48 protein-coding genes, 1 tRNA gene and 1 riboswitch (1 of these 50 running past the window's edge) are annotated in these 57,671 nt (G+C 60.9%); of the genes, 20 read left to right on the top strand and 29 right to left on the bottom strand.

Features of this window, described 5'->3' with window-relative positions; all coding sequences use genetic code 11:
* Positions 1-1,814: the 3' portion of a valine--tRNA ligase gene (locus ACB035_RS05330; protein ID WP_371166854.1), read on the top strand. It extends 1,039 nt beyond the left edge of the window; only the last 1,814 of its 2,853 coding nucleotides appear in the window; its start codon lies off the left edge, out of view; the stop codon is at positions 1,812-1,814.
* A 69-nt stretch (positions 1,815-1,883) separates the two neighbouring features.
* Here the strand turns inward: ACB035_RS05330 and ACB035_RS05325 are convergent, their stop codons facing one another.
* Positions 1,884-2,870: a sodium:calcium antiporter gene (locus ACB035_RS05325; RefSeq protein ID WP_371166853.1), complete on the bottom strand. Its 987-nt coding sequence runs from the start codon at positions 2,868-2,870 to the stop codon at positions 1,884-1,886.
* An 88-nt stretch (positions 2,871-2,958) separates the two neighbouring features.
* A riboswitch (yybP-ykoY riboswitch) is annotated at positions 2,959-3,065 on the bottom strand.
* A 172-nt stretch (positions 3,066-3,237) separates the two neighbouring features.
* Between ACB035_RS05325 and ACB035_RS05320 the strand changes: the two genes are divergently transcribed.
* Entirely contained in the window at positions 3,238-3,825 is a 588-nt protein-coding gene (locus ACB035_RS05320; RefSeq protein WP_005336432.1) for a superinfection exclusion B family protein, read from the top strand.
* A gap of 96 nt (positions 3,826-3,921) precedes the next feature.
* On the opposite strand, the gene ACB035_RS05315 is transcribed toward ACB035_RS05320, so the two are convergent.
* Positions 3,922-4,782: a GyrI-like domain-containing protein gene (locus tag ACB035_RS05315; protein WP_371166923.1), complete on the bottom strand. Its 861-nt coding sequence runs from the start codon at positions 4,780-4,782 to the stop codon at positions 3,922-3,924.
* Between the two features lie 4 nt (positions 4,783-4,786).
* Positions 4,787-5,284, bottom strand: a complete 498-nt coding sequence (locus ACB035_RS05310) for a GNAT family N-acetyltransferase (protein ID WP_371166852.1) — start codon at positions 5,282-5,284, stop codon at positions 4,787-4,789.
* Positions 5,285-5,445: 161 nt separating this feature from the next.
* On the opposite strand from ACB035_RS05310, the gene ACB035_RS05305 reads away from it, so the two are divergent.
* Positions 5,446-6,894, top strand: coding sequence for a catalase (locus tag ACB035_RS05305; protein WP_371166851.1), 1,449 nt, complete (start codon positions 5,446-5,448; stop codon positions 6,892-6,894).
* Positions 6,895-7,204: 310 nt separating this feature from the next.
* Here the strand turns inward: ACB035_RS05305 and ACB035_RS05300 are convergent, their stop codons facing one another.
* Positions 7,205-7,522, bottom strand: a complete 318-nt coding sequence (locus tag ACB035_RS05300) for a YnjH family protein (RefSeq protein ID WP_042053450.1) — start codon at positions 7,520-7,522, stop codon at positions 7,205-7,207.
* 223 nt (positions 7,523-7,745) lie between these two features.
* Between ACB035_RS05300 and ACB035_RS05295 the strand changes: the two genes are divergently transcribed.
* Complete coding sequence (locus ACB035_RS05295; protein WP_371166850.1) at positions 7,746-9,047, top strand: hypothetical protein; 1,302 nt, start codon at positions 7,746-7,748, stop codon at positions 9,045-9,047.
* A gap of 109 nt (positions 9,048-9,156) precedes the next feature.
* A complete protein-coding gene (locus ACB035_RS05290; protein WP_371166849.1) occupies positions 9,157-9,924 on the top strand; it encodes a substrate-binding periplasmic protein in 768 nt (255 codons plus the stop codon).
* A 12-nt stretch (positions 9,925-9,936) separates the two neighbouring features.
* Here the strand turns inward: ACB035_RS05290 and ACB035_RS05285 are convergent, their stop codons facing one another.
* Positions 9,937-10,785 carry a LuxR C-terminal-related transcriptional regulator gene (locus ACB035_RS05285; protein WP_371166848.1) on the bottom strand — a complete coding sequence of 283 codons (849 nt, stop codon included), beginning with the start codon at positions 10,783-10,785 and terminating at the stop codon, positions 9,937-9,939.
* Between the two features lie 146 nt (positions 10,786-10,931).
* Here ACB035_RS05285 and tyrS point away from each other — a divergent pair, with 146 nt between their 5' ends.
* The 3 genes from tyrS to ACB035_RS05270 all read left to right on the top strand — a co-directional run bounded on the left by tyrS (position 10,932) and on the right by ACB035_RS05270 (position 14,023).
* A complete protein-coding gene (gene tyrS, locus ACB035_RS05280) occupies positions 10,932-12,197 on the top strand; it encodes a tyrosine--tRNA ligase (protein WP_069528506.1) in 1,266 nt (421 codons plus the stop codon).
* Between the two features lie 168 nt (positions 12,198-12,365).
* A complete protein-coding gene (locus tag ACB035_RS05275) occupies positions 12,366-13,277 on the top strand; it encodes a triacylglycerol lipase (RefSeq protein WP_005355232.1) in 912 nt (303 codons plus the stop codon).
* Complete coding sequence (locus ACB035_RS05270) at positions 13,274-14,023, top strand: lipase secretion chaperone (RefSeq protein ID WP_371166847.1); 750 nt, start codon at positions 13,274-13,276, stop codon at positions 14,021-14,023. Before ACB035_RS05275 ends, ACB035_RS05270 begins: the two co-directional genes overlap by 4 nt.
* 36 nt (positions 14,024-14,059) lie before the next feature.
* On the opposite strand, the gene ACB035_RS05265 is transcribed toward ACB035_RS05270, so the two are convergent.
* From ACB035_RS05265 to sgrR, 4 genes are all read right to left on the bottom strand, one after another.
* Complete coding sequence (locus tag ACB035_RS05265) at positions 14,060-14,761, bottom strand: hypothetical protein (RefSeq protein ID WP_371166922.1); 702 nt, start codon at positions 14,759-14,761, stop codon at positions 14,060-14,062.
* Between the two features lie 44 nt (positions 14,762-14,805).
* Positions 14,806-15,201, bottom strand: a complete 396-nt coding sequence (locus ACB035_RS05260; RefSeq protein ID WP_371166846.1) for an acyl-CoA thioesterase — start codon at positions 15,199-15,201, stop codon at positions 14,806-14,808.
* A gap of 264 nt (positions 15,202-15,465) precedes the next feature.
* Positions 15,466-17,643 carry a catalase/peroxidase HPI gene (gene katG, locus ACB035_RS05255; RefSeq protein WP_371166845.1) on the bottom strand — a complete coding sequence of 726 codons (2,178 nt, stop codon included), beginning with the start codon at positions 17,641-17,643 and terminating at the stop codon, positions 15,466-15,468.
* Between the two features lie 145 nt (positions 17,644-17,788).
* Complete coding sequence (gene sgrR, locus ACB035_RS05250; RefSeq protein WP_371166844.1) at positions 17,789-19,492, bottom strand: HTH-type transcriptional regulator SgrR; 1,704 nt, start codon at positions 19,490-19,492, stop codon at positions 17,789-17,791.
* 100 nt (positions 19,493-19,592) lie between these two features.
* On the opposite strand from sgrR, the gene ACB035_RS05245 reads away from it, so the two are divergent.
* From ACB035_RS05245 to ACB035_RS05235, 3 genes are all read left to right on the top strand, one after another.
* Positions 19,593-19,769, top strand: coding sequence for a hypothetical protein (locus ACB035_RS05245; RefSeq protein WP_005336463.1), 177 nt, complete (start codon positions 19,593-19,595; stop codon positions 19,767-19,769).
* Positions 19,770-19,919: 150 nt separating this feature from the next.
* Complete coding sequence (locus ACB035_RS05240; RefSeq protein ID WP_128816749.1) at positions 19,920-21,188, top strand: O-acetylhomoserine aminocarboxypropyltransferase/cysteine synthase family protein; 1,269 nt, start codon at positions 19,920-19,922, stop codon at positions 21,186-21,188.
* 107 nt (positions 21,189-21,295) lie between these two features.
* Positions 21,296-21,922: a glutathione S-transferase family protein gene (locus ACB035_RS05235; RefSeq protein ID WP_371166843.1), complete on the top strand. Its 627-nt coding sequence runs from the start codon at positions 21,296-21,298 to the stop codon at positions 21,920-21,922.
* A 65-nt stretch (positions 21,923-21,987) separates the two neighbouring features.
* Here the strand turns inward: ACB035_RS05235 and ACB035_RS05230 are convergent, their stop codons facing one another.
* Both ACB035_RS05230 and ACB035_RS05225 read right to left on the bottom strand, forming a co-directional pair.
* Positions 21,988-22,887, bottom strand: a complete 900-nt coding sequence (locus ACB035_RS05230; RefSeq protein ID WP_338773404.1) for a DMT family transporter — start codon at positions 22,885-22,887, stop codon at positions 21,988-21,990.
* Between the two features lie 137 nt (positions 22,888-23,024).
* On the bottom strand, positions 23,025-23,465 hold the full coding sequence (locus ACB035_RS05225) for a DUF2214 family protein (RefSeq protein ID WP_371166842.1): 441 nt from the start codon (positions 23,463-23,465) through the stop codon (positions 23,025-23,027).
* Positions 23,466-23,548: 83 nt separating this feature from the next.
* On the opposite strand from ACB035_RS05225, the gene ACB035_RS05220 reads away from it, so the two are divergent.
* The gene (locus ACB035_RS05220) at positions 23,549-25,183 is read left to right on the top strand and encodes a diguanylate cyclase (RefSeq protein WP_371166841.1); all 1,635 of its coding nucleotides are present in this window, start codon (positions 23,549-23,551) and stop codon (positions 25,181-25,183) included.
* A 115-nt stretch (positions 25,184-25,298) separates the two neighbouring features.
* Here the strand turns inward: ACB035_RS05220 and ACB035_RS05215 are convergent, their stop codons facing one another.
* The 6 genes from ACB035_RS05215 to ACB035_RS05190 are packed head-to-tail and all read right to left on the bottom strand — an operon-like array spanning position 25,299 to position 30,563.
* Positions 25,299-25,952, bottom strand: a complete 654-nt coding sequence (locus ACB035_RS05215) for an HAD family hydrolase (RefSeq protein ID WP_371166840.1) — start codon at positions 25,950-25,952, stop codon at positions 25,299-25,301.
* Between the two features lie 39 nt (positions 25,953-25,991).
* Complete coding sequence (locus ACB035_RS05210) at positions 25,992-26,999, bottom strand: ABC transporter ATP-binding protein (RefSeq protein WP_371166839.1); 1,008 nt, start codon at positions 26,997-26,999, stop codon at positions 25,992-25,994.
* A 6-nt stretch (positions 27,000-27,005) separates the two neighbouring features.
* Positions 27,006-27,782, bottom strand: coding sequence for an ABC transporter permease (locus tag ACB035_RS05205; RefSeq protein ID WP_005355251.1), 777 nt, complete (start codon positions 27,780-27,782; stop codon positions 27,006-27,008).
* Positions 27,775-28,674: an ABC transporter permease gene (locus tag ACB035_RS05200; protein ID WP_371166838.1), complete on the bottom strand. Its 900-nt coding sequence runs from the start codon at positions 28,672-28,674 to the stop codon at positions 27,775-27,777. Before ACB035_RS05200 ends, ACB035_RS05205 begins: the two co-directional genes overlap by 8 nt.
* Complete coding sequence (locus ACB035_RS05195; RefSeq protein WP_371166837.1) at positions 28,674-29,507, bottom strand: alkaline phosphatase family protein; 834 nt, start codon at positions 29,505-29,507, stop codon at positions 28,674-28,676. Before ACB035_RS05195 ends, ACB035_RS05200 begins: the two co-directional genes overlap by 1 nt.
* Positions 29,508-29,516: 9 nt before the next feature.
* On the bottom strand, positions 29,517-30,563 hold the full coding sequence (locus ACB035_RS05190; protein ID WP_047440511.1) for an ABC transporter substrate-binding protein: 1,047 nt from the start codon (positions 30,561-30,563) through the stop codon (positions 29,517-29,519).
* Between the two features lie 264 nt (positions 30,564-30,827).
* On the opposite strand from ACB035_RS05190, the gene ACB035_RS05185 reads away from it, so the two are divergent.
* On the top strand, positions 30,828-31,592 hold the full coding sequence (locus ACB035_RS05185; protein WP_088868366.1) for a UTRA domain-containing protein: 765 nt from the start codon (positions 30,828-30,830) through the stop codon (positions 31,590-31,592).
* 40 nt (positions 31,593-31,632) lie between these two features.
* Here ACB035_RS05185 and ACB035_RS05180 read toward each other — a convergent pair whose 3' ends face one another.
* A complete protein-coding gene (locus tag ACB035_RS05180) occupies positions 31,633-32,397 on the bottom strand; it encodes a helix-turn-helix transcriptional regulator (RefSeq protein ID WP_005336490.1) in 765 nt (254 codons plus the stop codon).
* Between the two features lie 1,276 nt (positions 32,398-33,673).
* On the opposite strand from ACB035_RS05180, the gene ACB035_RS05175 reads away from it, so the two are divergent.
* Positions 33,674-34,300 carry a porin family protein gene (locus tag ACB035_RS05175; protein WP_371166836.1) on the top strand — a complete coding sequence of 209 codons (627 nt, stop codon included), beginning with the start codon at positions 33,674-33,676 and terminating at the stop codon, positions 34,298-34,300.
* Positions 34,301-34,384: 84 nt separating this feature from the next.
* Here the strand turns inward: ACB035_RS05175 and ACB035_RS05170 are convergent, their stop codons facing one another.
* Together ACB035_RS05170 and ACB035_RS05165 are read right to left on the bottom strand one after the other, a co-directional pair.
* The gene (locus ACB035_RS05170; RefSeq protein ID WP_371166835.1) at positions 34,385-35,383 is read right to left on the bottom strand and encodes a diguanylate cyclase; all 999 of its coding nucleotides are present in this window, start codon (positions 35,381-35,383) and stop codon (positions 34,385-34,387) included.
* A 266-nt stretch (positions 35,384-35,649) separates the two neighbouring features.
* Positions 35,650-36,129: a GNAT family N-acetyltransferase gene (locus ACB035_RS05165; protein WP_371166834.1), complete on the bottom strand. Its 480-nt coding sequence runs from the start codon at positions 36,127-36,129 to the stop codon at positions 35,650-35,652.
* A 662-nt stretch (positions 36,130-36,791) separates the two neighbouring features.
* On the opposite strand from ACB035_RS05165, the gene drt2 reads away from it, so the two are divergent.
* On the top strand, positions 36,792-38,069 hold the full coding sequence (gene drt2, locus ACB035_RS05160; RefSeq protein WP_371166833.1) for an antiviral reverse transcriptase Drt2: 1,278 nt from the start codon (positions 36,792-36,794) through the stop codon (positions 38,067-38,069).
* Positions 38,070-38,129: 60 nt separating this feature from the next.
* Here the strand turns inward: drt2 and recD are convergent, their stop codons facing one another.
* The 6 genes from recD to ACB035_RS05130 form a co-directional block, all read right to left on the bottom strand.
* Complete coding sequence (gene recD / locus ACB035_RS05155) at positions 38,130-40,193, bottom strand: exodeoxyribonuclease V subunit alpha (RefSeq protein ID WP_371166832.1); 2,064 nt, start codon at positions 40,191-40,193, stop codon at positions 38,130-38,132.
* Positions 40,190-43,798: an exodeoxyribonuclease V subunit beta gene (gene recB / locus ACB035_RS05150; protein ID WP_371166831.1), complete on the bottom strand. Its 3,609-nt coding sequence runs from the start codon at positions 43,796-43,798 to the stop codon at positions 40,190-40,192. The genes recD and recB overlap by 4 nt, the downstream gene beginning before the upstream one ends.
* Positions 43,798-47,172 (bottom strand): exodeoxyribonuclease V subunit gamma, encoded by a 3,375-nt coding sequence (recC, locus tag ACB035_RS05145; protein ID WP_371166830.1) that lies wholly within the window; start codon positions 47,170-47,172, stop codon positions 43,798-43,800. The genes recB and recC overlap by 1 nt, the downstream gene beginning before the upstream one ends.
* Positions 47,173-47,430: 258 nt before the next feature.
* Positions 47,431-47,823 (bottom strand): DoxX family protein, encoded by a 393-nt coding sequence (locus tag ACB035_RS05140; RefSeq protein WP_005336513.1) that lies wholly within the window; start codon positions 47,821-47,823, stop codon positions 47,431-47,433.
* A 39-nt stretch (positions 47,824-47,862) separates the two neighbouring features.
* A complete protein-coding gene (locus tag ACB035_RS05135) occupies positions 47,863-48,549 on the bottom strand; it encodes a pirin family protein (RefSeq protein ID WP_202005100.1) in 687 nt (228 codons plus the stop codon).
* 30 nt (positions 48,550-48,579) lie between these two features.
* A complete protein-coding gene (locus ACB035_RS05130) occupies positions 48,580-48,912 on the bottom strand; it encodes a hypothetical protein (RefSeq protein WP_013723379.1) in 333 nt (110 codons plus the stop codon).
* A 258-nt stretch (positions 48,913-49,170) separates the two neighbouring features.
* Between ACB035_RS05130 and ACB035_RS05125 the strand changes: the two genes are divergently transcribed.
* Positions 49,171-50,085 (top strand): LysR family transcriptional regulator, encoded by a 915-nt coding sequence (locus ACB035_RS05125; RefSeq protein ID WP_129503088.1) that lies wholly within the window; start codon positions 49,171-49,173, stop codon positions 50,083-50,085.
* 99 nt (positions 50,086-50,184) lie between these two features.
* Positions 50,185-50,604 (top strand): hypothetical protein, encoded by a 420-nt coding sequence (locus ACB035_RS05120; RefSeq protein WP_100652358.1) that lies wholly within the window; start codon positions 50,185-50,187, stop codon positions 50,602-50,604.
* A 179-nt stretch (positions 50,605-50,783) separates the two neighbouring features.
* Here the strand turns inward: ACB035_RS05120 and ACB035_RS05115 are convergent, their stop codons facing one another.
* Entirely contained in the window at positions 50,784-51,131 is a 348-nt protein-coding gene (locus ACB035_RS05115) for a hypothetical protein (protein WP_100652356.1), read from the bottom strand.
* 199 nt (positions 51,132-51,330) lie between these two features.
* Between ACB035_RS05115 and ACB035_RS05110 the strand changes: the two genes are divergently transcribed.
* From ACB035_RS05110 to ACB035_RS05100, 3 genes are all read left to right on the top strand, one after another.
* Positions 51,331-52,053, top strand: a complete 723-nt coding sequence (locus ACB035_RS05110) for a response regulator (RefSeq protein ID WP_042052907.1) — start codon at positions 51,331-51,333, stop codon at positions 52,051-52,053.
* A gap of 33 nt (positions 52,054-52,086) precedes the next feature.
* Complete coding sequence (locus tag ACB035_RS05105; RefSeq protein ID WP_021231762.1) at positions 52,087-53,448, top strand: ATP-binding protein; 1,362 nt, start codon at positions 52,087-52,089, stop codon at positions 53,446-53,448.
* Positions 53,449-53,588: 140 nt separating this feature from the next.
* The gene (locus ACB035_RS05100; protein WP_371166829.1) at positions 53,589-54,977 is read left to right on the top strand and encodes a diguanylate cyclase domain-containing protein; all 1,389 of its coding nucleotides are present in this window, start codon (positions 53,589-53,591) and stop codon (positions 54,975-54,977) included.
* A 67-nt stretch (positions 54,978-55,044) separates the two neighbouring features.
* Here the strand turns inward: ACB035_RS05100 and ACB035_RS05095 are convergent, their stop codons facing one another.
* Together ACB035_RS05095 and ACB035_RS05090 are read right to left on the bottom strand one after the other, a co-directional pair.
* Positions 55,045-56,997, bottom strand: coding sequence for a ligand-gated channel protein (locus tag ACB035_RS05095; RefSeq protein WP_371166827.1), 1,953 nt, complete (start codon positions 56,995-56,997; stop codon positions 55,045-55,047).
* Positions 56,998-57,581: 584 nt separating this feature from the next.
* Positions 57,582-57,658 (bottom strand) — tRNA-Asp (locus ACB035_RS05090).
* Positions 57,659-57,671 lie beyond the last annotated feature (13 nt).

Genomic DNA, 57,671 nt, shown 5'->3' with positions numbered 1-57,671 from the left:
AGCTGGAAGAGCTGGGTCTGCTGGACGAGATCAAGGATCACGTGCTGCAACAGCCTTACGGCGATCGCGGTGGCGTGCCCATCGAGCCGATGCTGACCGACCAGTGGTACGTGCGCGTGGCACCGATGGCCAAGACCGCCATCGAAGCGGTGGAGGATGGCCGCATCCAGTTCGTGCCGAAGCAGTACGAAAACATGTACTTCTCCTGGATGCGCGACATTCAGGACTGGTGCGTCTCCCGTCAGCTGTGGTGGGGTCACCGCATCCCGGCATGGTATGACGATGCCGGCAACGTCTACGTTGGCCGCAGCGAAGACGAAGTGCGCGCCAAGCACAGCATCCCGGCCGTAACCGTACTGCGTCAGGACGAAGACGTGCTCGACACCTGGTTCAGCTCCGCCCTGTGGACCTTCTCCACTCTGGGCTGGCCGAACAACACCGAGGCACTCAAGACCTTCCACCCGACCGACGTGCTGATGAGCGGCTTCGATATCATCTTCTTCTGGATTGCCCGGATGATCATGATGACCATGCACTTCATCAAGGACGAAAACGGCCAGCCGCAAGTCCCGTTCAAGACCGTCTACATCACCGGTCTTATCCGTGACGAAGAGGGCCAGAAGATGTCCAAGTCCAAGGGCAACGTGCTGGACCCGCTCGACATGATCGACGGTATCTCGCTGGAAGATCTGCTGGAGAAGCGCACCGGCAACATGATGCAGCCGCAGATGGCCGAGAAGATCGCCAAGCGTACCGCCAAGCAGTTCCCGGAAGGGATTGATGCCCACGGCACCGACGCCCTGCGCTTCACCCTGGCGGCGCTTGCCTCTACCGGTCGTGACATCAACTGGGACATGAAGCGCCTGGATGGCTACAACAACTTCTGCAACAAGCTGTGGAACGCCTCCCGCTATGTGCTGATGAACACCGAAGATCAGGATTGTGGCTTCAACGGCGGCGAGATGCAGTTCAGCCTGGCGGATCGCTGGATCCAGTCCCAGCTACAAGTGGCCATCCGTGACTTCCGTACCGCCCTCGATACCTACCGCTTCGACATCGCGGCCGGTGTGTTGTACGAATTTATCTGGAACCAGTTCTGTGACTGGTATCTGGAGCTGACCAAGCCGGTGCTGACCAAGGGTTCCGAGGCCGAGCAGCGCGCAGCCCGCCACACCCTCGTGACCGTGCTGGAAACCCTGTTGCGTCTGGCGCACCCGATCATCCCGTTCATCACCGAGACCATCTGGAAATCGGTCGCCCCGCTGGCTGGCGTACACGCCGACACCATCATGATTCAGGCCTTCCCGGAGTTCGACGCAGCCAAGGTGGACGAAGCCGCGATGGCGGATCAGGAGTGGGTGAAGGAGTTCATCGTCAGCATCCGCAACATCCGCGCCGAGATGAACGTGGCACCGAGCGTGCCTCTCAACGTGCTGCTCCAGTGCGATACCAAGGATGCCAAGCGCGCCGCTGACAACGAGGCCTTCCTCAAGTCGCTGGCCCGTCTGGAGTCCATCCGCGTACTGGCGAACGGTGAAACTGCCCCGCTGTCAGTGAAGAAGCTGATCGGCGCTACCGAGCTGATGATCCCGATGGCCGGTCTCATCGACAAGGATGCCGAACTGGCCCGTCTGGCCAAAGAGGTTGCCCGTCTGGTGGGCGAGTGCGGCCGCATCGAAGGCAAGCTTGGCAACGAAGCCTTCGTCGCCAAGGCGCCGGAAGCGGTCATCGCCAAAGAGCGCGAGAAGCTGGAAGATTACCGTCTCCAGCTGACCAAGCTGGAAGCCCAGCAAGCCGAAATCGCCGCGCTGTAAGCACCACCCCAACCGATACAACAAAGCCCCCTGACCCAAGGGGGCTTTTTCATATCCGCGCTTCCCGCTTCAGCTCACCAGCAACCAGCCGCAAAAACCGAGATAGAGCAGGCCGACCAGTGCCAACCACTCGGCGGTCATCACCCCCTTTCTGAACCCCCACCAGAGCAACCCCACCGCCAGCAACGTCACCAGCGAGGAGACCATCATGGCACCATCCAGCAACCAGGGGGTGAAGATCAAGCAGAAGGCCTTGGGGATAGTGCCCTGGATCATCATGGCCCCGGAGATATTGGCCAGCGCCAGCCGGTTCTTGCCCTGCCGCACCCAGATCAGCACGTTCATCAGCTCCGGCATCTCGGTCGCCACCGGACTCAGCAGCAGGGCCGCCAGCACCGGCGAGAGACCAAACAGCTCGCCCATGCTCTCCAGCTGATGAACAAACAGCTGTGCCGCCAGCGCCACCACCACCAGCGCCCCCAGCGTCTGCAACAGCACCTTGCCAAGGGGCGGGATCCCGGCATCGGGAGCCAATTTGAGGGGCTCCGGCAGTTCGACTTCGTGACTGTCACTCTGTTTCAGCTCGCGCCTTACATAGACGAGGTATACCAGCACAAAGAGCGGGGCCAGCCAGCTCTTGCCGGTAAAGGCGACCAGACCCAGTACAGTGGCCACCAGAAAGATACCCATAAACCAGCGCTGATCCCGGCCAATCTCGCGCTGCACCTCGCCATCGATGGCCCGTTCGGTACGGCTCATGCAAAGCAGCAGGGTGAGGCCGACTGCCGCATAGCCGATGGTCGCCAGCACCAGCGGCCCGCCAAGGGCGGCGCCAATGCCGATCTCCTGCTGGGCGGTTGTGTTGCCCATCAGCAGGGCTGTCAGGGTCACGATACACTCGGGCAGCGCAGTACCCAGTGCCGCCAGCAGGGAGCCGGTCGCGCTTTGGGAGAGTTTGAAGTGGTGGCCGGTCCACTCGATGCCGTTGACGAAGTATTCGCAGGCAAGGTAGATGGTGACCGCAGAGACGAGAAATAACAGCAGGGTAATCAACATAATAGATACCGCCAGGCGAGCAGAATAACCGATGGACCCGACATGGCTCGCCCGGCTGGCGTGCATATCGAGGCCAAAGGTCTTGCAGAGCGATAGTGCCTATCGCCGCCCATGCCATGGATACGAGGATCCAAGAGTGTTGACATGGGCCCGGCCCGGAATGCGGGCGGGTTGCTACTCCCCAATGACTGAGGGGACGTTTTAGCAACGCGACCGCCGCCCCACAAGGCATATTAATGACAACCCATTCAATAAGTTGTAAGAGAATGTAACCTCGCCAGCGCTCCCTCCCCGCCGCTATTGCGCTGTTGGCACACCGATTGCTGTAGGTAGTTCACTATCCACAACAGTTTGGGAAGGATGAACAATGAAACGGTGGATCCAACATTTCTATCAACTGAACCGCCTCAATTGGCTGATGGTCTGGTTGTTACTCTGCTGCAGCATCATTCTGCTGTTTCCGGCCGGGCTGATGAAAGGGGCTGTCAGCCAGTGGGCTGCGGATCATGCGGCCTGGCTGGGAGTCGGCATGCTGATCGCCATCTCCTACTTCTGCAGTCAGGGCTTCCTGATCGCCTGGGAGTGGGCGTGCGAAGAGTGGCAGGCGCGCCGTCAGCAGGACCAGCTGGCCCAGATGATCGGCTTCCTCGACTTCAACGAGAAGGCTGTGCTGCGCGAGTTCGTGCTGCAGCGTAAAAGCGTCATAAACTTGCCGATCACCGAGCCCGCCGTCAAAAACCTGATGGATGCCGGTGTCCTCACCTACGCCTACGGCAAGCCGACCCGGGAGAAGGATGACGAGAACCAGATCCGTGCCCTGATGATCGCCCTGCCCGCCCGACCGCTGCTCACCTACAAGGTGCTGGGACTGTCGCGCGGCAAGATGAGCGACGAGCAGGTGGAGCAGATCATGAACGCCCGTCCCAAGTTCGCCCAGAAGGGGTTCCAGCGCTAACCGCCGCCCAGCAGCCAGATGCAAAAGAGCCGGACACTGTCCGGCTCTCTAATTTCTGCGCGACGTTCTGTACCATCCCTTGCGTCTTGCTGCGTCCTACCCCTTTAGGCTGGAGCAAAAGCTGACATCGTCCTGCACAGGATCATCGCTCATGCTGTGATAAAGCTCGAAGCAGGGACCATTGCCAAACTCCAGCCCGGCAGCAACGATGTCGCCGATATGCTCCTGCCAACGAGGGCCATACTGACTGCGGTCGGTAATAAGATAACGGGACTGGGCGTAACGACCGGCGGGAATAAGCTGGATCTCGACCGCTCCCATACCCACCGTCCCCGCAGGCACCGTCACCCCGATGTCAGTGCGACACTGGGCTGGCGGAGTCACCTCGGGGTTATCGTGATAGATGAAGATCCACTCCCCACCTTCCAGACCGCGGGCGCTGGCCCACTGATGCAGCTGACTACAAATGGGACCATACCCCTCGCCATAGGGGCCGGTGACACGCATATAAGCCAGAGTGCGGGCGTCCATCTCGATGGTTTTCATGGTATTGCTCCTTGCTGATGAGTGACCCTCAGCATAAGGATTCGGCTGCACAAGTGCGTGTCCATCCTTGCTCATCAAGTGTCCATTCTTGCTCTTGTCGCGGCGAAACTCTCCCGGCGTGCAACCATAGTAACGGCGAAATACCTTGGCAAACGCCTGGGAGCTGGCGAGCCCCGCCCCCAACGCAATGGCCGTGACACTGGCATCGGTATAGCAGAGCTGCCAAGCAGCCCGCTGGATGCGCAGACGACGACACATCTCCCCGGGCGTCTCCCCCGCCACAGCCGTAAACACCCGGTGAAAATGGTAGAAAGACAAGCAGGCACTGCTTGCCAGCGTTTCGATGGAGAGATCGGGATTCTGCTCCAGCGCCCGGATCACCGGGCGCAATCTGGCCTGATAATCGACCATACCGTTAGCGACTGGCGCCCCCCGCGACTCTGGCCATATAGAGCGCATCCACATAACGCCCCTGGCGGAAGGCATAGTCACGGGCTCGCCCCTCCTCGGTAAAACCGAACTTGCGATAAAGCGCCTGTGCGGCCTCATTGTCGGTATAGACGGTCAGCTCAATCCGGTGCAGGTTGAGCCAGTTATCGGCCAGATCCAGCGCCGCGGCCATCAGGGCAGAGCCAACCCCCTTGCCAGCCCAGTCATCCCGCACCCCCATGCCGATCCCGGCCACATGCTTGCGTCTGGGATTGGGTTCTACGTGCAAGGAGATCTGCCCCACCAGCAGCCCCTCTACCTCCGCCACCAAGGCGACCACATCACTGCTCTCCAACCGCTTCTGCCACTGGCTAAGGGGAGGTGTGGGCAGGTGCAGAGTGCCCGCCTGAGCATTGGGCATGGAATAGAGATCCCGCAAGGCGGGGGCATCGGCGGGTTCGGCATGACGGATAGTAATCTGCATATGAGGCTCCTTCTCGAAGCCTCCATCATGCAATATCCGGCGCGGTTACACATCCCCCAGCAACACCGATTTGTCTTGCCTATCAAAGAGCGAGGCAAGGCCCATTGGCCGAGCACGGCGCAGATCCGTAGGCTGACCCCATATCAACAAGGAGAGAAGCCATGACTGACAAGACCCTGCACAGCGCCAACGGCGCCCCCGTCGTCGACAACAACAACAGCCTCACCGCCGGCCCGCGCGGCCCCATCCTGATGCAAGATATCTGGTTGATGGAGAAACTCGCCCACTTCGACCGCGAGCGCATTCCCGAGCGGGTGGTTCACGCTAAGGGCTCGGGCGCCTACGGCACCTTTACCGTGACCCACGACATCAGCCAGTTCAGCAAGGCCGATCTGTTCAGCGCCATCGGCAAGCAGACCCCGGTCTTCCTGCGCTTCTCCACCGTAGCCGGTGAGAAGGGCGCCGCCGATGCCGAACGCGATGTACGCGGCTTCGCCCTCAAGTTCTATACCGAGCAGGGCAACTGGGATCTGGTGGGCAACAACACCCCGGTCTTTTTCATCCGCGATCCGCTGAAATTCCCTGACTTCATCCACACCCAGAAGCGGGATCCGCGCACCAACCTGCGCAGCGCCACCGCCGCCTGGGACTTCTGGTCACGCCATCCGGAATCCCTGCATCAGGTCACCATACTGTTCAGCGATCGCGGCATCCCCAAGAGCCTGCGGGAGATGAACGGCTACGGCAGCCACACCTTCAGCTTTATCAACGATGCCAACGAGCGCTTCTGGGTCAAGTTCCACTTCAAGACCGAGCAGGGCCACAGCTTCTACACCGATGAAGAGGCCGCCACCGCCGTCGGGCAGGATCGGGAGACCAGTCAGGCGGATCTGTTCAACGCTATCGAGCGGGGCGACTTCCCGCGCTGGAAGGTCTATGTGCAGGTGATGCTGGAGGCCGAAGCCCAGACTTACAACATCCACCCGTTCGACCTGACCAAGGTGTGGCCGCACAGCGACTACCCGCTGATCCCGGTGGGCATACTGGAGCTCAACCAGAACCCGGACAACTACTTCGCCCATGTGGAGCAGGCCGCCTTTACCCCGGCCAACGTGGTGCCCGGTATCGGCTTCTCGCCGGATCGCATGTTGCAAGGGCGACTCTTCTCCTACGGTGACACCCAGCGCTATCGCCTTGGCGTCAACCACGGTCTGCTGCCGGTCAACGCCCCGCGCTGCCCGTTCCATCACGGTGCCCATCGTGACGGTGCCATGCGGGCGGACAGCAATGGCGGCGCCAGCCCCAACTATCAGCCGAACCGTTTCGGTACCCAGCAGCCGAGCGAACAGCACGAACCGGCGCTGAGTCTGGAAGGGGCCGCCCTGCACTACGACTTCCGTGACTACGACAGCGACTACTACAGCCAGCCGGGCAACCTGTTCCGCATCATGGACGAGGGGCAGCGTTCACGGCTCGCCGCCAACCTGGCCCGCTCCCTCATCAATGTGGAGGATGACGCCATCGTCGCGGCCCAGCTCAAACACTTCGAGCAGGCCGACCCCGAGTACGCCAAACGAGTCGAACTGGCACTGGCCGCCTTGCAGCGCTAAGCCGCAAGCAGAAAAGATCTGCAAAAGCAAAACGGGGGCCTGATGGCCCCCGTTATCTTGCTATTGACGGTGAGAAATAGAAAACGGAGCCCGAGGCTCCGTTTTTTCAATGCTGTATCAATCCCGGACGGAACGCGCTTCGCGCTCTTCCCGCTCCCTTGCCAACAAGCGTTTGTACCACCAGCTACTGCGACGACGTTGTGCATTGGAAGAGCGACGAGCCATTTCTTAGGTTCCAGCCAAGAGAAGAAAGGAGCTGCATTATGCGACAGGGATCACGTCCATGTCTTTAGCTGGATCAAGAAAAGCCTCACTGACCCACGGAAATCGTCTTCTGATCTTTCGCACCACGGGTGGCAGGCAACACCACCGCAGGAGAACGCCAGGCCAGCGGGCCATTGCTCTCGAGGTCGTTCTGCGGGCCACACTCCAGCCAGATATCACCCTGCAGAATGCGGGCCCCTTCAGAATATTTCTGATCCGCAAACCAGCAGACCCGCTCGGGCAGCGAACCCAGTGGCAGCACCAGCTCGGGACTGGCAGACTCGCTCACCACAGTGGTTTTGGACGCGGCCAGAGCGGGGGCGAGCCAGAGGGAGGCCAGCAGGCAGAGCAGTACATTTTTCATGAGAGGGATCCTGTTGCGATGGGGGGCACTCTCGAAGAGTCGACCAGCCCCGTGGTTTACTTGACTGACAATCATACTGCCTGCTGGCATTGTGGAACCAATATGGTAGCCTGCCAGCGCCTGCGGGCAGTCTCTCGCTGCCACGCGCAAACTTCCGGTGAATTTGTCACGTCCTGACAAAATATAACCTTATTTATCAAATCGTTATTTGGATATTATCCCAATGCGTATCATGCCGTTGCTTCAGGCGGCCTGCCTGAGCCTGATGTTGTCCGCCTGCGTTGCCCCATTGCTGATGATGAGCCCCACCAGCCAGCTGATGTGGGCCCTGCTCAAGCCGCTGGTCGGCTTTGACCCGAACGAGGTCAATCTGTTCGAACAACCCCTGATCAAGGATCGGATGACCGCCATCCTTGGCCCCAATTACGACAGCACCATGCAGTTGCTCAAGACTGCCGACAAGTTACAGCAGGAGGGGCCGCTTTTCTATGTGGTCTCCGAGTATGCGCCCGTGCCGGATATCGCCAAGCAGGCGGGGATGGTGTGGAACTCGCAAACCAACCAGATGTCGGTATTGCTGCAAAAAGGGGATGGCACCACCCTGACCTTCGGCGAAAATCTGGCGGGCACGGCACCGACCTGGCCAACCTCCATGCAGGGCTGGCAGACCCCCGCCAGCCAGCTCACCCCGGCGACCAATGCCCTGACTGGCGCAGCGACCAGTCAGAGTAGCGCCTCCCCCTTCTCCCTTGGCAGCGCGCTGGGCACAGTGACCCGCGGCGTCACTGGCTCGCTGACCAACAGCGCCAGCCAGGCCATCAGCGGCGCAGCCGCCAACGCCACAGGGCAGGCCACCCAAGCTGTGAGCCAAAGCACGACCGCTCTTACCCGCACTGCAACCACCGCAGTCACCACGCCTGCCAAACAGGCAGCCAGCAGCGCAGCTGCCACCGTGACGCAGGAAGCCACCAAAGCGGTGGCCGCTCCCGCCAAACAGGCCGTCAGCAGCACCACTGCGACCGCGACGCAGGAAGTCTCCAAGGCCGTTGCCATTCCTGCCAAGCAAGCAGTCAGCAGCGCCGCTGCGACCGTGACGCAAGAGGCAACCAAGGCTGTTGCCTCTCCAGCCAAACAGACCGTCAGCAGTGCCGCGGCGACCGTGACACAGGAAGCCACCAAGGCTGTTGCCGATCCAGCCAAGCAAGCCGTCAGCAGCACTGCTGCCACCGTGACGCAAGAAGCCACCAAGGCCGTTGCCGTTCCTGCCAAACAGGCCGTCAGCAGCGCCGCTGCGACCGCGACCCAAGAAGCCACCAAAGCCGTTGTCGCTCCGGCCAAACAGGCAGTCAGCAGTGCCGCCGCTACCGTGACGCAAGAGGCAACCAAGGCCGTTGCCGCTCCAGCCAAACAGGCTGTCAGTGCAGCCTCTCATACGGCCGGAGAGAGCGTCGCCGATGCCGCCAGAGCGGCGGAAGCCAAGGCTCGCGCCAAAGCAGAGGCGGAGATGGAAGCCCTGCTCAAATAAACCGACAGGCCACCGCAAGGTGGCCTGTTTTTTATCCCGCTACCGGATCATGACGTTATGGAAAAGGCCACATAGACTGTTAGGTAACTACCCGCACAAGGAGTGCATCATGCGTCGTCTGCTCCCTGCTCTCGCCCTGTTTATCGCGCTCCCGGCTTCGGCACTTATCTACTATTCGGAGCAGAACATGCCACTCAATGGCCAGGATAAAAATGGTCAGCCTGTGGGATTGGCAGTCGAGTTGCTGCGCCTGATGTGGCGTGAAATGGGAGAGCCGGAGCAACCCATCCACTTTCTGCCCTGGGCCCGCGGCTGGTATCTGCTGACCCAGCAGCAAGAGGCCGTGCTCTTTACCACGGCGCACACCAAGGAGCGGGATCCCCACTTCCTCTGGGTCTGCCCCATCAGCCACTCCAGGGTCGCGCTGGTCGGCCGCAAGCAGGATGCCCCCAAAGTGGCCAGCAAAGCGGATCTCGCCAAGCTGCAGATTGGTGTGATGCAGGCAGATGTCGGGGAGCAGTTGCTGCTCAACCGCGGGATCAGCCCGGGCAATATGATGTCGGTAGAGCGCATGGATCAGGTGGTGCGCCAGCTCATCATGGCGCGCACCGATCTGGTGGCGGGCAACGAGGTGATGTTGCGCCATCAGGCCAAAGAGCTGGGTTTCCCCAGCGAGGATTTTGTCACCGTCGCGATCATTGAAGAGCAGGACAACTGCTTCGCCTTCAACCTGAGGGCAGACAAGCAACAGGTTGCCCGCCTGCAACAGGCGCTGGACAAGGTCAAACAGGGGGATGAATACAAGCAGCTGATGAAGCGCTACCAGTTGCTCAGTATCCTGCCCGAAACAACTCCCACCATCCCGCGCCTCGAGTAACCCCGGCCCGCCCTATGGCGGGCTCTCTCTATCTCCCGCCGATGACGCCTGCGATGCCTCCACCGGCGCCGTAATGAGGTGGTTCAGAAAGAGATTGAACAGCTCGGCCCGCGAGCCGAGCCGCAGCTTGCCATAGAGATGCTTGCGGTGATTCTTCACCGTGCCGCAGCCAATCCCGAGCTCCGCGGCAATCGCCTCCGTATCCAGCCCCTGCAGCAGCAACTCCGCCACCTGCCGCTCGCGCCGGGTAAGCCTATCGCCCCCGACACTCGACATAGCCTGCTCCACCGAGCTCCGGAGGCTGGCGCTGTCTGGCTGCGCCGTGCTCTGGGCCAGCAGCGGCTGGCTCTGCCGCCACTGCTGACGACAGAGCGAATGTACCAGCGGGAACAGCTGCTCCAGCCTTGCCAGCTCGTCACGACTGAGGGTACTGCGCTTGTCGAGTCGCCCCAGAAACAGCATCAGCGTCAGCCCGTCCCGCACCGGCAGGATCAGCCCCACCTCCTCCTGCCAGCCGGTGGCCTGATAGAAGTGGTGGCGATATTCGGGATCGAGCCGCCCTTGGGAGACCTGCGCCAGGGTCCAGACGCCGGCAGGCAAGCCCTGCTCCAGCGCCTGCATAAAGGGATCCTGACTGAAGTGGCTGGTGAGGTAGCGATCAAAGAGCAGGGCCCGCTGATGGTTGAGGTTGTCGTAGAGGTAGACGGGGCGCAGCCCCACCCCGAGCAGCAGGGCGCAATCAAACGCCACCTGTTGCTGGATCAGCCGCACCAGCGCCGCCGCAAAGGCGCTGCTGTGCAGGGCATCGACCACCTCGGTCATGCTGCGGGTCAAGGCATCTGTGGTGAATGGCTGGGTCATGGTGGCACGTTTCCGGTGACGGGGAGCGATTCCCCGCTATGGCTGAATGCTAGCACGAGAGTGGCAAAACTGTCCCTTAGGGGACATATCCGCCACCGGCCAGAACGGCGAGGATGACGGCTTTTCCCCCTGCTGTTGGAGAACCCATGATCAACCCCCACCTGCTCGATGAACTGACCGAGCGCGGCCTTGTGGCCCAGAATTCCGACCCCGCGGCCCTGGCCGATCATCTTGCCACCCCGCGCACCGTCTATTGCGGGTTCGATCCCACCGCCGGCAGCCTGCATATCGGTCATCTGGTGCCGCTCTTGATGCTGCGCCGCTTCCAGCTGGCGGGCCACACCCCGGTGGCACTGGTGGGCGGGGCAACCGGCCTTATCGGCGATCCCAGCTTCAAGGCGACCGAGCGCAGCCTCAACAGTGCCGATACCGTGCAGGGTTGGGTCGCCAGCCTGTCGGCCCAAATCAGGGCGCTGCTGCCCGCCGATGAGGGCCTGTCGGCCCCGCAACTGGTCAACAATGGCGACTGGATGGGGCAGATGTCCGCCCTCGATTTTCTGCGGGATATCGGCAAGCACTTCTCGGTCAACGCCATGCTGGCGCGGGAGTCAGTGCGCCAGCGACTGGCCCGCCCGGATCAGGGCATCTCGTTCACCGAGTTCTCCTACGCTCTGCTGCAATCCTACGACTTTGCGGTGCTGCACCAGCGGCTCGGTTGCACCCTGCAGATTGGCGGCAACGACCAGTGGGGCAATATCACCAGCGGCATGGATCTCACCCGTCGCCTCCATCAGGCGCAGGTGCACGGCATGACCCTGCCCCTCATCACCAAGGCAGACGGCACCAAGTTCGGCAAGACCGAAGGGGGCGCGGTCTGGCTCGATCCGGCGCTCACCTCCCCTTACGCCTTCTACCAGTTCTGGCTCGGCACCGCGGATGAGGATGTCTACCGCTTCCTGCGCTACTACAGCTTTATGTCACTGAGCGAGATTGATGCACTGGAGGCGGAAGACGCGAAGCGGCAGGGGCGCAAGCAGGCCCAGCAGGTGCTGGCCGATGAGCTGACCGAGCTGGTACACGGCAAGGCGGCGCTGGCAGCGGTGCAGCGCATCAGCGAGCTGCTGTTTAGCGGCGATGTGGCCCGCCTCGGCGAGAGCGATCTGGCCCAGCTGGCGCAGGATGGCATGCCGAGCAGCACCGTCAGCGGCGAGACGGATCTGGTCAGCCTGCTGGTCAGCTGCGGTCTGGCTAACTCCAGGCGCATCGCCCGCGAACTGCTGGCGGCGGGCGCCATCAGCCTCAATGGTGTGCTCAAGCAGGATGATCAGCTGAGCGCCACTGATCGGCTATTTGGTCGCTACCTGCTGCTGCGCCGGGGCAAGAAGCAGTATCACCTGGTGGAGTGGCAATAAGCCGCAGGGCGGGGAGCACAGCCTCCCCGCCCGCACCCAGAACCCCTTTTGAATCCCGAGTTGCGATCCCCCTCACAGCCTCTCCCGTCAGCAGCAACCATACTGGCACCGGCGAACATGGAGTACGCCACACAATCTGTTCCTCACGAATCAACAAGGATGCTGATGATGAAGAGATGGCTTCTGGTGCTGCTCTGCACCCTGCCCATGCTGGCACACGCCAGCGGATACACCCAGACCCGCTACCCCATAGTGCTGGTGCACGGCCTGTTCGGTTTCGACAAGCTACTCGGGGTCGATTACTTCTACGGCATTCCCCAGGCCCTGAGCCGGGATGGTGCCAAAGTCTACGTGGCTCAGGTATCGGCCACCGCCAGTTCGGAGCAACGGGGCGAACAGCTGCTCGCCCAGGTTGAGCTGCTGCTGGCTGCCACCGGCGCCGAGAAGGTCAACCTGATCGGCCACTCCCACGGCGGTCCCACCATCCGCTATGTCGCCTCGGTCGCCCCCGAGCTGGTCGCCTCCGCCACCAGCGTCGGCGGGGTCAACTACGGCTCCGAGATTGCCGATCTGGTGCGGGCCAATGCCGCCCCCGGCAGCGCTGCCGAGAAGCTGGCTGCCGCCGCGGCCCACGCCCTCTCCGGCATGATTTCACTGCTCTCGGGCGGGAGCCAGCTACCGCAAGATCCGGTCGCCGCCCTCGATGCCCTCACCAGCAAGGGGGCCAGCCAGTTCAATCAGCGCTACCCGGAGGGGCTGCCCAGCCGCTATTGCGGTGAGGGGCCGATGCAGGCGACCAACGGCGTCTACTACTTCTCCTGGAGCGGGCGCGGCAACCTGACCAATTTGCTGGATCCGGTGGATCCTGCGCTGGCGCTGACCGGAGCCTTCTTCAAGGAGCCCAATGACGGACTGGTCGGGGTCTGCAGCAGCCACCTCGGCAAGGTGATCGGCACCGACTACCGGATGAACCATCTGGACGAAGTGAACCAGTCCTTCGGCATCCACCATCTGTTCGAGACCGATCCGGTCACCCTCTATCGCCAGCATGCCAACCGTCTCAAGGAGCTGGGACTATGAAGATAGCCACCCTGCTCGTCGTGCCCTGCGCCATCACCCTGCTGCTTGGCGGGGTGTTGCTCTGGCCCACGGCTCCGACGGCAGACTCATCCCCCGCTCAAGCCAGCCAGCATGCACAGAGCCACCCGCACGATCCCGAGCAGGAGGCCGCCGATGCCCTGCAGGCGCGCTATCGCACCTTTGTCTCCGCCCAGAGCAGCCTGACGGTGCCCACCGAGATCTCCCTCGCCAGCCTGCAGATCCTGTTTGACGAGCGGGAGCAGCTGCGCCAGCAGAGCTTTACCCCGGCCGAGCAGGCCCAGCTGTTTGCCGAGGATCGACTGATGGAGCAGCTGACCCTGCGCCGCAGGGCGCTGGCGGAGGCGAGAGACAGCGACAAGTCGCAGCTGGCCAGCGAGCTGGATCTCTGGCTGGCGGAGCAACCGGACTGGTTTCGCGAGGCGGAGGCCAACAGCCGTCTGCTTGAGGAGTTGCAAGAGCTGGCGCAGATGGACCCGGCCAAACGGGAGGCTCTGCTGCTGGAGACGGGGGGGCCGGAAGCGGTGGATCGGATGCGCCAGCTGGAGCAGAACCGGCAAGGGTTCGAGGAGCAGCTCAGCGACTTTCTGGCCGAACTCAGGCAACTGCCGAACGAGGCCAGGGCCGAGCAGCAGCAGGAGCTGCTGGCCCGCTGGTTCGAGCCCGGACAGTGGCGCCGGGTCGAGGCGATCACCCGGCTCAAACTGGGGGAGCCACAAGCCGAATGAGAAGGGGGCCCACGATGGGCCCCCTTACTACTGCGCTTATTGCGGCTTGTTGGCACCCGGCAGCGGCTGCCAGGTGAGGCGGGTCACTTGGGTGCCCTGCACCTCGCACTTGAGGCTCAGCTCCTGCCACCCCTTATCCTGACGCAGGGAGACCTCTCCCTCGATCCCCTGCTCGCCAATCTTCAGCTTATCCTGCTCGAAGATCACCTTGTCGCCATGGGCGAGATCCATCAGCTTGTCGTTGCAGAGCCAGTGAGCGAGATCCGCCCCCTTCAGCTTGACGCCACCCTTGGCCGCCTTCTGCTCGGCCGCGCTCACCACAAACAGTTTGCTCAGCTCGGCGGCCCGCTTGGTGAGCCACTCCTGACGCTGCTGCATGCTCATTTTGCTGACGAACTCGGCGGGCTGGCCCTTCTCGTCCAGCCACTGGGTCAGCTTGCCGCTGTCGTCAAAGGCGAACTGGGCGGCGGGCTCTTTGACCCCGAACAGCTTGCCGCCCTTGAAGTAGTAGCGACTCTCCCCTTCCAGCTTGCCCAGCTCGTTCATGATGGGCACGGCGATGATGACGGGGGAGCCATCGATCCAGGCCTTGATATCGACGCCGTCATGGCTGAATTGACGGGTATCGAGGGCGCTCTCGGCCCCCTTCTCCATCAGGGTAAACTGCTCGGCGAGAGAAGCGGCCAGAGAAGGGAGGGAGCAGAATCCCAGGGTCAGCGCGATCGCTGTATTGCGCATTGAGTTGTACATAGCACTCCTGTGATGGGCCATCCGGCCCGTGGTTAACTCTCTGTCAGCCAGGCCCGCAGCCCTTCCCGGTGAGCATCGCTCAGGGGCAGGGATTGGCGGGCCCGGTAGTCAAAATGGATCAGGGTCGTTTCGGCGGTGACGGCCAGTTCGCCGCCCTGCCAGGCCTCCTGCCAGACCGTAAATGAGCTGGTGCCGATGCGGCGCACGCCAGTCTTGATGGTGACCGGCTGGCCGTAGAACAGCTCCCGTTTGAACTGCACCGTATAGCCCGCGATGATCAGATGCCAGTTATGCACATCCAGATCGGGGGAGAAGATCCGGAACAGGGGATCTCGCGCCGATTCGAACCAGACCCCCGGCACCGTATTGTTGATATGGCCGAGGGCATCCGTCTCCTGAAAGCGGGGTTGGATCTGCATTTCCAGCATGGGTTGACTCCTTGTCTCTTTGTTTCTGTCCTTGTCCGTTCATGGGACATCAGTGACCAATGGGTGGCAGCCGGGCATCACCAGCGGATCAGCATGTTACATGATACTGCTGGGCCAAGGACAGGGATGCCAGCGGCCCTGCGATACCGGCCAGCAGGTGTCGCAGCGCGGCGGATTGTAGGGCTGCACAGAAAAGCGGGCAGTAAAAAGCCCCGCACATCTTGGCTGTGCGGGGCTGGTGCAGATAACCAAACGGCTCGGGGACTAGCCGAGCAGATCGAAGCGATCCGCATTCATCACCTTGTTCCAGGCGGTGATGAAGTCACAGACAAACTTCTCCTTGTTGTCATCCTGGGCATAGACCTCGGCATAGGCGCGCAGCACCGAGTTGGAGCCGAACACCAGATCCACCCGGGTGGCCGTCCACTTCAGCGCGCCGCTGCAGCGATCGCGGATCTCGTAGAGATTGCTCGCTTTCGGTAGCCACTGGTAGCCCATGTCGGTCAGGTTGACGAAGAAGTCGTTGCTGAGTACCCCGACCCGATCGGTAAAGACCCCGTGCCCGGTACCGCCGTGGTTGGTGCCGAGCACCCGCATCCCGCCGACCAGCGCCGTCATCTCGCAGGCGGTGAGCCCCATCAGCTGGGCGCGATCCAGCAGCAGCTCCTCCGCCGTCACCACATAGTCCTGCTTCAGCCAGTTGCGGAAGCCGTCGGCCAACGGTTCCAACACCTCGAACGAGGCCACATCGGTCTGGGCCTGAGTGGCGTCCCCCCGGCCCGGCGCAAACGGCACGCTCACCGTCACCCCGGCGGCCTGCGCAGCCTGCTCGATGGCGAGGTTGCCCCCCAGCACGATGAGATCCGCGACGCTGACGCCACACTCGGCCGCCAGCTTGTCATAGACCGCCAGCACCTTCGCCAACTTCGCCGGTTCGTTGCCCGGCCAATCCTTCTGGGGCGCCAGCCGGATGCGGGCACCGTTGGCTCCGCCCCGCTTGTCGGAGCCACGGAAGGTACGGGCACTATCCCAGGCGGTAGTGACCCGCTCGCTGATGGAGAGGCCGCTGGCGGCAATCCTGGCCTTGACCGCCGCCACGTCATAATCGGCGCGTCCGGCTGGCACCGGATCCTGCCAGATCAGATCTTCTGTCGGCACATAGGGGCCGACATAGCGGCTCTTCGGCCCCATATCCCTGTGGGTCAGCTTGAACCAGGCGCGGGCGAAGGCGTCGGAGAAGGCCGCCGGATCATCGCGGAAGCGCTCGGCAATCTTGCGATACTCGGGGTCTAATTTGAGCGCCATATCGGCATCCGTCATCATGGGTTTGCAGCGGATCGACGGGTCCTCCACATCCACCGGCATATCCTCTTCGGCGATATTGATCGGTTCCCACTGATGGGCCCCTGCCGGAGATTTTTGCAACCACCAGTCGTACTTGAACAGCAGTTCGAAGTAACCGTTGTCCCACCTGGTCGGGTGGGTGGTCCAGGCCCCCTCGATGCCGCTGGTCACAGTGTTGCGGCCGATGCCGCGGCTGTGGTGATTGATCCAGCCGAGCCCCTGCTCTTCGAGGCTGGCCCCTTCCGGCTCGGGCCCGAGCTGTTTGGCGTCGCCGTTGCCGTGGGCCTTGCCGACGGTGTGACCACCGGCGGTCAGCGCTACCGTCTCTTCATCATCCATCGCCATGCGGGCAAAGGTGACCCGCATATCCTGCGCGGTTTTCAGGGGATCGGGCTGGCCATCCACCCCTTCCGGGTTGACGTAGATAAGCCCCATCATCACCGCCGCCAGCGGGTTTTCCAGATCCCGCTCGCCGGAGTAACGACCGCCCGGCTTGCCGCTGGGCGCCAGCCACTCCTTCTCCGATCCCCAGTAGATATCCTTCTCCGGATGCCAGATATCCTCGCGGCCAAAGGCGAAGCCGAAGGTCTTGAGCCCCATGGACTCATAGGCCACAGTGCCCGCCAGAATGATCAAATCGGCCCAACTGATCTTGTTGCCGTACTTCTTCTTGATGGGCCACAACAGGCGACGGGCCTTGTCGAGGTTGGCGTTATCCGGCCAGGAGTTGAGGGGGGCGAAACGCTGGTTGCCACTGCCGCCACCGCCGCGACCATCGGCGATGCGGTAAGTCCCGGCCGAGTGCCAGGCCATGCGGATCATCAGACCGCCGTAGTGGCCCCAGTCGGCGGGCCACCACTCCTGACTGTCGGTCATCAGGGCGGTCACATCCTGCTTGAGGGCCGCCATATCGAGCCCCTTCAAGGCTTCCCGATAGTTGAAGCCGGCCCCCAGCGGATTGGTCTTGGTATCGTGTTGGTGAAGAATGTCGAGGTTGAGGCTCTTCGGCCACCACTCCATTCTGGACGTCTCGACGGAGGTGGTTCCCCCGTGCATGACCGGGCATTTTCCTGCGGAACTGTCTGAATTGTTGCTCATCGTTTTCCTCATTTGCTCTGCTGTCCATAACCTGAAACAGCATGGCACAGAGGCGTGACACAAACTGTGCAGCAGCGGCCGATTTACGGATCTTTCACGCAAGCGGCCACGGAGCGCCCGTCAGCCGCGACAGAAATTGGACGAACTATGGCGCCTCTGCGGGCTGATCGGGCGGCTCGGGCCGCAGCCAGGCGCTGCGAAAATCGAACCAGCCGAGCGCCGTCATCCGCACCCCGTGCACGCCGACCCGGCTCTCCAGCTCCAGCCAGTGGTGAAACAGCGGCACAAACCAGCTCTGCTGCTGCACTGTTGCCAGCAGGGCGCGGGGGCCTGGCTCCTCACCGCTGGCGCGCCACTGCATCAACCCTTGCCACAACTCATGCTGACTGCTCCACACCTTGCGCAGCAACGGGGTGCCCTGCAACCAGGCGTAGGGGGCAAAGGGGCCGGCATGTTCGAGGTTGAGGGTGCCGAGCCAGAGATCCACGTCTTCATCCTCGCCACTCACCCAACGACCGTAATCGAGGGTGCGCACCTCCAGCCGGATCCCCTGTTCGGCCAGCAGGCTGCTCATTGCGTTGGCGCATTCGTTGAACTCCAGATGCTGGTTGAAGCAGGCGAGCACCAGTCTTCCCGGCAACTGCGCCGGTCTGGGCAAGGGCGCGGGTAGCGCTTCGCGCCAGTGGGGCAGCAGGCCGAGGGCGCTGGTCCAGCCCCGTTGCAACTCGGGGGCGACCCGCCCCATCAGGGCCACCGGATTGAGCAGTTGGCCGAGCCACTGGCGCAGGGCGGGATCCTGCAAGGATCCGGAACGATCGTCCTGCAGCAGGAAGTAGCAGCCCGATTCGAGCTCCGATTCGCCACGCATGGTGCCGAGCTCAGGGCTGTCGCGCCCCAGCTGCAGGTGGGTCTCCAGTCGCTCCGCCAGCTCCGGCAGCATCCAGATATCGATCTCGTCGAGCAGGGCCCGCAGGCCGAAGTAGTCGTCAAACGCCGCAAGGCAAAGATGCAGGGGATCGTTGGCGGCCACCCGGTAAGGGCCGGTGCCCACAGGTTGCAGGGCAAAGCCCGCCTCCCCCTTGAGCTCCCGTGGCAAAATGGTCGCCACCGGCTCGGCCAGCAGGTGGGGCAGCCAGGGATCCGGGCTGTCGAGATAGAGATCCAGCGTACGCGGCCAGGGGCTCTCCAGCCGAGTCAGATGGGAAAACAGCGGGCGATCCCGCAGGGCCAGCAGACTCTCCATCACATCTTCCACCACCAGCTCGCGACCGTGGTGAAAACGCACCGCCGGGCGCAGATAGAAGCGCCAGTGACAGGGGCCCAGACACTCCCAGTGGTGGGCCAGATCCCCTTCGATTTCCCCATTTTCCTCATTTCGCCGGGTGAGGCCGTTGAAGATCTGGCGGCTCAGGTGAATTTCGGAGCGGCGCATCGGGCCGGTGGGCAGCAACTGCGGCAGCGGCCGGTAGTAGGGCACCCGCAGGATCTGGCGCCCCTCGCGGGTGGCCTGACCGAGCTGTTCGATCAACAGCGGAGTGAGCAGATCGAGGCGATCTTCGGCCAGCCGTACCGCCTGCGCCAGCTGGCCCTGACTGAGCAGATCCCGCAAGCGGCGCCGGGTCAGGCTCTCCTGACTGTCGAGCAGGGTGAGCCGGGAGCGCCGCCCCCGCCCCGCTTCCGCCGACCAGCTGAGCCAGCCCTGATCCTGCATCCGCCGCAGCAGCAGGCGGGCGTTGCGCGGGGTGCAGCAGAGCAGATCCGCCACCTCGGCGAGGCTGATCTCCCGCTCGTCGCTGCCAAGCAGCTGGGCGAGTCGTTGAAATTGCTGGTAAAGGCGACCGGTCGGCATAAAAGAGGAAATCCTGTTGCTATAAGTCATCAGTTTTTACTTCCTCATTTTAGCTCAATACTGCTGATAAACGTGAGAACCACAGCAGAGGAGCACCATCATGAGCCACGCCAACCCCCTCAAACCGAACCGGATCCAACAGACCTTGCGCCGTTACTTCAAGCGGATCCTGCCACGCCCGCTGCCGCTTATCGAGGATCCCATGCAGCAGCTCAACCGCCTGATGCAGTGGGACATGAACCAGATCGATGACAAGGAGTATCGCCGTCGCCTCTGAGTGTGAGCCATGCCAGCCACTCGGGCCACGCATCCCCTGCGGGCGACATTGCTTTGCCGGATCTTGCTGTTTACATCGGCCACGGGCCTGATAGATTGGACGTCTATCCATCTATAACTGCAACAAGCAACATCCAACAAGGAGTGTGTGATGAAAGATGCGACCCTGGCCCTGCACCACGGCTTTTCCAACGACCCCACCACCAAAGCGGTCGCCGTGCCCATCTACCAAACGGTGGCCTACGAATTCGAGAGCGCCCAGCACGGGGCGGATCTGTTCAATCTGGCGGTGCCGGGCAACATCTACACCCGCATCATGAACCCCACCAACGATGTGCTGGAGCAGCGGATGGCCGCGCTGGAAGGGGGGATCGCCGCACTGGTGGTCTCGGCAGGTTCCGCCGCCATCACCTACGCCATTCAGGCGCTGACCGCCGCCGGTGACAACATCGTCTCCACGCCCCAGCTCTATGGCGGCACCTACACCTTGTTCGCCCACATGCTGCCGAGTTTCGGGGTCGAGGTGCGCTTCGCCAGGGATGACAGCGCCGAAGCCATCGCCGCCCTGATCGACGACAAGACCAAGGCAGTCTACTGCGAGAGCATCGGCAACCCGGCGGGCAACATCGTCGATCTGGCCGCGCTGGCCAAGGCCGCCCACGCCCGTGGTGTGCCGCTCATCGTCGACAACACGGTCGCCACGCCGGTGCTCTGCAAGCCCATCGAACACGGCGCCGACATCGTGGTACACAGCCTGACCAAATATGTCGGCGGCCACGGCAACTCGCTGGGTGGCGTCATCGTCGACTCGGGCAAGTTCCCCTGGGCGGATCACGCCGAGCGCTTCCCCCAGCTGACCAAACCCGAACCCTCCTACCACGGAGTGGTCTATACCGAGGCCTTTGGCCCGGCCGCCTTTATCGGGCGGGTACGCACCGTGCCGCTGCGCAATACCGGCGCGGCGCTGGCGCCGATGAACGCCTTCCTGCTGCTGCAAGGGCTGGAGACCCTGAGCCTGCGGATGGAGCGCCACGTCGACAACGCCCTGCGGGTCGCCAACCACCTCAAGCATCATCCCAAGGTGGCCTGGGTCAGCTACGCCGGTCTGCCGGGTCACCCTCACTATCTGCTGGCAGAGAAGTACATGGCCGGCCGCCCCTCGGCCATTCTCTCGTTCGGTCTGAAGGATGGTTATGAAGCGGGCGTGCGCTTCTACGATGCGCTCAAGATCTTCAAACGACTGGTCAATATCGGCGATGCCAAGTCGCTGGCCTGCCACCCCGCCTCCACCACCCATCGCCAGCTGAGCGAGGAGGAGCAGGCCAAGGCTGGCGTGAAACCGGAGATGATCCGGCTGTCGGTCGGGATCGAGGCGATCGAGGACATTCTGGCGGATCTGGATCAGGCGCTGGAGGCCTGAGTCAGTCAACGAGGGAGCGGGCATCAAGCCCGCACTTTTTTACTGCCGGTGAACCGCCCCCCCTCGCCCGTTCGTATACCCCATCCTGCCACCGAATCGAGGTCGTTATGATAGTCCTGCACCACCTGAACAAATCCCGCTCCCAACGCATCATCTGGCTGCTCGAAGAGCTGGGCCAGCCCTATGAGATCAAGGCGTATCAGCGCGATGCCGCCACCTTTCTGGCACCGCCCGAGCTAAAAGCCATCCATCCCCTCGGCAAGTCGCCGGTCATCGAGTTCGACGGACGGGTGCTGGCGGAATCAGGCGCCATCACCGAGTACCTGATCGCCCGCTACGCCGCCGAGCGGCTGGCACCGGCACCAGATAGCCCGGAGTATCCCGAATATCTGCAGTGGCTCCACTTTGCCGAGAGCTCCGGCATTCTGCCGCTGCTGCTCGACATGTTCGTGCGCAAGGATGGCAGCCCGATGCGCTTCCTGCCGGACTACGCCAAGGCGGAGTGTGCCAAGGTGCTGGGCTACCTCAACGATGTACTGGCGAATCGCCACTATCTGGTGGGGGATCGCCTCTCCGGCGCCGACATCATGAACTCCTTCCTGGTGGATCTGCTGGCGCAAAGCGGCCAGCTGGCCCACTTCCCGCACCTGCAAGCCTATTGGGAACGCCTCAATACCCATCCGGCCCGTCAGAAGGCGGTAGAGCTGGAGCGCGAGCTGGATCAGCGCCCCTGACCGAACAACCATCATGCAAAACGCCCCGACTGTCGGGGCGTTTTTGTTATGCAGCGGGCTGCGGTTTACTTGGTCGCGGGCACCTTGTCCCGGCGCGACTTCCACCACCAGCGCAGCCGGATCTGAGAAATGAGCATCCCTGCCAGCATCAGGGCACAACCGGCAATGGCGCGCTCGTCCAGCGTCTCCCCCAGCAGCAACACGCCCCCCACGGCGGCAAAGACGGTCTCCAGACTGAGGATGATGGCGGCGTGGGCCGGATGAGCACCCCGCTGCCCCACCACCTGCAGAGTATAACCCACCCCGACCGATACCAGTCCGGCATAGAGCAGCGCCTGCCAGCCAGCTACTGCACCAGCCACAGTCGGGGTTTCGATGACAAAAGCAGTGGCGAGGCTGAGCAGGCCGCAGACTACGAACTGCACCCCGGCTAGCTTGATGGGAGCAACCCGGTTGGAGTAGTGATCCACCAGCAGCAGATGCACGGCCCAGAACAGGGCACCAACTACCTGCAACAGATCGCCAAAGCCGATGGTGAACTCGTCGGTGACGCTCAACACATAGAGTCCCGTCAGAGCAATCAGGGCACCAATCCAGGTATTGATGCCGCTCTTGTGGCGCAGCAGCAGCCCCAGTACCGGCACCAGAATGATGTAGAGCCCGGTGATGAAACCGGCCTTGGCGGCGGTGGTATAGAGCAGTCCCACCTGCTGCAGGGAGGCGGCACAGAACAGCACCAGCCCGGCCAGCACACCACCGATCAGCAGCTGGCGATGGTCGCCCGCAACGGCAACAGGTTGTCGGGATTTGAGCCACCAGAGCAGCGGCAGCAGGGAGAGGGCGCCGAGCAGAAAGCGCAGGCCATTGAAGGTATAGGGCCCCATGTGATCCATCCCGAGGCGCTGAGCGACAAAGCCCATACCCCAGATGGTGGCAGCCATCAGCAACATCAGATTGGAGCGCATGGCGATTCTTCCTTAAATCGGCGCGTGACGGGTTATCCGATCCAAGATACCCGCCTCCCTATCCTCTTGTCTCCACTCTTTGTCTTCGCTCTTGCTCTCAACGCGCTGCATCGCACTGCTTTTAAGCACCGCGAGAGCTAAAGCAGCGAGGGCTTGGTGAACACGGCCAACAGGGCAATCAGTAGCAGATTGCCCCGCAGGATCCACACCACCCGGAAGTGCTGCTGGATGGAGATCATCGGCGCCTTGCCCAGACGCAGGGCGCGACGCCAGCGATAGAAGAGGCGGCTGGGATAAACGAGGGAGCCGACAATCAGCAGAAACAGCCCCATCTTGAGGCCGTGGGCAGGATGGGCAAAGATCTCTGCCACCGAGCTGGCATGCTCAAGGGCCAGCAGACACCCGGTGGCAAAGATGGAGAAGAGCGCCAGTGCAGCCACCCCATCTGCCAGCAGCAGGTGGCGCACTCGCAGCATGTTCAGGCCGCGCCGAAAGATCAGATACTCGACACAGAGGGCAAGGATCAGCACCGCTATGCTGCCATAATGAATCATTGAGAGCAGAGTGTGGTTCAGCATCGGAAACATCTCATTTTCTGCCTTTAGACGAGCCGCACAGCATCATATATGCTGGTGTCACCCGAGACGAAAAGGATCTGTTCATGTCCCCCGCCAAGCCCAAGAACACTTGGTCTTTGATCACCCGCATGCGGCTGGGCCTCCTCTTGCTCTTTATCCCTGTGTTGCTGCTCGGCAGCATCTACTACCTGCATATGGAGCGCACCCTGCGCCACGAGCAACAACAGAACCTGATTGCTCGCAACACCCAGTATTTCCATACCCTGATCGAACCCTATCTAGCGACCCTCAAACGCCAGTTTACGCTCATTTATCAGCAGGTAAATTATCAGGATTTCAGCGGCCCGGAGATCCTTAACGGCGAGCGCTACCTGCAACAGTGGCAGGCCTATCACAAGGTGATGGAGCTCGATTACGTCTACGTGGGCACCGAGCATCGCAAGATGCTGATCCACCCCTCCTGGCAGGCCGACGAGAAGTTCGATCCCAGAACCCGCCCCTGGTATCTGCTGGCATCCAGCCATCCCGGACAGATTGTCTGGACTGATCCTTATTACGACTACACCTTGGGCACTCTCACCATGGCGCTGGCCAGGGTAATTGAAGATCCTGACGGCAAGCGGGTTGGCGTACTCTCGCTGGATACCCAGCTCACCCCCCTCACCAGCTGGCTCAACAACAAGCATGATGAGACTCACCCTCTGGGGGCTGGCTATCAGATCCTGCTCAACCATGACGGACTGGTGCTGGCCCATCAGGATCGCGAAAGGGTATTCAAACCCCTCGCCCACCCCGACTGGCTGGCCCGGATGCAACTGCCGCAGGGCTTTTTCCTCGATGATGCCAGCGGCCTGATGGTCTCCTACTACCGCATCCCCGAGCAGCGCTGGATCCTGCTCAGCGTCGAGCCGACTGCCAGCATGCAGCAGGTGATCGACAGCGTCTCCATCAACGTGCAGCTGATGATTGCCGTCGCCTGCATTCTCTATCTGCTGCTGGCCCTGCTCTGGTCCCGTTACTTCCGCCGCATGCTGGGGGAGATCACCCTGCTGATCCGCGCCAGCCGCTCTGGCGGTATCGCCTACAACGGCCGCCGTATGCTGGAGCTGGCCAAGGTCTATGAAGAGATGGATGCCGCCAGCCAGGACTTTGCCCAGATCCGCCTGCAAGCCCATCAGGACAAGCTCACCGGGCTCTACAACCGTCGTTTCTTCGACGAGTGCCTGCAGAAGCAGCTCAACAGTGGCGCCCCCTTCGGGGTGGTGATGTTCGATCTGGATGATTTCAAGCGGGTCAACGATACCCACGGCCATCAGGCGGGGGATGTGGTGCTCAAGCGGGTGAGCAAGCTGGGCATGAATCTGTTCCACGAGTGGGGCTGGTTCTGCCGCTATGGCGGCGAGGAGCTGGTGCTGATCTTCCGTTACGGCGAAGAGCAGCCGATGCTTCCCTCCCTGCTGGAAGCGTTCCGGCTCGGGGTGGAGCAGCTGGAGTGGCGCGAACCCGGTCTCACCATCACTATCAGCGGCGGGGTGGCCTTCAGCCGTTCCGGGCTCTCGGCCAAAGAGCTGGTGGAGCTGGCCGACAAGGGGGTCTATCAGGCCAAGCGGGAGGGGAAAAACCGTATCTGCTTCCCGCAGCGCCACGCCCCTCACCAGAGTGCCGAGGAGGACATTCCCGCCTTTGGCGAGCCCCGACAACAAACCAACGAAGGGTAGCCCCAGCAGCCAGCATCAACCACAACGCTGTCCGCAAAAACAAAGAGAGAGGCTCCTGCCTCTCTCTTTGTTTTTCGTGCTTTTTGCCGCACGTTAAGCCTGTGTGGCGCGCGACTCAGCGCTGCCACTCGCACACCGGCCAGCCCAGTTCCTCGGCTTGCTGGCGCAGCGCGGGGGCCGGATTGACCGCATGGGGATGGCTCACCGCCCGCAGCATCGGCAGATCGTTGTGGGAATCGCTGTAGCCAAAGCTCCCCTGCCAGAGGTGGTCCCTGCCGGCAAAGAGCTGGTTGATGCGGGCCACCTTGCCCTCGCGAAAGCTGAGGGTGCCGCGGGTCTGGCCGGTCAGCATCCCCTCCTCCTCATCGAGCAGGATGGCGACGCAGTGATCCATCCCCAACATCTTCGCCATGGGGGCGACCAGATGATCGCCGGAGGCGGAGATGAGCACCAGATCGTCGCCCCGCTCCCGATGCCATTCGATACGCGCCAACCCCTCGGGGTAGAGGCGCTCGCGCAGTACCTGCTCGGCAAAGCGGGTAGAGAGCGAGTCGAGCCACTGGCGCGTCTTGCCCGCCAGCGGTTGCAGGGTGAAGGCCATGTACTGGTGCATATCCATCTTGCCCTGATGGTAGAGGGACATCATGGCCTGCTCCTCCGCGATCATGCTGGCGGGGGCCAGCTCCTCGGCCACCATGTACTCCAGCCAGAGGCTGGCGGAATCCCCCGCAATCAGGGTCTCGTCCAGATCAAACAGTGCCAGTGCCATGAGGGCTCCTTGCGGTAACAACGAAAATGAAACGAGGCGTCATGCTACCTCACAGAATTGATCCCGGGCCACCGCCAGGGTCACGGCACTGCCGGGTGCCAGCAGATCGCCAGCCGAACGGTTGAGGCAATCCACCGTCAACAGCCCCGCCTCGCACTCCACCTGATAGCGGATGACGTTGCCGAGCAGCTGTTGCTGGCGAATGATGCCGGGCAGGCTGGGCTCGCTGCTGGCCGCCCCTGCGGGCAGCAGGGTAATGGACTCTGGCCGCAGCGCCAGCTTGCCCTGAAAACGGGGGCCAAACAGCGACTTGCCCTGCTCGGCGCCAAGCAGGTTGTAGTTGCCGATAAAACCCGCCACAAACTCGCTGGCGGGACGGGTATAGATCTCCTCCGGCGTGCCACTCTGGACGATGGATCCCTTGTTCATCAGGAAGATCCGATCCGACATGGTGAGCGCCTCCTCCTGATCGTGGGTCACGAAGATGGTGGTGAGCTCAAGGCGCTGCTGGATCTCGCGGATCTGCTGGCGCAGGCTGCGGCGGATGCGGGCATCCAGCGCCGAGAGCGGCTCGTCCAGCAGCAGGATCCGCGGCTGCACCACCAAAGCCCGGGCCAGTGCCACCCGCTGGCGCTGACCGCCGGAGAGCTCGGCCGGATAGCGGCGCTCGAAACCGGTCAGCTCCACCAGCGCCAATGCCTCCTGCACGCTGGCCGCCAGCTCCCGCCCCGGCTGGGGTTTCATCTTGAGGCCGAAGGCCACGTTGTCCCACACCGTCATGTTGGGGAAGAGCGCATAGCTCTGGAACACCATGCCGATGCCCCGCTTCTGGGGCGCCTGCCAGGTGATCTCTTCACCGGCCACCCGCACCTGACCGCCATCCACCGGGGTGAGCCCGGCCAGCGCCCGCAGCAGGGTGGATTTGCCGCAGCCGGAGGGGCCGAGCAGGGTCACCAGCTCCCCCTTGCGGATGCCGAATTCGATCCCCTCGAACACCGGCGTATCGCCGTAGGATTTGTGCAGTTGATTCACTTCTAAATGAAACATCTTGGATCACCGATGAAATCTGTTGGCCGCCCAGGTGAGCAGCAGGGTCAGCAGGAAGTAGCTCATCACCAGCGCACTGGTGAAGTGGCCAGAAGTGGCGCGCATGTTGTAGAGGTAGACCTGCAGGGTCTCGTAACGGGTGCCCACCAGCATGTTGGCAAACACGAACTCGCCGAGCAGGAAGGAGAGAGAGAGAAACAGCGCCGCCAGCAGCCCCTTGCGCAGGCAGGGGATCACCACCAGCAGAAAGGCGCGCCGACTACTTGCCCCCAGCAGATGGGCGGCATCCATCAAATCCCTGAGCGGTACCCCTTGCAGGCTGTTGGCCAGCGCCCGGTACATAAAGGGGAGCACCACGGTGAACCAGGTGCCGATCAGGATCCACGGCGTGCCGATAATGGGCAGCACGCCGTCGGCATAGATCTGCAGCAGCCCGACTGAGGAGACCACTGGCGGCACCGCGAAGGGGAGCAGGATCAGCAGGTTCATCCAGGGATCCAGCTTGGGGAAGTAGTAGGCCACCACCAGCACGGTCGGCACCAGCACCAGGGTCCCCAGCAGCAGGGTGGCGAAGCAGACCAGGAGGCTGCGGCCAAACGCCGCCAGAAAGCGCGGGTCGCCCCACAGCTTGAGATACCAGTCGAGGGTGAAGCCATCCGGCAGCAGGGTCGCCCCCCAGCGGGTGGAGATCGAATAGAGGAAAGTGGCCAGCAGCGGCAGCAGCAGGGTGGCGACCAGCCCACCCAGCACCCACTTGGGCCAGCGCGGCGTCAAATCATGCATGGGATTGCCCCTTGTTCACATAGCTCTTTTTCAGCAGCCACTGGTTGGCGGCCGTCACCACCCCCAGCAGCACCATAAGGATCACCGCCAGCGCTGCCGCCATATTGGGTTCGAGGAAGATATCGCCGGAGACCAGACTGGCCACCCGGATGGTCACCAGATTGAAGTTGCCGGTGGTGAGGGCATAGGCGGAGGCATAGGCCCCCACCGCGTTGGCAAACAGGATGATCAGGGTGCCGAGCAGCGCAGGTGTCAGCACCGGCAGTGCCACGTGCCACACATACTGCCCCTTGCTCGCCCCCAGCAGCGCGGCCGCTTGCGGCCACTCATCCTGCAGCGCATCGAAGGCCGGGTAGAGCAGCAGCAGGGCGAGCGGGATCTGGAAGTAGGTGTAGATGAGGATAAGGCCCGACCCCGAGTAGAGGTTGAAGCCGTCGATCAGCCCCCAGGATTTCAGCAGCAGGGTCACTGCACCATTGATGCCGAGAATGATGATAAAGGCGAATGCCAGCGGCACCCCGCTGAAGTTGCCGGTCATGGTGACAAAGGCCAACAGTACCCGCTTGACCCGCTCGCCGCTGTGGCGCAGCGCCGCCGCCCCGAGGGTGCCGATGGCAAGCCCCGCCAGACTGGCGATACCGGCAATGCGCAACGAGTTGCCGAACGATTGCAGGTAGAAGGGGGAGCTCAAAATCTCCCGGTAGTAGTCGAGGCCCCAGCCATCGGGGGTCTGAAAGCTGCCCACCAGCACCCACACCATGGGGGCGAGCTGGAACAGGATCATCAAGAGGATAAACGGCAGCAATACCAGTGCGGGCAGCCAGTGGCGGCGCGCCCGGAGCTTGGTGGCCACGGGTTGATCCGCGAGGATCTCGGTGGTGGCAGGCATCATCAGTGCACCTCGCGCATAAAGGCGGCCTTGAGCAGCAGTGGCGCTGCCGGCTTGTCGTGGGGAATGCCCAACAGATCGGCCATCAGGGCGCAGAGCTGGGTCTGGGCGATCGCCACTCCATCCGGCCAGCGCTCGATAAAGGCATCGCCAAACAGCCAGAGTGGCACGGTGCGCTCTTCCGGCAAGGTGCCGCCGTGGCTCAGGTCGTTGTTCATGCCGTGATCCGAGGTGATCACTACCTGATACCCCTCCGCCAGCCACTGGGGCAGCAGATCGGCCAGCAGGCTGTCCATGCGGCGCGCCTGATTGCGGTACTGGCGGGAATCGAGGCCAAACTTGTGGCCCGCATCGTCCACCCCCATCGGGTGGATCAGCAAAAAATCGGGATCGTACTGGCTGCGCAGCCATTCCCCATCCATCAGCAGATGGCTGTCGGGATAGTTGTCATCCCAGTAGAAGCAGGCGTGCTGAATGGGCAACTGCTCGTCGTGAGTAAAGCGATCGCGGGCTGCCAGCCAGGGACTGCGGTTGTAGAGTTCGCTCACCCAATGGTAGGCCGCCGCTGCGGTGCGTTTACCCGCGGCGCGGGCCAGATGGAAGATGGAGTCATGCAGACTGAGGCGACTCACCCCGTTGTGGGTGATGCCGCTCACCACCGGCGACACGCCGGTCAGGATGCACTCGTAGAGAGGCCGGGAGAGAGACGGCAAGGCAGCATTCAGGGTCGTATGCAGGCCCCGCCCCGCCTCCACCATGCCACCGAGGTAGCCCATGGTGTGGGCTACCTCGGCTGCCAGACCATCCACAAGTACCACTATCACCTTGTGTTGCACTGGATTCCCTTACTGCATGTTGATCATGACGGTTTCTTGCCACTGGCGCGGCAGGGCTTTGGAGCTCTGCTCCCAGGCGGCGTGATCCTGCACCGGCTTGGCATTGGCGTACTGCTCGGCTGGCAGCAGCTTGGCCTTCACGTCATCCGGCAGGGTCACATTGCTGCGGATCGGGCGGGCGTAGCCACGGGCCAGGTTGATTTGACCGGCATCGGAGAGGATGTATTCCCGCGCCAGTTTGGCGGCGTTGGGGTTCTTGGCCCACTTGTTGATGATGGTGGTGTAACCGGCGATGACTGAACCGTCGCTCGGGATCACCACATCAAACTTCTTGGGGTCGATCTGGTCGCGGTAGTTCAATGCGTTGAAATCCCACAGCACACCCACTTCCACCTCGCCCTTCTCGATATTGGCGATGGTGGGATCGTTCAGGGAGAGACGACCCTGCTTGGCCAGCTGACCAAACAGCTCCAGCGCGGGCTTGAGGTTCTTCTCGCTGCCGCCGGTGGCATAGGCCGCCGCCAGCACGCCGTTGTTGGCCTGGGAGGCTACGCCCACATCACCCAGGGTCACCTTGTAGTCGCCACCCAGCAGGGACTGCCAGCTGGTGGGGGCGGCCTTGACCAGATCCTTGTTGATCAGGAAGGCGATGGTGCCGGTATAGGCCAGCATCCAGTGACCGTCGGCGTCCTTGGCCCAGTTGGGAATGTCAGCCCAGGTGGAGGGCTTGTAGGGCTGGGTAACACCCTGCTTGACCGCAACCGGACCGAAGGCGCCGCCCACATCGCCGATATCGGCGGTGGCATTGGCCTTCTCGGCGGCGAACTTGGCGATCTCCTGCGCCGAGCTCATGTCGGTATCCTGATGCTTGATGCCGTAGATGCTGCCCAGCTGCTGCCAGGTATCCTTCCAGTTGGCCCAGCTGTCGGGCATGCCGATGCTGTGGAGCTGGCCTTCGCCACGGGCGGCCTTTTCGAGATCCGCGATATTTTCGGCGGCAAACAGCGGTTGACTGATGGCCACCAGGGCCAGTGCACTTGCGATCACGCTTTTCATCATCCCATCCCTCTGGACTAGGTCAGTTAAGGTTCGAGAGGGATGCTAGAGGGGAATTATGACGGTGGCGGGGCGCTTTAATGGCAGTTTGATGACAATCACCCTGTCATGGCGCTGTCATCCACAGCGGTTACAACTCTGAACCCGAGTGAGGCTGGACTATTCCAGTAAGGGATTGGCCAGCCACCCGCCTTCTGAATAAGCAACAGGGACAAGAGTGTGACCGAGCCGAGATTGAGCGAGCAGAGAGTGAACGAACAGAGCATGGCCGATGGCCGCGTCTCCTCCAAGTGCGAACAGATTTGCCAGACTCTGCGCCGCTATATCGGCAGCGGCCAATTGGGGGCCGGGCAGCAGCTGCCCGCCGAACGGGCACTGAGCGAGCGTTTCGCCACCACCCGCATCACCATCAAGGAGGCGCTCTCCAGCCTCGAAGCAGACGGCCTTATCTACCGTGCCGAGCGGCGCGGCTGGTTTGTGGCGCCACCCCGCCTCACCTACGATCCCGCCATCCACACCCACTTTCACCAGTGGATCGGCGAACAGCAGCGCACCGCCGAAACCCGGGTGCTGGCCCACGGCAGCGAGCTTGCCAGCAGCGAACTGTGTCGCTGGATGGGGCTGGAACCCTTCACTCCACTTTATGAGATCCGCCGCCAGCGTCTCATCGACGGCCGCCCGGTGCTCCATGTCAGCCACCACCTGCTGGCGAGCCGCTTTCCCGATATCGCCAGCGCGCCGCTGGCCAGCTCCCTCACCGAGCTCTATCAGCAGCGTTATGGCATAGGCCAGGGCGGGGCGAGTCTCGAGATCACCCCCTCGGCGGCGCGCGGCGCCATCGCCCGCGCCCTCAATCTGGCTGAGGGGAGCGCGGTGCTGCGGCTGGTGCGGGTCAACTATGACGAGCGGGGTGGTCTGGTGGATTGCGATATCGAACACTGGCGGCCGGATGCCATCCGCATTTGTCTGGATACGCGAGCATTGCAGCCGCTCGCAGGCAAGCTGCAACAAACCCGGGTCGCAGATTAGACTCCCGCCAACAGAGCGGATCCCGCAGGATCCGCCGAGATCAGTTGTCGATATTGGGGATCATGTCGTCAAAACTCTGATAGCCGCAGTCGGCCAGTTGCAGCGACATGGTGTAGGTCTTGGCGTGCTCCTGCTGACCGATGGCGGGGCGGTTGAGCTTGATCTCCTGATGCCAGTACTCCTTCATCCGGTCGATCAGCGCCATCGCCTCCCCCTCGTTGAGGTGCAGCTGGCAGAGCGCCATATAGTTGTTCGACTTGTGCATGTTCTCCACCAGATACTCCCCCAGCACCGACATTGCCTGCCGCGCCTGCTGGCGGGCGAAACGGCTGTGCTGCTCGAAGCTGATCCGCTCGCTGATCAGGAAGTGGTAACTGTTGTCGATACCAAGCTGCAAGATACCGAGCTTCTCCAGCTTGCGCAGATAGAGGTAGCAGGAGGCATCGGTCAGGCCGTACTCCCGCTTGAGATCGATCAGCGTCTTGTCGCGCCAGAAGATATTGGCGAGAAAGGCGTAGAGCCCCGGCTCGTTGTGAAACGCCTCATCCTGCTCCTGAGTGAAGACGGCGCGGCGGCTCTGGGCGTCCTGAGTGCGATCCAGCAACTCCTCGAACGAGAGCCCCACCAAATGGCAGATCTCCAGCAGAGTATCGAACGGCAGGGAGGGCTTGTTCATCATCCGTTTCACGGTCGCGATGGAGACACCCATGGCTTCTGCCAGGGTCTGATAGCGGATCCCCTTGTCGGTCAGGGTCTTCTTCAGGGTGTCGAGAATATTGTTGGCCAGGGTCTGGCTGTAGGTCATGCCACTCTTCCTTGTTATCGCACTTTCATTGCATGGTTATGCCGAGTCAGCTTCTGACCTGTTTTTACCTTCAAGGCTCAGATATTGACACCGAAAAAACAGCCTAGAGAAAAAATCGCCTACAACGCCCATCAGGACAGACCAGTTGAACGATGAGGTCGCAAAATCTGACACCAGACAGTGCATATCTTTCAACCCGCAAACATTTTGCTAGTGCTGCATAGAACATCGCGCATAATCGAAACGTATCGAATTCAAGACCCTTCCTGGTTGAGAAATCGATTGTTTGCTTCCAAATTTTTATCTTTTAAACCGTAAGGTTTTTTCTCTTTCCTGGCATTGGGCGGCGCTGATAGCACCGCCCTTTTCTTTTCCCTGAATTCGCAGGTCAGGTCAAGGGCCCCGGCAAGGGGAAGTGTCACCGGTCACCCGCCGCCCACTGATGCACCAGCCACCACGACCTCTCTGGTAAGGTATTCTAAACAGCCACCAATACCGTGTTATTGCCATTCAATATATTTAAATGGCTTGCTTGGAAAGCTTCGAAAAATATAAAAACGAATATAACAAAGTTATTTAAAACGCCAAAAACCTATCTTTTAAATGGCTTGGATATATAAGCAAACAAAATTAATCAGACCGTACACCCCATATCTGCTTATCACACCTCATGCCCACCCCAACGAGTGCTGCCGGGAGAAATGAAAAGCCACCCACAAACGCCCATTCGCGTATCTGATGGGCAACATGGCCCACGTAAAAACAGCCTCAAAAGACCACCAAAACCCTCAATGGGAACAATCCCAAACCTCAAAAAGAGCAAAAAACAGGCAAAAAGATAGATTTTTTTCTCACGGTTTCACCTTGTTAGGCGCTCACAAAAACATCAAAATGAGCCTGATGCCAATCAGTGACATCTGAGATACCAATTTTTAGACAACTCATCACGGCTACGCTCGAATGAAAATTTAATGCCGATACAAATCAATCACATAGAATCAAAACCGAACTCTCAGCCTGTCATTTGCCTCACCAGTTAATTATTTAAATCTCAATAAAGCTAAAACTCTAATAACACCATTTATTAAACAAAATGCCCCTGCTTGCAGCCAGTCATATTTAGAAGAATGGGGAAATCACTCTCTTGTTATTCAGAAATTCGCTGACTATACTGCGGCCCCTCTGTGAAAGCAGAGCAATGACGGAAATATAAAAAGCTTCATGGATTGAGCAATATAAATCACACGCAGTTCACGCAACACAAGGTTATTTATCCATGAACAAGTTTAATAAAATTGCCGCTTTCTCCCTGCTTGCTCTGACCATGAATGGCGGCGCCCATGCCGAAGGCTGGTATGCAGGTCTGGATCTGACTACCTCCAAGATGGATCTCGATGGTGCGGCCAAAGACGCCTATGACGCCAAAGTGATCGACGACCAGCTCGACGGCGGCAGCCTGATCGTGGGTTACAGCTTCAAACCCTGGCTGGCCGTTGAAGGTGGCCTGCACGCCCAACAGATGGATCAGCTGACCTGGGTGACCTCCCCGATTGCAACCGGCTTTGCCGACACCACTATCGAAACCCGCAGCATCAGCCTGGCAGTCAAGCTGAGTCAGCCGCTGGCCTGGGGCTTCAGCGCCTATGCCAAACCGGGCATCGCCTACACCCGCACCGAAGTGGAAGTTGTCGGCAACGCCACCCTCCTCGGCTTCAGCGGTCAGGTAAACGAGAGCGCAACCAAGAGCAAGGTACACCCCAATCTGGAAGTAGGTCTGGACTACGCCTTCAACGACCACTTCTCTGCCGGTATCGGTTACGAGCGCCAGTTCGACGCCCTGAGCCTGGGTGACGAGCACTACTCTCTGGATACCTTCAAGCTGGGTCTGCGCTACCACTTCTAAGTCGCGCCGCGTCAGTAACAATGCAAAAGGGCCGCAGGTTTCAAACCTGCGGCCCTTTTTACTGCTCTTTTTCCGTACCCCGCGTTAGCAGATCTGGTCTTTACCCAGCTGCTTGGCCTGATAGAGCGCCCGATCGGCGCGCACCATCAGGCTCTCTTTCTGCTCATCCTGCTGATACTCCGCCAGCCCGAAGCTCATGGTAGCGGGCGCATGGGGACAGATGGGCTCGCTCGCCATCAATGCCTGAAACTTGCTCGCCACCACCAGCGCATCCTCGCGGCCGGTGTTGGGCAACAACACCATAAACTCGTCACCACCCCAGCGGGCCAGCAGATCGATCTCGCGGATATGACGGCGCACCAGCGCCACTATGTTGATCAGGGTCTGATCCCCGGCGTTGTGGCCATAGCTGTCGTTGATCTGCTTGAAGTTGTCCACATCCATGGCGATCACCGTAAACGGCTGATGGAAGCGTCGCGCCCGCTCGCACTCCAGCTGCAATGCCCGCTCCAACCGATAGCGGCTGGCGGCGCCAGTCAGGGCATCGGTCTCTGCCAGCAGACGGTTCTCCTCGGCTTTCTGTTGCAGCGCCTCGTTGAGTCGCACCAGCTCGGAGGTGCGCTCGGCAACCTGCTGCTCCAGCGAGTGATTGCGCCGCTCCAACTGCTCCAGCAACAACTTGCTGGCGTGGATATCGCGATGGGCGCCGATCATCCGCGCCACAGACCCGTCGGGATTGCGCTCAATGATGCGGCCACAATCCTCAATCCAGAGGTAACTGCCATCCCGGCAGCGGCAACGGTACTCGGCACGATACTCATGGGCGCTGCCGCTCAGGCAGAGATCGAACTTCGCCATCACCGCCGCCAGATCGTCGGGGTGGATCACGTTCTCCCAGGTGAAGACGGTATTGCCGAGGGAGTGAGGCTCGTAACCCAGCATCCGGTACCAGCCCGGGTTGCGATAGACAAAACCGGTATTGGCATGCCAATCCCAGATGCCATCGCTGGTCACCTCCAGAATGCCATGCACCACGGCCTCGCTGACATCCGAGATCCTGATCGTGTCACTGTCCTGCACCATAGCAGTTATCCTTGTTCTTCCGCCCCGCGCCACCACGGGGAATCGCGCTGTTGTCATGAGGCGCTACCTTGGCATATTGCAACAGATCTGTCAGCCAGAACCCCACCGCACCACCGCTTCCCCGGTTATCGGCCACTCACGGCGCAGGCTAAATCAGGGTGGCCATAAGTGTGGCTCAAGCGCGCCCCATTTACCGGATTTAACTCACAATTCAGTCATTTGGGGGATGGGAAGAATGAGGGGATACGCTGGAGCAACCACAGATGTCACTCGGCCAGAGTCAGCCGATAAAAATCCGTCTCCCGATGTTTCGGATTGGGGCGCAGAAATACCCAGCCAAAGCGCCGGTAATGACTCAAGGCCCGCACATTGGTACGACTCACGGAGAGAATGGCCCATTTACAACCCGCCCCCAGCAACTGCTGGCGGATATATGTCTGCAACTCGGCAGCCAGACCGCTGCCACGATATTCGGGGAACAGATAAATCAGCTGCACATAGCCGGTCTCGGGCTCATCGGAAAAGCTGCGAAACTCCAGCTGGCCCACTCGTTGTTCACCCGCCCAGACATGGAGGTAGTGCCATTGCGCTTGCCCCAGCCTTTCGCGGATCCGCTCCCGATAGCCGTCGATAAAGTCGGCAAAACCATCATGGGTATGAAAGCTGCAAAAATAGGCATCCCTGCGCGCCTGCACACAGAGTTCGTAATCCCGATCCAGATCGATGGTGTTAAATTCAAGTCTCAAGCAATGACATCCTGTCGTGTGTTGGTTGGATGTAGGGTGTAATAAGCGCAGCGCATTACACCTTTTGGCAGATAAATAGCAGCGGTGCAATTCACTTCGTTTATTGCACCCTACCGGATTTCACGAAGCGGGCGAACTGGGCATTGTGCCAACCTGCTCCCCTCACCCTAGCCCTCTCCCAGAGGGAGAGGGGATAAAGCAGCATCGGAGATATGGTGTTAGCAATCACGTTATAACCACGGGGCCAAACCTCCCTTCTCCCCTTGCGGGAGAAGGGCTGGGGATGAGGGGAAGGAAAATAATATTTCATGGTAAACATTTGGCTTAGCAGGCGAAGATTCAACCAAGAAATTATTGAGTTTTTTCTCACCATAATTTATTATGTCTTCGCTTACTTATTTAGGAAGTAAGGTGTATCACAAGCTGTCAAGTAGAACGCTCACCAGTACACTGGCTAGCAGACGACTTGCATGGCCGCAGATGGCTAGTAGACTCACGTCGAACACTCCTGCGATGATGGTATCATATATCATATCTGACATTCGTGGCCGACATCATATAGATGTTGTGAATGCGTATTTAAGTACGTTTGTTAAGCCCGGATTGGGAATCGGATGGCCACAGTCCTTTACCTTTCCGGGTTTTGCAATTTAAGGCTCAATATGATGAACTCAGAAAATCAATGGTTTCGGAGTCGTGGCTACTTACATTTTGATTCTCCAGTAAAATTACGGAAAGCATGTCAAATTGTCAAATCTCCCCTTAATGTTGCCCAACATGCTTTTTTTCCTCTAATCAAGTACAATATACAAAGCCTTAAAATATCAATAGACAAAGATGGTAATGTTCAAAAGAAAATAAAAACAAGACCAATCTCATACGCATCACATATCGACTCTCACATTTACTCTTACTATGCAGGGTTACTCTCTGATTTATATGAAAAAGCTCTCTCTGAATCGCAATTAGAAGAATCTGTACTTGCTTTCAGATCTCTTGGGAAAAGTAATATTGATTTTGCTAACATTGCCTTTGAAAAAATAAAGGCTCATGGTGATTGCACTGCAATCGCGATGGATATCTCTGGTTTCTTTGATAATTTAGATCATGAAATACTCAAATCAATGTGGTGCAAATTACTCCAAGAACAATCATTACCAAATGATCATTTTAATATATACAGGTCTCTAACTAAATCATCTGTGGTCAATAGAGACCTATTGTATACAGCACTTAAAATATCGAGAAACAACCCCAAAGCTGCAGGATTAAGGCTTTGCAATATAAAAACATTCAGAGAGAAAGTTCGAGGTCTTGGGTTAATAGAAACCAACTCGACTGGAAGAGGCATACCACAAGGAACATCTATAAGTGCGCTTCTGTCTAATATATACATGCTAGATTTCGACAAGAAAATAAAAGACATAGTGACATCTATTTCAGGAGAATACTATCGTTACTGTGATGATATGCTTTTTATCATCGACAGTGATAAAACCCGAGAATTAATCTCTCTGGTAACACAAAGTATCTCCGAGCTAAAAATAGAAATAAATGATGAAAAAACTGAGATTAGAACTTTCCATACATGCCGTGGGGTTCAAAAATGTGACAAGCCACTACAGTACTTAGGCTTTATTTTTGATGGTGAAAGAAAGTTACTTAGATCGGCGGCACTAGCTAGGTTTTCGGGCAGAATGAAAGCTGGGGTTAGGTTAGCTAAAAAGACGCATCAAAAAGCCAACCTTATTGAAGAGGAAAATGGTGTAGCGAAAACACCACTATTTAAGAAGAAAATTTATGAGCGTTACTCGCATTTAAGCAAGCGAAATTTCATCACATATGGCCATAAAGCGGCAAATATAATGGGTTCTAATGCGATTAAAAAGCAATTAAAACCTCTTTGGGGGCGACTGCTCAAAGAGATTAATGAGCAATAATTTTCCACTCCTAAAAACATACGTTGACGGCGGCAACTCCCTTTACCGCCGTCCAATTGCTCACTCCCCCAACCTCTCCGCCAATCCGGAATAACGCTCGGTCTTTTTCCGTACCGCCTGTGCCAGCAGGGCGCGATCGCCGTAGAGATCGAGCCGCGCCTTGGCGCGGGTGATGCCGGTATAGACCAGCTCGCGGGTCAGCAGCGGGCTGGGGCTGTCGGGTAGCACCAGCACGGTATGGGCAAACTCCGACCCCTGGGATTTGTGGATGGTCATGGCGTAGACCGTCTCGTGGGGCGGCAAGCGGCTGGGCAACAGGGCACGCAGGGTGCCGTCCGGCTGCTCAAACCATACCTTTAACCGGCCAGTTTCATCGGGCAGGCAGAGCCCCATATCGCCGTTATAGAGGCCGACGCCGTGGTCGTTGCGCACCACCATCACAGGGCGACCGGCATACCAGTCGCCATCGCGGGCAATCAGGCCTGCCCGTGACAGGGCCAGTTCCAGCCGCTCGTTAAGTCCCAGCACCCCGAACGGGCCATCGCGCAGGGCGCAGAGGATCTGGAAGCTGTTGAATGCCTTGAATACGGCGGCGGGCGCTTCCCCCGCGCGGGCCGCCTTCAGATAGCTGCCGTAACCGGCCACCCCCTGGGCAATCAGGGCACCGTAGGCCTCCCCGGCCCAGGGGTGCAGGCTGATATCCCTAAAGCCCATGCCCCAGACAGCTTCCACCGCCGCGGCATCGCCGCTATTGCAGGCGCGCGCCAGCTGGCCGATGCCCGAATGCTGATCAAAGCGCCAGCTCTTGGCCAGCAAACAGAGGCTGTCGCGCACCGGAGCCCCTGCGGGCGAGCCCTGCAGGCGGTAGCCAGTCTGGCGGGAGAGCCAGTCCGCTTGCGCCGGGCTGATCCCCTGTTCGATAAAGCTGCAGATATCGCCGAGCACGGCCCCCGCCTCCACCGAGGCGAGCTGATCCTTGTCGCCGAGCAGGATCAGGCGGGCGTGGCTCGGCAGCGCATCGAGCAGACGCGCCATCATCGGCAGGTCGACCATGGAGGCCTCATCCACCACCAGCAAGTCGAGGTGCAGCGGGTTGCCCGCATGGTGGCGGAACTGGCTGCGCCCCGGAATGACCCCGAGCAGCCGGTGCAAGGTGCCCGCTTCGGTGGGGATCGCTTCCACCCATTCGGGGGGCAGATCGAGGGCCTGCAGGGCAGAGCCGATACTCTCGGTCAGGCGCGCCGCCGCCTTGCCGGTGGGGGCCACCAGCCGGATCGCCGGGGCCTTGCCCGCTTGCAGGCCGGTCTCCACCAGAATGGCGAGCAGTTTGGCCACAGTCGTGGTCTTGCCGGTGCCGGGGCCGCCGGAGATCACCGCAAAGGGGCGCGCCGCCGCCGTGGCCGCCGCCAGCTTCTGGCCGTTGCAGCAGAGCGCCTCGGGCACCAGCACATCCAGCTTGCTCAAATCGCTCGCCGCCTGCGCACTGGCGAGCAGCGCCTCGCTGGCGGGCCAATCCACTTCATTGGGGAACACCAGATCGAGATACTTCTCGATAAAGTGGCGGGCCGAAAAATCGGGGGCGAGGCGGGCCTTGAGCAGCGCCGCGAACACCAACCCGTAGTCGCGGGCAAACAGCCGCGACAGGGCCGGGGCAATCTCCGGCCATTCGGCACGTTCACTCAAAGCGCGCAGATGGCGGGCCACCCCCAGTTCAAAATCGTGGTAACGGGTGAGGTAGAGACGCCCGTGCCACAGCCGCAGCGGCCAGCGCGGGGCGAGCCCCTCATCCTGTTCCGTACCCACGAGCGGGCTTGCCGCAAACAGGGCGGGCCAGCGGGCAGGATCCGCCAGATCAGACAACAGATCCCGGCTCTGCTGGGGATCCAGCCCGAACGGTCGCAGGGATCCGGCAGTCAACATTTCAAGCGGCAGACAGACATGGCCGCGCCCCAGCTCGAAGCAGGCGAGCGCCGCCCCCAGCACCAGCTCGGGGCTGCCACCAAGGTCGGCCACCAGCCGGGCAAATTGCAGATCCAGCTGGCGGATACGGCCAGCCAGCGCCAGTGTTTTGAGCCGTTCAACCATCATTGCGCTGGTCGCGGTGCTGATCATGGTGCCGCTCATGCCTCTACCTCGTTCAATGCTTGGGATCCCGCTGTTGACGGCTCACTGCCTTCGCTAAACAACTTATCCAGCCCCAGCACCAGTTCACGGCTCGGGCGGGTATGGAAAATGCCCCCCTTCGGCATGCCACGCAGGAACAGATAGAAAACGCCGCCAAAATGCTGCTCGAAGTCGTAGCCCGGCAGGCGCAGGGTAAGCAGCCGGTGCAGCGCCAGCGAGTAGAGCTGGTATTGCAGGTCGTAGCGGTGCTCGGCCATCGCCCGCTCCAGCGCCGGACGACTGTAATCGGCGGGGCTCATGCCGAGGTGGTTCGATTTGTAGTCGAGCAGATACCAGCGCCCCTGCCACTCGAACACCAGATCGATAAAGCCCTTGAGCATCCCCTGCACTGTGGCAAAGCTCAGCGGTTTGTTGCCCCGCGACAGCGGGTCGTGCTGCTGGCAAAGCGCGGTCAGCGCCGGCGCAGTCACTCGCCCCATGGGCAGGAAGAACTCCAGCTCCACCTGCTTGCGGTCGGCGCTCAAGTCCCGCAACCGCACCGGCTCGCCAAAGCCGGTATCCAGAGGGGTATCGAGCACCGCCTCCACCTGCTGTTGCAACACGGGGGCCCAGCTCTCGTCGAAGCCATCTTGCGCCAGCAGGGTGGCAATATGCTCCGCCAACGGCTCGCCCGCGGCGCTTTGAAAGTCGATGGTCTCGAACAGACTGTGCAGCAAGGTGCCGGGGCGCGCCCCCTTCGGGAAGGTAAAGATGGAGGGCTGGGGTGCCTCGTCCGGTTGCTCGGAAGCCAGCGCGGCCGCCTCGGTCACCACCTCGTCATCGAAGCCGGGATTGGCGAGTACGCCCTTGCTGTGACCGTGCCCCTGCGCCGCCAGCCCCGAGTAGGAGCTGATCCACCAGTCCCGCTCAAGGGAACCGCTAAAGTGGCGCACCTGCGGCTCGCCCAACTGCTCCTCCTCTGGCGGCAGCGGGGCCGGACGGGTGAGCGAGGGCTCACCGACGGCCACCCCGGGCAACGCCTGTGCCAGCTCGGTCAGGGCGGTCGCCAGCGTCTGTGCATCCCCCTCTTCGCCCTTTTGCAGCAGGTAGCCGATGGCGGTGTGGTGCAGGTCGGTCTTCTCCGACTTGCCCGCCCCCGCCCGCACCGGCGCCAACCCCAGCCAGGTGGCGTAGACGCCCCGGGTCAGGGCCACATAGAGCAGCCGCAAATCTTCCGCAAGGCGCTCCCTGTCCGCTTCGGCGAGCGACGAGTCGGCGCCGGTCAGATCGAGAATGGTGCGATTGCCCGCCTCGTCCGCCTCGTGATAGAGCGGGGTCTCGGCGGTTCTATGGCTGCAGATAAAGGGCAGGAATACCAGCGGGTACTCCAGCCCCTTGGATTTGTGGATGGTGACGATCTGCACCAATTTCCGCTCGGATTCGAGGCGCAGTACCTGCTCCGCATCCTGGCAGTTGGGGCGGCTCACCGCCTCCCCCAGCCAGCGCAGCAGGGCATACTCCCCGTCCAGCTCGCTGCTCACCTGTTGCAGCAGCTCGCCAAGATGGAGGAAGTTGGTCAACCGCCGCTCGCCGTAGGGGCTCGCCAAAAGCGAAGAGGCGAGATTGCGTCGGTGCAGCAGGGCCCGCAGCATCGCCAGCACGCCGCGGCGGTGCCAGATCTTGCGGTACTCCATAAACTCCTGCACCGCGCTCTCCCACGCCCGCTCGTCGCTGGCCAGCCCATCGAGCGCCTTGGCGTCGAGATCAAACAGGCCGGTGGCGAGCGCCGCCCGCAGGCTGCGCTCTTCGCTCGGGTTCTGGCAGGCGTGCAAAATCAACAGGATCTCCCGCGCCTCCACCTGCTCCAGCACGCTCTCGCGGTTCGACAGATAGACGGAGGCGATGGCGAGGCGCGCCAGCTCCTGCTGCACCAGCTTGCCCTCGCTGCCGGTGCGTACCAGCACGGCGATATCCCCGGCCTTCACCGCTTTGTCACCGATCTGCGCCTTGCCCTCGCGGGCCAGCGTCAGCAGGCGGTGGATCTCGGCGGCGGTGGCGCGGGCCATCTTGCTCTGGTAATCCCCCCGGTTGAAGGTGGGCTGGCCGCTCAGCTGCCAGCAGTGGAGCACCGGCGCAGTAGCGCCATCGAGCAGCAGCGCCTTGCTCTTGCCCTGCGCCTCCACCGGCAGGAAGGGGATATCCGCCTCGTAGATAAAGGGATCTTTCGCCCGCTCGAACAGGCCGTTGACCGCCCCCACCAGCGCACTGCTGGAGCGCCAGTTGCGCCCGAGGGTGTAGTGGGCGCTCACATTTCGCCGCGCCTGAATGTAGGTAAAGATGTCGGCGCCGCGAAAGCCGTAGATGGCCTGCTTGGGGTCACCGATCATCAACAGCGCCGTGTCTGTGTGGCCGCCGTAAAGCCGATGGAAGATGCGGTACTGCTGGGGGTCGGTATCCTGAAATTCATCGATCATCGCCACCCGGTAGGTGGCGCGAATGCGCTCGCAGAGCCGCTCGCCAAGGCTGGAGCCAAGCGCCCCGTCGAGGTCTTTGAGCAGGTCATCGAACGAGAGCTGATGAGCCTGCCGCTTGCTGGCCTGCATCCGGCTGCGCACCACCTTGGCCGCCCGTTGCAGGATCAGATCCCGAATACCGGGGCGGCTGGCCAGCAACTCGTCTATCTGGCTGAACAGCGGCAGGGTCGGCACTGCCCCCCCCTTCTTGAGGTTCTCCTCCAGCACCGTCTGGCCGAAGCGCTCCAGCTCCTTGGGAATGGCGTAGCCACTGCTCTCGTCCTGTGCCCAGTCGGCTATCTTGGCAAGCCACCCTTCGTAGTTCTTGCCGGTGTAGCGGCTGATCTGGCCGTCGGTCTGGCGGCGGATCTCGTCCGTCTGCGCCAGCCATTCGCTCTTCACCGCCGCGATGCGACTCATGGCCGCCTGATGACGGGCGGCGAGGGTCTCATCCCCCAGCGCGGGGTGGATCTCCAGCTCGCTGTTGTCGAGCCAGCTGCCCATCTCCCGCAGCAGGGCCGCGGGGCTCGGCCAGAGCGCGCGCACCGCGCTGGCGAGGGTTTTATCCACCGGATAGAACTCGGATCGCCAGTAGTCGCTCACCGCCTGCAGCCTGAGCTGGCTGTCGTCGGTAAGAAATTCGGTTTCAAAGAGGGCACCCGACTCGAAGGCGTTCTGTTTCAGCATCCGCTGGCAGAAGCCGTGGATGGTAAAGACCGCCGCCTCGTCCATCTGGCGCTCGGCGGCCAGCAGGCGACGGGCCGCCAGCTCGTGATCGTCCACCTCGGCCAGCAGTTGGGCCAGCAGGGTGTCACTGCTGTGACCGCGCATAAAGGCGAGGCGCGCCTCGTGAATGCGGCCACGGATCCGCCCGCGCAGCTCGGCGGTGGCCGCTTCGGTAAAGGTCACCACCAGAATTTCGGTCACCGAGAGCGGCCGCTCGTGGGCGCTCGGCTGACCGGCATCAGCCCCCTCTTCGATGAGCGGGCCGTGGCCCAGCAGCAGGCGCAGGTAGAGACCGGCTATGGTGTAGGTCTTGCCGGTACCGGCGGAGGCTTCGATCAGTCGTTCACCATGGAGGGGAAAACGCAGGGTATTGAGCGGGTTAGCCATTATTTCAGCTCCTCCAGGGTCTTGAGCAGCGGGGTCAGGTGTTCGCGGGCCAGCGCCTGCAACTGACCAAGTACCTCGTCATCGAGTTCGGGGAAGCAGCGGGCGACGTAAACGTCTTGCCCCTCCCCATTGATCATCCAGCCGCCGTTGAAACGGGTGAGGGCCGCCTTGTCGGCCACCTCCGGCTTGTCGGGATCCTTCTCGATCGCCTTGAGCCAATCCCAGGCGGTGTTGGGGAAGAACGGCTGCGGCCGCTTCATCCCCTGCGCCCAACAGGCCACCAGCGCCGCCAGTTTGGGCCGCGCCTCGTCGGCAGCGAGCTTGGCTAACCGCAGACTCTGTTTGGCATCGAACAGCAGGGTGTCGCCGGGGGCGCCACTCAATGAGAGGCAGAGGTGCTGGATCCAGCCCAGCAGCAGATCCTTGCCGTTGAAGCTGCCGGGTTTGACCACCAGCAAGCGCCCCTTCTGAGTGTCGATCCACCCTTGCAGCTGGCCCTGAGTGAGGGAGATATCGATCTCCACCGCCTGCTTTTCTGACTCATTGGCCGCAACCCATGGCCGCAGCCGATCCGCCAGCTTGCCCATCTCGGCATCCAGATCGTCCAGCAGCAGGCTGCCGAACCACCCTTGCGGCAGCAGGCCGGTGAGCTGCAACCGCTCTCGCCGTATGCTCACGCTATCGCTCCGCTCTGGGCTATCCCCCTCTGCCAGATGGGCATCGAGCAGCAGATCTTTCAGCTGATAATGTTGCAGGCCATCCAGCTCGAACGGCTCGCTATCCTCGATGTTGGCTTCGTTCAGCTCAAACCACACCTTGAGGCGGCGGTTGAGGAAATATTTGGTGGGCTGGCGATAGAAGCGCAGCAGCTCCGCCAGCTCCAGCCCCTGCTCCTTGCCCCATTCGGGCGGGAGAGGCAGCTCGCCGCTCTGGAAGTTGGCCGCGCCGCGCACCGGATTGAGGGCGGGCAGCCAGTCGGCGGCATAGGTAAAGAGGCGCGAACCCGGCTCCGGGTAAAAGTAGTTGCGGCTGTAGGGGGTGAGCGGATGCGCCACCATCAGGTGGTTGAGCAGCCGCTTGCCGGAAGTTTCGTCATCGAGATCCTCATCCCCCGCCAGCACAAAGCCCTGCCGCACATAGTCGATCAGCTCCGCCAGCAGGACCGACGGCACCTTGTCGCTGTTGTCCTGCGCGCTGAAGCCCTGATAGCTGATATAGAGCCCCTGCTGGGCACTCAGCAGCGCCTCGAGGAAGAGGTAGCGGTCATCATCGCGACGGGAGCGATCCCCGCGCCGCGACGCTACCGCCATCAGGTCGAACCCCATGGGGGCCAGGGTACGCGGGTAGACGCCGTCGTTCATACCGAGCAGGCAGACCTGCTTGAAGGGGATGGAGCGCATCGGCATCAGGGTGCAGAAGTTGACCTGACCGGCGAGAAAACGCTGGCTGGAGCGGGATTCCCCCAGCACGCTGCCGAGGTAGTCCTGCAACAGGTCGGCGGTGATGGGCTGCTCGAAACGGGCTTCGCCGAGCCGGGTCTGCCACTCGGCCAGCTGGCTGCGAATGAGCTGGAGCTGACGCTCTTCATCTTCGTCGGCCAGATAGAAGCGCTCCAGCAGCGCCAGCAGGCAGGCTTTCCAATCGGCCAGCGGCTGCGCCTGTTGCAGGCGGGGCAAAAACTCGGCCAGCGAGTCGACAAACCAGGCGAGCTTGCCGAGCGCCAAGCCCTGCTGACCCTCGATATCGGCATAGGGCAGAATGCCCGCCACCGGCTCGCCATCCCCCATGGCAAAGCCGAGCAGCATGCGACGCAGGCCGAACAGCCAGCTGTTGCCGGACATCGGCGGCAGATCGAAACGGACGGGGTAGCCGTCATCCAGCCCCCAGCGGATGCCGGTCTCCTGCACCCAGACCCGCAGCTGGTTGAACTCGTCGTCATCCAGCTCGAAGCGGCGCAGCACGGCGGGCACCTCGAGAATGGCGAGCAGCTCCCCCGCCCCGAAGCGGGCGTTGGGCAGCCTGAGCAGGGCGAGGAAGCTTTGCAGCAGCGGGCTCTCCTGACTCGCCGCCCGATCCGAGACCGCAAAGGGGATCTGGCCGCGCGCGCCAAACACCGCCTGAATATAGGGGCCGTAGCTGTTCACATCCGGCATCATCACCACCACGTCTTTCGGGGTGAGGGTCGGGTCCTGCTCGAACAGCGCCAGCAGCCGGTCGTGCAGCACCTCGAGTTCGCGCATCGGGCCGTGGCAGGCGTGGATCTGCAAGGATCCATCCGCCGGGCTGATGGGGCTCTTGTGATGGCTGCTGTCGAGATCGAACTGACCGGCGCCTCGCTCGGCCAGCTCCAGCACATCCTTCTGGATGGCGCGCAGCAGGCTGACATTGCCCTTGGTATCCACCTCGTCGATATCGACGAAGGCCTCGATTTGCGGCACCTCCAGCTCCATCAGCTGATGCAGGTAGTCGCGCCCCAGCTTGCCCATGGAGGCGAGCAGCGGGTTGGCGGGGCCCTGCAACGTCTCGATATCGGTACCGGGTTTGAGCTTGTTTTCGAGGCGCGCCAGGGTCTTGCGATCCAGCAGATCCCCCCAGTAGTAGCGGCAGGGGTTGGTGACGAACAGGTGTACCTCCACCTCAGGCCGGCTGCCGAGGGCCAGCAGCGCCTCCACATAGCGCGGCGGCAGCGCCGAGATGCCGAACACAAAGACCCGCTGCGGCAGCTTGCCCGGCAGATCGGCGGTGCGCTCCAGCTCGTGGATAAACTCCTCGTAGAGGTTGGCACGGTGGTAACCGCTCGGAGAGAGCGCCAGGGTGCGAGCCACCAGCTCGCGCCACAGTTCGGGCTGCCAGTCCTGACCGCTCACCCCGACCAGCTCCTGACTCAATCCTTCCCCCTCTTCCCAACGGGCGATCCAGTCCGGCCGGTAGACCAGATACTGGTCAAAGAGATCCGCTACCTTCTGGCAGAGCTGCCACAACCGCACCTGCTCGGGATCCTTGGCAGGATCCTCCTCATCTCCCCCGCCCAGATAGGCGGCGAGCGGGGCAAAGGCGGGCCGCTCCAGCAAGGCGGGCAGAATGGTCATCAGCTGCCAGCTCATGGATCCCTTGTTGTAGGGACTCTGGCGCGGTACATCCGCCAGCACCCGGGTGAACATCTCCCAGATAAAGCTGGCGGGCAGCGGAAAGTCGATATTGGCGGCGATGCCGAAGGCTTTGGCCAGCTCCAGCTTCAGCCACTGGGCCATCCCCGGACTCTGCACCAGGATCTGCTCCCGATCGAAGGGGTGAGAGAGAGGGGCCTGCCGGATGCGGCTCACCAGCAGCTCTTTGAGCAGATCCAGCTGATTGGAGTGGTAGAGGGTAAACATGAGCAATTCCCGCCTGTGGATGAGAGGGGGCGAGGGAAAAGGCGAGCCATTTCCATCACTTCACAAGAGAGGGAATTGTCGGGGATCGGGGGGGAAGATGCAAAAGGCTCTTGTGGCCAGCAGGCGGGTAAACCGCTGAATCATGAGGGGCGCCGCAGATTTGACGCGCCGCCTCACCTATCCGGAAAACGCAGACAGAAAAAAGCCGGTGCAGTTGCACCGGCCAAAAGGCATTGGAAAACTTGACTCTTCAGAGCATTACCAGTTTTTGCCGAGACGGGCATCCACACTGAAAGCCCCTGCTCCGGCCGCCGCCAGCGCCAGGAAACCACCGGCCACTGAGACGTTCTTCATAAACATCAGCATCTGCATCTGTTCTGCAGGCTGATAATGGAAAATAAAGGCAGCCATCAGGGTGAAACCGGCCAGCAGCACGGAGAGGCTGCGGGTAAAGAGACCCAGCACGACGGCAAGGCCACCACCCAGCTCAAGCAGGATCACCAGCGGCAACATAAAGCCCGGCACGCCCATCGCTTCCATATAGCCCTGGGTACCTGCGTAACCGCCGATCTTGCTCCAACCCGCCATTACGAACATCAGCGCCAGCAGTACACGACCCGCCAGCAGCGCTACATCTTTCATCTTGTCCATTTCATATTCCTCATTTGTGTCACATCACCGCTGACTGCTTCAGGGTAGGTCAAATAACAGAGCTTGGCTGGCACTGGTCGCAACCAGCTCCCACCGGTATTCATCACGACTGAGTACCCCGTCGCCGGGTCGGGCAGCCAGACCGTTTGCGGCAAGCTCCCCTGAAATCATCTGCAGGTAACCGTGTCGGCCAGCCAGTGCCCATTCGAGCGTCTCGCCCGGGGCCAGTTCCAGCCGCCATATGCGGGCCTGTTGGCGGATCCGCAGCGATCCCGCCTCGCCATCCGGTGACGCCACCAGCGTCATGCCCGGTCTGGACTCGATCTTCTTCTGCTGATATCCGGGTGGCGTGCCGAACTCGTTCGGCTCGATCCAGATCTGCAACAGGGAGAGAGGATCCGTCTGCGAGGGGTTGTACTCGCTGTGGCGGATCCCGCTGCCTGCGCTCATCAGCTGGAAATCCCCTGCCGGGATCTGCTCGGCATGGCCGAGGCTGTCCTTGTGCTCTATGGTGCCTTGCAGCACGCAGGTGAGGATCTCCATATTGGCGTGAGGGTGGGTGGCGAATCCGCCACCCGGCGCAACCAGATCCTGATTGATCACCCGCAGTACCGAGTGCCCCATCCACTCCGGGTCATAGTAGTGACCGAAGGAGAAACTGTGGCGCGCGTCCAGCCAGCCAAAGTTGGCCTTGCCCCGCGCTTCTGCGGCTCTCAATTGCATCATGGTCTGCTCCTCACCTACCGGGACGGTTGATTAACGCTGTTTGCCGCTACCGATGCCGAACGGAATACGGTATTCGCTGCTCTGGTCAGCCAGGCTGACGGTCAGGTTGCCCTGGGTACGGCTCGGGATCCGCACCTGCTGGGTGCCTGTCAGATTGGCGTGGACTGATGCCAGCAGATCGCCAGACTCGTCACGCACTTCCAGCATCGGATTGGCTTTGCCATCCATTGCGGCAGTGGCGTTCCAGTTCACAAACAGCACGCCGGGCATGGCATTGAAGTCAGCCGGTACGGAAGCTTGGGCGAAACCAGTGGTCATCAGGCCTGCAACGGCCAGCATCTTGATTACGTTTTTCATGTTCATTCACTCTCTTGTTTTATATGTCATTGCCAAGGCCTTTTCGGCCAGAATCAATGCATCCATGCAAGAGGTTATTCAAATAGTGTGTTGTTCTTTCACCGACATCAGACAGACCGATTTGGTGTGTCACAGTGCGGAACTACCCGCATATTTGGCCGCTCGACGTTCCTGCCTAAGCGTTGATTGAATATTAAAGTGACATGACCTAACTTGTTAGCGAGATAAACTGGCAAACATATTCAAAAAAATTGAAGGTGAGGAATGGCCAAGGAATCGAACAAGGAGCGGGCGCTGACCCTGGAAGCAATCCGGGTGCTGGACGCCATCGACCGCCGCGGCAGCTTTGCGGCGGCGGCCGACGAGCTGGGCAAGGTGCCCTCGGCATTGAGCTATACGGTGCAGAAGCTGGAAGACGAACTGGATGCCATGCTGTTTGACCGCAGTGGCCACCGCACCAAGTTCACCCCGGCCGGACGCATGCTGCTGGAGCGCGGCCGGGTGCTGCTGGAGGCAGCCGAGCATCTGGTAGGCGAGACCCGGGCGCTGGCCCGTGGCTGGGAGACCGACATCACAGTCGCCGTCGATGCACTGGTCCCGGTGCAGGCCCTCTACCCCTTGGTGGAGAAGCTGGCCGAGCAGACCGATACCCGACTGCGGCTGCGGGCCGAGGTGCTGGCGGGTAGCTGGGAGTGTCTGGAAGATGGCCGCGCCGACCTGCTTATCTCCTCCATCAATCCGGACATCATGATGACCGGCATCAAGCATCAGGTGCTGAAAGAGGAGGTGATGCTCTACGTCGCCCATCCCGATCACCCGCTGCATCAGGAGCCCGAACCCTTGGCCGACGAGACCCTGCGCCGCTACCGCGCCATCGCGGTCGCTGATACAGCCCTGCGCAAACCGGTACTTACCTACCGCCTGCTCGACAAGCAGCCGCGCCTCACTGTCAGCACCATGACGGAGAAACGGGATGCCCTGCTGGCAGGGATCGGGGTCGGCACCATGCCACAGAGCTGGATTGAGGAGGACATCCGGGCCGGACGGCTCAAGGTGATCAGCCCCGAATATCGCCATCAGATCCAGGTCGTGCTGGCCTGGCGGCGAGACACCATGGGCAAGGCCAAAAGCTGGCTGGTGCGGGAGATCCCAAAACTGTTTGCAGCTGGTGAGAAATGAGACCCAGTTAACAGAAATGTTAATTGCATGCCTCACTTGACGCCCAATATCTTTGCTGATTTCATAGCCGCCTCATTGAACCCATGGAAGCTGTAGAAAATGAAAAAGAGTTTGCTGGTTGTCCTCACCACCCTACCCCTGTTTGCCAATGCCGGCCTGATGGATTCGCTGACCGACAGCGTCACCAGCAGCGTCAAGGATGCGGCCAGCACTGCCGTATCCGGTGCCATGGACAGCGCATCCAACGAAGCCATCAAGAAGGCATTGGATATCAAGGAAGGCGGCTCCAACAAGCAGGCTATCAAAGAGAAGCTGGGCGCTCCTGCCACCACCAAGACTGAATCCGGTCTGGAAGTGTGGACCTATGATCTGGATGCCCTGAAGAAGGCTTCTCCGCTGCTGGCAGAGACAACCACAACCCTGCTGAAAGATACCGACGCCGCCAAGAAAAACGTGGTCATCAAGTTCGAAGGCGAAACCGTCAAGAAAGTAGAGCTGACCGACAAGGCTCAGGGCTAAGTTCGCTCGTCCGGTGAAGTGGGCTGAACACCCGCATCGGCACAGATAGCAAGAGGGGGAGCACTGGGCTCCCCTCTTTTATTGGCAATCACCAGCGTTCAACCAAGCTCTGCTGCTCAACGCATTAAGCGCAAAAAGGGTGGCCTCGGCCACCCTTGGGTTGATAACAGCTGGCGTTGTTACTGGTTCGCTTCGGCGAACTGCTTCATCGCTTCGGCGTGCTTGGTCATACCGGCGGCACGCTCGTTGAGCTTTTTGATGAACTCCGCCTTCTTGGCAGGATCCTCGATACGATCATAACGTTGCTGCAAGTTGGCCTGGATCTGCTCCGGGGTCATGTTCTGCATGCGGGCCATCTTGTCGTGGCGGCCACCGTGGTGTTTGCCACCCATCATGCCGCCGTCCATCGGGCAATCCACCATGGCACCGGGCTGGCCGGTGGGGGCCGCTTCACTGGCCGCATAGGCGCCCAGCGGCAGGCCAAGGATCAGGGTGGCGGTCAGCAGGGTTTTGGTCAGCTTTTTCATGGTCTATCTCCTGTAGGGATGATTCTGGTTCGGCGCTCTTGCCTTGCCCTCAAGTAAACACCCTATCGGTGTCTGAACTTTGCCAGCATCGCCCTTTTTTGTAGCAGAGTGTGGCATCGTGCGGATCTGGCACACTTTGACACAAACCGCCGGGCGGATTTTCGTATACTCGTGCCAACGCCAAGCAGGGGAGGTATTCATGAACCAGGGCAACACCCACATTCTGGTGGTCGACGATCACAGCGAGATCCGCGATCTCTTGAAGCGCTTTCTGGAACAGCACGGCCTGCGGGTCAGCTGCGCCCGGGATGGCAAGGAGATGAAGCGACTGCTGGAGGAGCGGGAGTTCGATCTGCTGGTGCTGGATCTGATGATGCCGGGTGAAGATGGTCTGACCCTCTGCCGCGAGCTGCGGGTCAAATCGAACCTGCCCATCATCATGCTGACTGCCATGGGGGAAGAGACCGACCGCATCATCGGATTGGAGATGGGGGCCGACGACTATCTGGCAAAGCCTTTCAATCCGCGCGAGCTGCTGGCGCGCATCAAGGCGGTGATGCGCCGCACCCAGGCGGATAACCAACCCGCCGCCGAGACCCTGACCCGGGATCTGCGCTTCGATCGCTGGCTGCTCGACGTCAATCGCCGGGAGCTGGTCGATGAGGATGGGGTGGGCCTGAGCCTCTCCACCGCCGAATTCGATCTGCTCAAGGTGTTTCTGGAACGCCCGCAGCGGGTGCTGAGCCGGGATCAACTGCTGGATCTGGCCCGTGGCCGCGAGGCGGTAGCCTTCGATCGCGCCATCGATACCCTGGTGAGCCGCCTGCGCCGCAAGCTGGAGCGGGATCCCAAGAATCCGGAGCTGATCAAAACCATCTGGGGTGGCGGCTATATGTTCTCCGCCGACGTGACGCAGGTTTAAGCAGTGGGCACCTTGCGACGACTGTGGGCACGGATGTGGCCCAAGGGGCTGACCGGCCAGATCATTCTGGTGGCGCTGGCGGGCTTGATCCTGATCCAGCTGCTCAGTATCCAGATCTACCGCACGGATCGGGAGGAGGCGCTCGGCTTCGTCAACAGCCGCAACGCCATGCAGCGGATCATCTCTGTGGTCAGGCTGCTCTCCCTCTCTCCCCCGTCCCTCTATGACGAGATCCTCAAGGCGAGCCGCAGCGAGACCCTGCTGCTGCGCCTCTCCGACGAACCGCTGCAACCGGATAACCGCAGCCCCCGCTTCGAGCAGCTGGTGCGCTCGCGCCTCAACTATCCCCCCGGCCTCACGGTCGAGATCAGCGCCGAGCTGAAAGAGGATACTCAGCGCAGCAAGGCGTGGGAACATCATGCCCGCATGATGCGGGATCGCAAGGGGCCGCCCCCGCCGCGGGATATGCGGCTCTACGGCTCCATCGAACTGCCCCAGGGGGGCTGGCTGCAGTTCAGCTCGCTGGTCGACAAGGAGGCGGGCAGCTGGTCGTGGCAGACCACCCTCAACCTGATGCTGGTCGCCAGTCTGGTGATCGGGCTGATGGTGCTGCTGTTTCGCCGTGCCACCCGCCCGCTCAAGCAGCTGGCAGGCAATGCGGAGCGGCTAGGACGGGGCGAGGATATCGAGCCCTTGAAAGAGGAGGGGCCGACCGAGATCCGCGAATCGATTCAGGCCTTCAACCGGATGCACACCCGGCTCGACCGCTTCGTGCAGGACAGAACCCGGATGCTGGCGGCCATCTCCCACGACCTGCGCACCCCCATCACCAGCCTGCGGCTACGCACCGAGTTTCTGGCCGATGGCGAGGACAAGGAGCGCATCCAGCAGACCCTGCAACAGATGGAGCAGATGCTGGCGGCCACCCTCAGCTTTGCCCGCGAGGAGGGGCAGCAGGAGGCCACTCGCGAGCTGGATCTGGTCAGCCTGCTGGTCAGCCTGTGCGATGACTATGCCGATACCGGCCAGCCGGTCACCTGTCTGGCGGAGGGCAAAGAGGTCTACGCCTGCCGGGCCAACACCCTGCGCCGGGTGCTGCAGAACCTGATCGGCAACGCCATCAAATATGCCGGCAGTGCCGAAGTGTCGCTGGAGCGGCGCAAGGAGGAGCTGTTGATCCGGGTCTGCGATAACGGGCCGGGGATCGATCCGGCGCGGCTCGAGGATGTGTTCAAACCCTTCGTGCGGCTCGATGAAGCGCGCAACACCGAGTCCGGCAGTGTCGGGTTGGGCCTCTCCATCGCCCGCACTCTGGTGCATCAGCACGGCGGCGAGCTGACCCTGCTCAATCGGCCACAAGGGGGACTGGAGGCGCGGATCAGCCTGCCGCTGTAAGTAGTTACTCTATCCGCCAGCCTTGTCATGGCGCCATTTGCATCATGCAAACTTCATCATTTGAGCGCTTGTTCTTCGATCAGAAAGACGGTGATAATCGGTGACCACGGGACGGTATACGGCAACGGATTGGAGCAAGGATGGCCTCTTCCAGGACAGGAGTCATAGTCAGTATCGGATGGGGGCTCCTGCTACTCGCCCTTGCTCTGCCTGTCTGGGCCAAAGCTCCGGAAGAGCCGATCATCATTACCAACTCCAAAGCCTGGCAGCCCTTCTCCTATATCAATGAGTCGGGCCAGCCGGATGGCCTGCTGATCGATTTGTGGCGTGAATATGCCCGAGTGACCGGCCAGAAGATCGAGTTCAGGCTGGTCGACTGGCAAGGCTCCCTCGACCTGCTCCATGAGGGGAAAGCGGACGTTCACGCCGGACTGCTCTGGTCACCGGAGCGGGACAAACTGTTCGACTATGGCCGGCCTCTCGCCCAGCTCGACTCCCAACTCTTCTTCTCGAGCGAACTGCGCGGCACAGATGTACATTACTACCTGCTCCATGAAACGGTCGGTGTGGTAGCCGGTGGCTACGAGGAGTATTACGCCAGACGCTACTTCCCCGGCACCAGACTGCAGACCTTCAATGACAATGACACCCTGCTGGCGGCGGCCTTTCGGGGCGACATAAAAGCCTTTATCGCCGATCTGCAGGTCGCCAACTTCTACATCTATACCTCGGACGATCCCACCCGCTTTATTCCGGTTCGCCACCTCTATACCGACCAGATCCGCTTTGCGGTGAAAAAGGGCGACTTTGCCCTGTTAAACCGGCTGGAAGAGGGGTTCGCCAAGCTCAAAGAGAGCGATCGAGAGCGGATCATCCGCAAGTGGATGCATGTCGAAACCGTCTACCCCATCCATCTCGGTCCCTGGCTACTTCTGGCCGGTGCATTGATCATGGTGGCCTACATAGTGCAATTGCGCCGCGCCGTTGCCAGCCGTACCACCGAGTTGAGCCGCGCCAACGCCAGACTGGAGAAACAAGCCAGTACCGACCCCCTGACCGGCCTGCTCAACCGACGGGCATTCATGCCCGCCATGGAGCAGCGGCTGGCAAGCGGGGAGCCCTGTGCCCTGTTGCTGTTCGATGTGGATCACTTCAAGGAGACCAATGACCGCTTTGGTCATGGCATCGGGGATCTGTTGCTGGAAAAGCTGGCCACGACTGTGAGCAACCTGTTGCCCGAAGAGGCTCTACTGGCCCGCATCGGCGGCGAGGAGTTTTGCCTGTTGCTGCCGCTGGCCACATTGGCCGAGACAGAGCAATGGGCCGAGCGTATTTGCCTGGAGAGCAACCGGCAAACCCTGCACACCAGCAGCGGCGAGGTGACCCTCTCCATCAGCACCGGGGCAGTCTGGGTAGCCGCAGAGAGAGAGGCTGATGCCGACCAGCTACTACGGCAGGCTGATGCCCTCATGTATCAGGCCAAGGGACGGGGGCGCAATACCTGGCAAGCCGCCCCCTATCAGGCATAGCCCCCTGACGGACACGTAATAAAAACGGCCGCCATCGGAAGATGGCGGCCGCATGACAGGTTCCCTATCAGAAGTTGTAGGTCACGCCCAAGTTGTAGCGGCGACCATCCAGCACAGTGCCATAGCTGCTGTAATCCACCGTCTTGTCGAACAGGTTGTAGACCCCGGCAGTCAGATCCAGATGCTTGTTGGCCTTGTAGACCAGGCCCATGTCAAAGAAGGTGTAGGAAGGAGTCCCCTCCGCCATCTTGACCCGACTCAGGTACTCGGAGGTCTCGCCACGGAAGTTGACCCGTGACCAGAGGCTGAGATCCTCGGTGGTTTGCCAGTCTACGCTGCCGTTGAACATATGGCGTGGCATCTGGTTGAGGGCATGACCCGCCAGTGGACCACTCTTCTGCTCGGACTGGGTAAAGGTGTAGCTGGAGCTGACCGACCAATCCTCATTGATGGCCCAATCCATCATCCCCTCGACACCGCGCATATTCGCCTTGTCGACGTTGACCCGATCACTGATGAAGTCATAGCTGTGACCATTGAGGGTACAGGCGGGATCACTCTTGCTGGTGCAGCGACGCACTTCGGAGATCTTGTTCTTGAAGTCGGTGTTGAACAGGGTAACCCCGGCGTTGAAGCCCTGATGACCGTTCCACAGCAGACCGATCTCTTCACTCACACTGGTCTCGGGTTTGAGGTCCGGGTTACCGACCAGCATGCCATCCAGGCTACCACCACCGGTGACCTGACCCCAGTTGGCCGCCGACATCCGCAAGTCAGGGGAGCGGTAACCGGTCGATACGCCCCCTTTCAGGGTCCAACTGTCATCCAGATGCCAGACGCCATAGAGGCGCGGGCTCCAGTGAGAGCCGTAGTTCTGGTCCCGATCCATGCGGGCGCCACCGGTCAGGGCAAAGCTGTCAGTGAGTGACCACTCATCCTCGACAAACATCGCCCAGCTCCAGCGAGTCAGCTGCTCGGCAGGGTTGGCCACTTTCAAGGTATTGCCCTGATCGTGCAGATCCTCATAGCGATACTGACCACCGACACTCAGGTAGTGATCACCCAGAATAAACTGGGTATGGGTATCGGCGATAGTGTTGGTTAGCTCCATCTTGCGGCCGGGGTTGGTATTGATCTCCTGCTGCAGATAGCTGCTGGAAGAGCCGAAGTCATACTGACCATCATGGGTCAGCGAATAGTTGGTGCGCTCGTAGCGGTTAAGGCTATCTTTCGCCTTCGCAGCCAGCGAATTGCCGGCCGTGCGATCCCGATCCTGCAGACTGCGACTGGCTTCCAGATCAAAGCGGTTATGGTCATCAGGCTTGAAGCTGAGCACCGCCGTGCCACTGCGAGTCTCTTGCTCGGCAAAACCCTGGGTAAATTTGTCTTCACCACGATGGGCAAGCTGACCGTTGAAACGCAGCCCCAACACGCCATCGATCAGTGAACCTGCGGTATAGGCATCGGTCTGGAAGCTGTTGCCAGCATCCTTGTTCTCCTGGAAGGTAGAATCAGCATGAACCGAGCCCTGCCAGGCCAGGCCGGTGGTCTTGCGGGTAATCACGTTAATCACGCCCCCCATGGCATCGGAACCATAACGGGATGACATGGGGCCACGGACGACCTCAATGCGTTCAATCGCCTGCAGTGGCGGCAGCCAGCCCTGCTCGATACCCGGACCATCGCTGTTCGGGCGAGTGCCACGGCTATCCACCTTCTTGCCATCAACGAGCATCAGGGTGTATTTCGACCCCATACCGCGAATGCTGATATCACTGCTGCTGCCACCGCCGGTCACCACCACACCGGGCACATCCTTCAGGGCATCGGTCACATCGCGATATGCCCGCTTCTCCAGCTGCTCACGGGTAATCACAGAGATGGAGGCAGCTGAGTCTTCAATCTTCTGCTGGAAGCCGGAAGCGGTGACGACCATCACCTCTTGTTCGGCAGCATAGGCCTGGGTCGCAAGAAGGGAGCAGATCAGCAAGGCAAGCTTGTTCGGTTTCAAAATTGTCATGTTTTAGCCTGAACATTATTAGTAGGAAGGTGACGTATTCCCTTACTTCACTCATTACAACGCCCTGGCATCCGGCCAGACGCAGTGCTAGAAAAGGCTCATTTGAAAAGCACTTTATTAATCAGCCCGCATTGTAACGACCCCGACCGGATCATTCAAACAATAATGATTATCATTTATCTCGTGTGGTATTCCTGCTACAAAACAGCTCATTCTTGATAAGAGACTGTTTTAATGGAATAAATCCATAAACAAACACGGGAATTAAACAAACAAGCGGAAGCGATGACGTACCGTTGCAAGATGATCTGATTTAATCCTCAAGCTCTATCAGCTCGCAGCGGAACAATATCGCCAAGATGGGATGTGCTGCGATACAGAGGTGGAAACAGTAGCAAGAACACCAACAGGGGAAGGTATTGCCATCGTGGTGGGATGTCGGCAGCTCACCAGCAGGCTAAAACATCAAAACCCGGTCGTGAGACTGGGCTTTGTGTTCGTTCTGGTATGCAAACCTGTGGGTCTTATGGACAAAACCGCCCATAGCAAAAAGGCCTTCCCATTCGGGAAGGCCTTCAAATTAGTGGCGGAGCGGACGGGACTCGAACCCGCGACCCCCGGCGTGACAGGCCGGTATTCTAACCGACTGAACTACCGCTCCGCATTCGGTTAGC

Origin of the sequence: Aeromonas sp. S12(2024), from assembly GCF_041402305.1 — a bacterium.
GTDB lineage: Bacteria > Pseudomonadota > Gammaproteobacteria > Enterobacterales > Aeromonadaceae > Aeromonas > Aeromonas veronii.
Note: the sequence above shows the minus strand (reverse complement) of the source record. Positions and strands in the feature narration are given on the sequence as shown.

Excerpts from the sequence above, each read along its gene's own strand:
- ACB035_RS05325 (WP_371166853.1), bottom strand. The coding sequence starts at position 2,870 with ATGTTGATTACCCTGCTGTTATTTCTCGTCTCTGCGGTCACCATCTAC.
- ACB035_RS05320 (WP_005336432.1), top strand. The coding sequence starts at position 3,238 with ATGAAACGGTGGATCCAACATTTCTATCAACTGAACCGCCTCAATTGG.
- ACB035_RS05315 (WP_371166923.1), bottom strand. The coding sequence starts at position 4,782 with ATGGTCGATTATCAGGCCAGATTGCGCCCGGTGATCCGGGCGCTGGAG.
- ACB035_RS05310 (WP_371166852.1), bottom strand. The coding sequence starts at position 5,284 with ATGCAGATTACTATCCGTCATGCCGAACCCGCCGATGCCCCCGCCTTG.
- ACB035_RS05305 (WP_371166851.1), top strand. The coding sequence starts at position 5,446 with ATGACTGACAAGACCCTGCACAGCGCCAACGGCGCCCCCGTCGTCGAC.
- ACB035_RS05300 (WP_042053450.1), bottom strand. The coding sequence starts at position 7,522 with ATGAAAAATGTACTGCTCTGCCTGCTGGCCTCCCTCTGGCTCGCCCCC.
- ACB035_RS05295 (WP_371166850.1), top strand. The coding sequence starts at position 7,746 with ATGCGTATCATGCCGTTGCTTCAGGCGGCCTGCCTGAGCCTGATGTTG.
- ACB035_RS05290 (WP_371166849.1), top strand. The coding sequence starts at position 9,157 with ATGCGTCGTCTGCTCCCTGCTCTCGCCCTGTTTATCGCGCTCCCGGCT.
- ACB035_RS05285 (WP_371166848.1), bottom strand. The coding sequence starts at position 10,785 with ATGACCCAGCCATTCACCACAGATGCCTTGACCCGCAGCATGACCGAG.
- tyrS (WP_069528506.1), top strand. The coding sequence starts at position 10,932 with ATGATCAACCCCCACCTGCTCGATGAACTGACCGAGCGCGGCCTTGTG.
- ACB035_RS05275 (WP_005355232.1), top strand. The coding sequence starts at position 12,366 with ATGAAGAGATGGCTTCTGGTGCTGCTCTGCACCCTGCCCATGCTGGCA.
- ACB035_RS05270 (WP_371166847.1), top strand. The coding sequence starts at position 13,274 with ATGAAGATAGCCACCCTGCTCGTCGTGCCCTGCGCCATCACCCTGCTG.
- ACB035_RS05265 (WP_371166922.1), bottom strand. The coding sequence starts at position 14,761 with ATGCGCAATACAGCGATCGCGCTGACCCTGGGATTCTGCTCCCTCCCT.
- ACB035_RS05260 (WP_371166846.1), bottom strand. The coding sequence starts at position 15,201 with ATGCTGGAAATGCAGATCCAACCCCGCTTTCAGGAGACGGATGCCCTC.
- katG (WP_371166845.1), bottom strand. The coding sequence starts at position 17,643 with ATGAGCAACAATTCAGACAGTTCCGCAGGAAAATGCCCGGTCATGCAC.
- sgrR (WP_371166844.1), bottom strand. The coding sequence starts at position 19,492 with ATGCCGACCGGTCGCCTTTACCAGCAATTTCAACGACTCGCCCAGCTG.
- ACB035_RS05245 (WP_005336463.1), top strand. The coding sequence starts at position 19,593 with ATGAGCCACGCCAACCCCCTCAAACCGAACCGGATCCAACAGACCTTG.
- ACB035_RS05240 (WP_128816749.1), top strand. The coding sequence starts at position 19,920 with ATGAAAGATGCGACCCTGGCCCTGCACCACGGCTTTTCCAACGACCCC.
- ACB035_RS05235 (WP_371166843.1), top strand. The coding sequence starts at position 21,296 with ATGATAGTCCTGCACCACCTGAACAAATCCCGCTCCCAACGCATCATC.
- ACB035_RS05230 (WP_338773404.1), bottom strand. The coding sequence starts at position 22,887 with ATGCGCTCCAATCTGATGTTGCTGATGGCTGCCACCATCTGGGGTATG.
- ACB035_RS05225 (WP_371166842.1), bottom strand. The coding sequence starts at position 23,465 with ATGCTGAACCACACTCTGCTCTCAATGATTCATTATGGCAGCATAGCG.
- ACB035_RS05220 (WP_371166841.1), top strand. The coding sequence starts at position 23,549 with ATGTCCCCCGCCAAGCCCAAGAACACTTGGTCTTTGATCACCCGCATG.
- ACB035_RS05215 (WP_371166840.1), bottom strand. The coding sequence starts at position 25,952 with ATGGCACTGGCACTGTTTGATCTGGACGAGACCCTGATTGCGGGGGAT.
- ACB035_RS05210 (WP_371166839.1), bottom strand. The coding sequence starts at position 26,999 with ATGTTTCATTTAGAAGTGAATCAACTGCACAAATCCTACGGCGATACG.
- ACB035_RS05205 (WP_005355251.1), bottom strand. The coding sequence starts at position 27,782 with ATGCATGATTTGACGCCGCGCTGGCCCAAGTGGGTGCTGGGTGGGCTG.
- ACB035_RS05200 (WP_371166838.1), bottom strand. The coding sequence starts at position 28,674 with ATGATGCCTGCCACCACCGAGATCCTCGCGGATCAACCCGTGGCCACC.
- ACB035_RS05190 (WP_047440511.1), bottom strand. The coding sequence starts at position 30,563 with ATGAAAAGCGTGATCGCAAGTGCACTGGCCCTGGTGGCCATCAGTCAA.
- ACB035_RS05185 (WP_088868366.1), top strand. The coding sequence starts at position 30,828 with ATGGCCGATGGCCGCGTCTCCTCCAAGTGCGAACAGATTTGCCAGACT.
- ACB035_RS05180 (WP_005336490.1), bottom strand. The coding sequence starts at position 32,397 with ATGACCTACAGCCAGACCCTGGCCAACAATATTCTCGACACCCTGAAG.
- ACB035_RS05175 (WP_371166836.1), top strand. The coding sequence starts at position 33,674 with ATGAACAAGTTTAATAAAATTGCCGCTTTCTCCCTGCTTGCTCTGACC.
- ACB035_RS05170 (WP_371166835.1), bottom strand. The coding sequence starts at position 35,383 with ATGGTGCAGGACAGTGACACGATCAGGATCTCGGATGTCAGCGAGGCC.
- drt2 (WP_371166833.1), top strand. The coding sequence starts at position 36,792 with ATGATGAACTCAGAAAATCAATGGTTTCGGAGTCGTGGCTACTTACAT.
- recD (WP_371166832.1), bottom strand. The coding sequence starts at position 40,193 with ATGAGCGGCACCATGATCAGCACCGCGACCAGCGCAATGATGGTTGAA.
- recB (WP_371166831.1), bottom strand. The coding sequence starts at position 43,798 with ATGGCTAACCCGCTCAATACCCTGCGTTTTCCCCTCCATGGTGAACGA.
- recC (WP_371166830.1), bottom strand. The coding sequence starts at position 47,172 with ATGTTTACCCTCTACCACTCCAATCAGCTGGATCTGCTCAAAGAGCTG.
- ACB035_RS05140 (WP_005336513.1), bottom strand. The coding sequence starts at position 47,823 with ATGGACAAGATGAAAGATGTAGCGCTGCTGGCGGGTCGTGTACTGCTG.
- ACB035_RS05135 (WP_202005100.1), bottom strand. The coding sequence starts at position 48,549 with ATGATGCAATTGAGAGCCGCAGAAGCGCGGGGCAAGGCCAACTTTGGC.
- ACB035_RS05130 (WP_013723379.1), bottom strand. The coding sequence starts at position 48,912 with ATGAACATGAAAAACGTAATCAAGATGCTGGCCGTTGCAGGCCTGATG.
- ACB035_RS05125 (WP_129503088.1), top strand. The coding sequence starts at position 49,171 with ATGGCCAAGGAATCGAACAAGGAGCGGGCGCTGACCCTGGAAGCAATC.
- ACB035_RS05120 (WP_100652358.1), top strand. The coding sequence starts at position 50,185 with ATGAAAAAGAGTTTGCTGGTTGTCCTCACCACCCTACCCCTGTTTGCC.
- ACB035_RS05115 (WP_100652356.1), bottom strand. The coding sequence starts at position 51,131 with ATGAAAAAGCTGACCAAAACCCTGCTGACCGCCACCCTGATCCTTGGC.
- ACB035_RS05110 (WP_042052907.1), top strand. The coding sequence starts at position 51,331 with ATGAACCAGGGCAACACCCACATTCTGGTGGTCGACGATCACAGCGAG.
- ACB035_RS05105 (WP_021231762.1), top strand. The coding sequence starts at position 52,087 with ATGTGGCCCAAGGGGCTGACCGGCCAGATCATTCTGGTGGCGCTGGCG.
- ACB035_RS05100 (WP_371166829.1), top strand. The coding sequence starts at position 53,589 with ATGGCCTCTTCCAGGACAGGAGTCATAGTCAGTATCGGATGGGGGCTC.
- ACB035_RS05095 (WP_371166827.1), bottom strand. The coding sequence starts at position 56,997 with ATGACAATTTTGAAACCGAACAAGCTTGCCTTGCTGATCTGCTCCCTT.